At 43.8% G+C, this 47,367-nt stretch carries 37 protein-coding genes; 20 read left to right on the forward strand and 17 right to left on the reverse strand.

Annotated elements, in window-relative coordinates; translation table 11 throughout:
• Window positions 1-597: transposase (locus H9653_RS08635; RefSeq protein ID WP_191691912.1), on the forward strand; the 597-nt coding region annotated here is incomplete at its 5' end.
• A 91-nt stretch (window positions 598-688) separates the two neighbouring features.
• Here H9653_RS08635 and H9653_RS08640 read toward each other — a convergent pair.
• The gene (locus H9653_RS08640) at window positions 689-1,615 is read right to left on the reverse strand and encodes a bestrophin family protein (protein ID WP_191691913.1); all 927 of its coding nucleotides are present in this window, start codon (window positions 1,613-1,615) and stop codon (window positions 689-691) included.
• 310 nt (window positions 1,616-1,925) lie between these two features.
• Between H9653_RS08640 and H9653_RS08645 the strand changes: the two genes are divergently transcribed.
• From H9653_RS08645 to H9653_RS08665, 5 genes are all read left to right on the forward strand, one after another.
• Window positions 1,926-2,627 (forward strand): hypothetical protein, encoded by a 702-nt coding sequence (locus tag H9653_RS08645; protein ID WP_191691915.1) that lies wholly within the window; start codon window positions 1,926-1,928, stop codon window positions 2,625-2,627.
• Between the two features lie 64 nt (window positions 2,628-2,691).
• Window positions 2,692-3,339: a DedA family protein gene (locus H9653_RS08650; RefSeq protein ID WP_191691916.1), complete on the forward strand. Its 648-nt coding sequence runs from the start codon at window positions 2,692-2,694 to the stop codon at window positions 3,337-3,339.
• Between the two features lie 444 nt (window positions 3,340-3,783).
• Window positions 3,784-5,310 (forward strand): copper-containing nitrite reductase, encoded by a 1,527-nt coding sequence (gene nirK / locus H9653_RS08655; RefSeq protein ID WP_225211684.1) that lies wholly within the window; start codon window positions 3,784-3,786, stop codon window positions 5,308-5,310.
• Window positions 5,311-5,451: 141 nt separating this feature from the next.
• Window positions 5,452-6,354 (forward strand): formylglycine-generating enzyme family protein, encoded by a 903-nt coding sequence (locus H9653_RS08660; RefSeq protein WP_225211685.1) that lies wholly within the window; start codon window positions 5,452-5,454, stop codon window positions 6,352-6,354.
• Window positions 6,355-6,454: 100 nt separating this feature from the next.
• The gene (locus tag H9653_RS08665) at window positions 6,455-7,234 is read left to right on the forward strand and encodes an SCO family protein (RefSeq protein WP_191691917.1); all 780 of its coding nucleotides are present in this window, start codon (window positions 6,455-6,457) and stop codon (window positions 7,232-7,234) included.
• A gap of 171 nt (window positions 7,235-7,405) precedes the next feature.
• On the opposite strand, the gene H9653_RS08670 is transcribed toward H9653_RS08665, so the two are convergent.
• Window positions 7,406-8,953 (reverse strand): acetyl-CoA hydrolase/transferase family protein, encoded by a 1,548-nt coding sequence (locus H9653_RS08670; RefSeq protein ID WP_102076275.1) that lies wholly within the window; start codon window positions 8,951-8,953, stop codon window positions 7,406-7,408.
• 877 nt (window positions 8,954-9,830) lie between these two features.
• On the opposite strand from H9653_RS08670, the gene H9653_RS08675 reads away from it, so the two are divergent.
• Entirely contained in the window at window positions 9,831-10,694 is an 864-nt protein-coding gene (locus tag H9653_RS08675) for a universal stress protein (RefSeq protein WP_102076778.1), read from the forward strand.
• Window positions 10,695-10,742: 48 nt separating this feature from the next.
• On the opposite strand, the gene H9653_RS08680 is transcribed toward H9653_RS08675, so the two are convergent.
• Together H9653_RS08680 and H9653_RS08685 are read right to left on the reverse strand one after the other, a co-directional pair.
• Entirely contained in the window at window positions 10,743-12,284 is a 1,542-nt protein-coding gene (locus H9653_RS08680; RefSeq protein ID WP_225211686.1) for a sensor histidine kinase, read from the reverse strand.
• A 14-nt stretch (window positions 12,285-12,298) separates the two neighbouring features.
• Window positions 12,299-13,000: a response regulator transcription factor gene (locus H9653_RS08685; protein ID WP_191691919.1), complete on the reverse strand. Its 702-nt coding sequence runs from the start codon at window positions 12,998-13,000 to the stop codon at window positions 12,299-12,301.
• A 297-nt stretch (window positions 13,001-13,297) separates the two neighbouring features.
• Between H9653_RS08685 and H9653_RS08690 the strand changes: the two genes are divergently transcribed.
• Window positions 13,298-13,849, forward strand: a complete 552-nt coding sequence (locus H9653_RS08690) for a Spy/CpxP family protein refolding chaperone (RefSeq protein WP_191691920.1) — start codon at window positions 13,298-13,300, stop codon at window positions 13,847-13,849.
• A gap of 172 nt (window positions 13,850-14,021) precedes the next feature.
• Here H9653_RS08690 and H9653_RS08695 read toward each other — a convergent pair whose 3' ends face one another.
• Both H9653_RS08695 and H9653_RS08700 read right to left on the reverse strand, forming a co-directional pair.
• The gene (locus H9653_RS08695; RefSeq protein WP_191691921.1) at window positions 14,022-15,830 is read right to left on the reverse strand and encodes a hypothetical protein; all 1,809 of its coding nucleotides are present in this window, start codon (window positions 15,828-15,830) and stop codon (window positions 14,022-14,024) included.
• 120 nt (window positions 15,831-15,950) lie between these two features.
• Window positions 15,951-18,035 (reverse strand): hypothetical protein, encoded by a 2,085-nt coding sequence (locus H9653_RS08700; protein ID WP_191691923.1) that lies wholly within the window; start codon window positions 18,033-18,035, stop codon window positions 15,951-15,953.
• 482 nt (window positions 18,036-18,517) lie between these two features.
• Here H9653_RS08700 and ggt point away from each other — a divergent pair, with 482 nt between their 5' ends.
• The 5 genes from ggt (at window position 18,518) to cysE (ending at window position 27,018) form a co-directional block, all read left to right on the forward strand.
• Window positions 18,518-20,494, forward strand: a complete 1,977-nt coding sequence (ggt, locus tag H9653_RS08705) for a gamma-glutamyltransferase (RefSeq protein ID WP_191691926.1) — start codon at window positions 18,518-18,520, stop codon at window positions 20,492-20,494.
• A gap of 360 nt (window positions 20,495-20,854) precedes the next feature.
• Window positions 20,855-24,568 (forward strand): DNA polymerase III subunit alpha, encoded by a 3,714-nt coding sequence (gene dnaE / locus H9653_RS08710; protein ID WP_191691928.1) that lies wholly within the window; start codon window positions 20,855-20,857, stop codon window positions 24,566-24,568.
• A 56-nt stretch (window positions 24,569-24,624) separates the two neighbouring features.
• Entirely contained in the window at window positions 24,625-25,002 is a 378-nt protein-coding gene (locus H9653_RS08715; RefSeq protein ID WP_225211687.1) for an Hpt domain-containing protein, read from the forward strand.
• Window positions 25,003-25,028: 26 nt separating this feature from the next.
• Window positions 25,029-25,901: an RNA methyltransferase gene (locus tag H9653_RS08720; protein WP_068406936.1), complete on the forward strand. Its 873-nt coding sequence runs from the start codon at window positions 25,029-25,031 to the stop codon at window positions 25,899-25,901.
• Between the two features lie 244 nt (window positions 25,902-26,145).
• A complete protein-coding gene (cysE, locus tag H9653_RS08725) occupies window positions 26,146-27,018 on the forward strand; it encodes a serine O-acetyltransferase (RefSeq protein ID WP_238060413.1) in 873 nt (290 codons plus the stop codon).
• Window positions 27,019-27,266: 248 nt separating this feature from the next.
• Here cysE and H9653_RS08730 read toward each other — a convergent pair whose 3' ends face one another.
• On the reverse strand, window positions 27,267-27,809 hold the full coding sequence (locus H9653_RS08730) for a DUF924 family protein (protein ID WP_068406896.1): 543 nt from the start codon (window positions 27,807-27,809) through the stop codon (window positions 27,267-27,269).
• 149 nt (window positions 27,810-27,958) lie between these two features.
• Between H9653_RS08730 and H9653_RS08735 the strand changes: the two genes are divergently transcribed.
• Window positions 27,959-28,693: a glucose 1-dehydrogenase gene (locus H9653_RS08735; protein ID WP_102076770.1), complete on the forward strand. Its 735-nt coding sequence runs from the start codon at window positions 27,959-27,961 to the stop codon at window positions 28,691-28,693.
• A gap of 142 nt (window positions 28,694-28,835) precedes the next feature.
• On the opposite strand, the gene H9653_RS08740 is transcribed toward H9653_RS08735, so the two are convergent.
• The 6 genes from H9653_RS08740 to pheA form a co-directional block, all read right to left on the reverse strand.
• Window positions 28,836-29,387, reverse strand: coding sequence for a 2-amino-4-hydroxy-6-hydroxymethyldihydropteridine diphosphokinase (locus tag H9653_RS08740; protein WP_068406901.1), 552 nt, complete (start codon window positions 29,385-29,387; stop codon window positions 28,836-28,838).
• Window positions 29,388-29,391: 4 nt separating this feature from the next.
• Window positions 29,392-29,796, reverse strand: a complete 405-nt coding sequence (gene folB, locus H9653_RS08745) for a dihydroneopterin aldolase (RefSeq protein ID WP_102076768.1) — start codon at window positions 29,794-29,796, stop codon at window positions 29,392-29,394.
• A 41-nt stretch (window positions 29,797-29,837) separates the two neighbouring features.
• Window positions 29,838-30,791: an EamA family transporter RarD gene (gene rarD / locus H9653_RS08750; RefSeq protein WP_068406937.1), complete on the reverse strand. Its 954-nt coding sequence runs from the start codon at window positions 30,789-30,791 to the stop codon at window positions 29,838-29,840.
• A gap of 283 nt (window positions 30,792-31,074) precedes the next feature.
• Window positions 31,075-33,393, reverse strand: coding sequence for a bifunctional prephenate dehydrogenase/3-phosphoshikimate 1-carboxyvinyltransferase (locus tag H9653_RS08755; protein WP_191691938.1), 2,319 nt, complete (start codon window positions 33,391-33,393; stop codon window positions 31,075-31,077).
• A gap of 194 nt (window positions 33,394-33,587) precedes the next feature.
• On the reverse strand, window positions 33,588-34,730 hold the full coding sequence (gene hisC, locus H9653_RS08760; protein ID WP_068406909.1) for a histidinol-phosphate transaminase: 1,143 nt from the start codon (window positions 34,728-34,730) through the stop codon (window positions 33,588-33,590).
• A gap of 75 nt (window positions 34,731-34,805) precedes the next feature.
• Window positions 34,806-35,987 (reverse strand): prephenate dehydratase, encoded by a 1,182-nt coding sequence (pheA, locus tag H9653_RS08765; protein ID WP_191691930.1) that lies wholly within the window; start codon window positions 35,985-35,987, stop codon window positions 34,806-34,808.
• Window positions 35,988-36,548: 561 nt separating this feature from the next.
• On the opposite strand from pheA, the gene H9653_RS08770 reads away from it, so the two are divergent.
• Window positions 36,549-37,490, forward strand: coding sequence for a transaldolase (locus H9653_RS08770; RefSeq protein ID WP_068406916.1), 942 nt, complete (start codon window positions 36,549-36,551; stop codon window positions 37,488-37,490).
• Window positions 37,491-37,641: 151 nt separating this feature from the next.
• Window positions 37,642-38,151, forward strand: a complete 510-nt coding sequence (locus tag H9653_RS08775; RefSeq protein ID WP_102076767.1) for a hypothetical protein — start codon at window positions 37,642-37,644, stop codon at window positions 38,149-38,151.
• Between the two features lie 94 nt (window positions 38,152-38,245).
• Here the strand turns inward: H9653_RS08775 and H9653_RS08780 are convergent, their stop codons facing one another.
• Window positions 38,246-38,821, reverse strand: a complete 576-nt coding sequence (locus H9653_RS08780; RefSeq protein WP_068406921.1) for an adenine phosphoribosyltransferase — start codon at window positions 38,819-38,821, stop codon at window positions 38,246-38,248.
• 403 nt (window positions 38,822-39,224) lie between these two features.
• Here H9653_RS08780 and H9653_RS08785 point away from each other — a divergent pair, with 403 nt between their 5' ends.
• A complete protein-coding gene (locus H9653_RS08785) occupies window positions 39,225-39,389 on the forward strand; it encodes a rubredoxin (protein ID WP_068406924.1) in 165 nt (54 codons plus the stop codon).
• A 274-nt stretch (window positions 39,390-39,663) separates the two neighbouring features.
• Window positions 39,664-40,557 (forward strand): alpha/beta fold hydrolase, encoded by an 894-nt coding sequence (locus tag H9653_RS08790; protein ID WP_225211688.1) that lies wholly within the window; start codon window positions 39,664-39,666, stop codon window positions 40,555-40,557.
• A 129-nt stretch (window positions 40,558-40,686) separates the two neighbouring features.
• Here the strand turns inward: H9653_RS08790 and H9653_RS08795 are convergent, their stop codons facing one another.
• A complete protein-coding gene (locus tag H9653_RS08795) occupies window positions 40,687-41,646 on the reverse strand; it encodes a WG repeat-containing protein (protein WP_369811335.1) in 960 nt (319 codons plus the stop codon).
• Window positions 41,647-42,216: 570 nt separating this feature from the next.
• On the opposite strand from H9653_RS08795, the gene H9653_RS08800 reads away from it, so the two are divergent.
• The gene (locus H9653_RS08800; protein ID WP_102076765.1) at window positions 42,217-43,149 is read left to right on the forward strand and encodes a DMT family transporter; all 933 of its coding nucleotides are present in this window, start codon (window positions 42,217-42,219) and stop codon (window positions 43,147-43,149) included.
• An 88-nt stretch (window positions 43,150-43,237) separates the two neighbouring features.
• Here H9653_RS08800 and H9653_RS08805 read toward each other — a convergent pair whose 3' ends face one another.
• Complete coding sequence (locus tag H9653_RS08805) at window positions 43,238-44,656, reverse strand: solute carrier family 23 protein (RefSeq protein WP_102076764.1); 1,419 nt, start codon at window positions 44,654-44,656, stop codon at window positions 43,238-43,240.
• Between the two features lie 551 nt (window positions 44,657-45,207).
• Here H9653_RS08805 and H9653_RS08810 point away from each other — a divergent pair.
• Window positions 45,208-46,641 carry an L-serine ammonia-lyase gene (locus H9653_RS08810; protein WP_102076763.1) on the forward strand — a complete coding sequence of 478 codons (1,434 nt, stop codon included), beginning with the start codon at window positions 45,208-45,210 and terminating at the stop codon, window positions 46,639-46,641.
• Window positions 46,642-46,659: 18 nt separating this feature from the next.
• On the opposite strand, the gene H9653_RS08815 is transcribed toward H9653_RS08810, so the two are convergent.
• Window positions 46,660-47,367 (reverse strand): RNA-guided endonuclease InsQ/TnpB family protein (locus H9653_RS08815; protein WP_191691932.1); only part of this gene is annotated, 708 nt, incomplete at its 5' end.

A 47,367-nucleotide genomic window follows, 5' to 3' on the forward strand; every position in this document is an offset into this window, starting at 1 on the left:
TACACTGTGATTGAAACCTTTAGTGAAGGGGACTACTTGATACAAATGCCGGTTTCTCCCCAAGCTCAAAAGAAAAAATCCAAACTACCCGATACTTGGCAAGCTCGATTAATTGAGTGTCGTTATGAGGGTAAGACAAGACGATACATCACCTCTTTAATAGATGATAAACGCTTTACTAAGGATAAAGTGGCACAGCTGTACTTGCAGCGCTGGGAGATCGAGATGGCTTTTAGGGAAATTAAGTCTGATCTACAGCAGGGGCTGTTGTTAAGAAGTAAGCTGCCGCAGCTTGTGTTACAAGAGTTCTGGGGGCTTATGATTGCTTATAATCTGATAAGACGTTTGATGCGCTATATGGCTCTTAGGGCTAAGGTTAGCCCTCTACGAATTAGCTTCCATATGGCGTCTATTACGATTGTTGATCTGTTACGGTTTGCGCCTTTACAGGCTGCAGGACTCTTCCCTAAGTTGTTAGATACACTTTTAGAGGAAGGGAAATTGTTTGTTATTCCTGAACGTAGAAAGCGATCTTGCCCGAGGGTAGTTAAGGGTAAACCACAAAAATATCCCAAAAAAAATACCAGTCAGCGTTAACTGACTGGCATTACCGCTAGAGTGGTCTTTTTTATGCCATAAATGTTAATAGCGTAAATTTTGTTGCCATACTCATTTTATGATAAATAGATTATTGCAAATAGCCGTTTTTAGCCATGATGTTTGGCGGCAACTCAGTTTCGCCCAAGGCTTCTAGCAAATTAATCTCGATATTCCTGGATAAAGCGGTCAGCGGTAATTGGTTGGCTGCCAGCCCAAAAGGCTCTTCCAACTCTTCACTGAGCGCGTCTAAACCAAAAAAGGTATAAGCAATAACGCCGCAAATCAAAGGCGTCACCCAGCCTAAAGAAGAAACCAGACCAAAAGGCAGCATAAAGCAGTACAAATACGTCGTACGATGCACCAGCAGCGTATAAGCAAACGGTAATGGCGTGCTATGAATACGCTCACAGGCGGATAAAACCACCGTCATCGAATTGATGCGCTCGTCCATATTTTGCAGCATAAGATCTGACGTCAAGCGCTGATGCCGACAATAGCCAAGCTCTTTACCGAGCAGACGCAGCAGATAATCCGGCAAATTTTGCGCCTGTTGCATGCTGGCATGATAAACGGGCTCAACAAAACGCTCCACATCTTGCCAAGGCTCACTGTCACGCAATCGATGACGCAGCGCATGAGTAAAAGCGATGCTTAAATATACCAATCGGCGCTGGCTATCGTGCCCTTTCTCACTCTCATCATCTATATAAGACAGCACTTGACGAGTAAAGCTGCGCGTATCATAGACCAATTGCCCCCATAGTCCTCGAGCTTCCCACCAGCGCTGATAACTGGCGTTATTGCGAAAACCTAGAAACAGCGATAAAGCAATACCAAGCAAGGTAAACGGCGCGACGCTATAAGAAGAAAAAGAGCTGGGAAATCCGTGCTGAATATTGGTAATAAAGGCACTAATTAAGCTAATGAGCAAAATCTGCGGATAGACCTTGGGCAGAATGGAGCCACGCAAGGTAAAAAGCAGTTTGATGGCGCTTGGCTTTTGCTTGACGATCATTTTAACGTCCTAACGAATGATGCTTATAATTGGTACTTATAGAGTAAAACTAGCGTTTTTACAGGACGAAATGATAACAGACTAAAGAGGTATGAGCAGAAAAAACAGCGATTTATTCTATTTTAATTGGCTAAAAATTTTTACTACGTACTTATTCAATAAATTTCTACAAAATCATCGGTTGTTATAATGATGTAAGGATAGCAGGTACAAGGATACACGGCAGCTGTCAGCGCTTAAAAATTCGATTATAGTAGGCAGGTAATAATTATTTAAATAAAAAAACTCAAATAAATCGAGGGAATACACCATGAAAAAGTTAGGATTACTTGTCGCGGTATCGGTGGGCTTAAGCGCTTGTGCAGGTGGTATGAGCGGTGGCAGTACGCCGGGCAATTCAAATAATATTGTCACTCAATATCCCGTCGAAGCAGCCATGCTCAATATTTACACCAAAGCCCGCAGTCAAAGCTTGGTGGCAAACGTTGGCAATCAAACCGCCTCTGCTGACATCAAAGTCACGCCCAAAGGCAGCATGGTATTTAACAATAAACAAGTCCAAGGCGCTGAAGTAAATACTATTAATAAAGTCAACAATCAAGTCACTGATCAATCAGTCGCCATTAATTACTTTACCCTTAATCCATTGGTATTCCATGGTTTCACTGACAGCTCAGGTAAATACTCGATCTCGAATCAGACCACAACCATTCCCAAAATGGCAACGGTTGGCTCATCAAGTAAATTGATTACTGAAGATGTCTATGCCGATAGAAGCATGCGCAAAAAAATAGGTACTTACAATCAAGATTGGTCTTTGAGCAGAGATACCAATAATACCGCGTGGTTTTGCATAGAAACCTCGGCTAACTTACTACTCAGTAACGATCCTAACGGCAGCTCGTCAGAATGCTATAAAATCAATGCGCGCGGTGATATTCTGGATAGCAAAGTAACGATTAGCCAGCCGTCTACAAACGGCACTAAAACCATTACCTTTACCAGTCGATAGTTTTTATCAGCTGATGGCTGTTATAAACTGACAGCCATCAATTTGTCAGTTATTTAGGAATTCTATGGATCAAATGAGTGAATGGGTACTCGGCATCATGGCAAAGTTTGGCTACTTTGGCATTATATTTGCCATGTTTGCTGAAAACGTTTTCCCGCCTATTCCATCTGAGGTTATCATGCCCGCTGCTGGCTTCGCCGCTTCTAAAGGCGATATGAGCATTGTCTTGGTCATTCTAACTGGGACGCTTGGCGCGGTACTGGGTGCGCTACCCTTATACTATTTGGGTCATAAATTCGATGAGCCGCGCTTGGTCGAGTTCACTGAAAAGTACGGCAAATACGTGTTTATAAAACCTACTGACATTACCGATGCCAATGCATGGTTTGACAAACATGGCAAAATGGCAGTGTTTTTTGGGCGTATGGTGCCGGGCGTGCGTTCGCTAATTTCCATCCCTGCCGGTATGAATAAAATGTCGTTATTACCGTTTTTGGCGCTAACCGCTTTAGGCGCCAGCATTTGGACCGCGATATTGGCGCTAGCCGGGTATTACTTGGGTCAAAACTATGACGCTGTCGCAGGCGTGTTAGCCCCCTATTCTAAAGCTATTGGTATATCAATCGTGGTTGTTATTATCGGTTTACTCATAAAACGGCGCTTGTCTTATCGAAAAAATAGCAATAATGACAAAAATTCCGATCCGCGTTGAATATAAACTGTCTGCCACTCTTACAATACTAACCCAACTTAATATAATAGCTAAGTTCAATAACCACTTAGCTTCACTAATTTGGAGCAGAATTTTCAAATCCTAAAATGCTTATCTCAGCGTTTAAATCTTAATTCTTAAAGTTTTTACTCCTCTCTTTTCTAGTGCACCAAATCTTAAGAACACCTAACTAAATTTATAACTCATCAGTATAAAAATCGTGAACGAATATTGCGCAAATGATTCGCTTATTTGTAAACATTCATTTAAAATACATCTTATGGAAGCCAATTTATTAGCTCAACATTTTATAGTTTTGTTGTTTAATCTTATTATTTTAATAGTGTTTTTTGCTTTTCTTCACAATTAACAATAGGATGATGGAAGCGATAAAAATCGAGCTTTGTTAAATGAGCCACTTATTTTTAATTTTTGGAGAGCCTTATGCGTCTTTTTAACTCTGCAACCTCTCAGCCTCAAGCCCTCAGCTATTCTAAACTTGCATTAGCTTGTCTTCTTGCTCTTGGTACGGTAGGAATGGTCGGTTGTGATAAATCAACCCCTGATAAGGCCACAGCAACCAGCGTGGAAACCACTCAAACCACAAAAGACAGCAAAGCGCCAACCACCAAAAATGGCGAGCTACCAGTGATTGATGCGGTTATCACCCATGCGCCTGAAGTACCACCACCCATCGATCGTGACTATGCGGCAAAAGTCATCGTAAAAATGGAAACTGTAGAAAAAACCATGCGTCTAGCAGATGGCGTTGAGTACAACTTCTGGACATTTGACGGTCAGGTACCAGGACAATTTATTCGCGTACGTCAAGGCGATGAAATTGAGTTCCATTTATCAAACCACCCTGATTCAAAAATGCCGCACAATATTGACTTACATGCGGTGACAGGTCCAGGGGGCGGCGCTGCTGCTTCGTTTACCTCTCCTGGTTATACCTCAGAGTTTAACTTTAAAGCCTTAAAACCAGGCTTGTATGTCTATCACTGTGCGGTAGCGCCCGTCGGTATGCACATCGCAAACGGTATGTATGGCCTAATTTTGGTTGAGCCAGAAGGCGGTTTACCAAAGGTTGATCGTGAATTTTATGTCATGCAGGGCGATTTTTATACCAAAGGCAACTATGGCGATAAAGGACTGCAGCCTTTTGATATGGAAAAAGCGGTAAAAGAGCAGCCAGATTACGTGTTATTTAACGGTTCAGTTGGGGCGCTCACCGGTGAAAACTCATTGAAAGCCAACGTCGGTGAAACGGTTCGTCTATTCGTTGGTAACGGTGGTCCTAACTTGGTGTCCTCATTCCACGTGATTGGTGAGATTTTCGACAAGGTCAACATGGAAGGCGGTAGCGCTGAAAACCATAATGTTCAAACCACCCTTATCCCTGCAGGGGGCGCCGCGATTACCCAGTTCAAAGTAGATGTTCCAGGCGAGCTTGTGATGGTTGACCACTCTATTTTCCGGGCATTTAACAAAGGTGCGCTTGGTATCATCGATGTCAAAGGTGCAGAGGACAAGAAAATATATTCAGGAAAAGTGCGTGAAGACGTCTACTTACCTGAAGGCTCAGCGGCACAAAGTCTTGGTAAAACCAATGCGCCTGCGCCAGTCGTGACCGCTGCCAACAAGCAAGAAAGAATTAAAATGGGTGAGTCTGTTTACGCTAGTAACTGCGCGGCTTGTCACCAATTAAATGGTGCTGGTATACCAAAAGCCTTCCCACCATTGGCCAAGTCTGACTACCTTAACCAAGACCCAAAACGCGCCGTCGATGCTATCTTGCATGGCTTGACGGGTAAAATTACCGTCAACGGCGAGGAGTACGACAGTGTCATGCCAGCTGTTGCCCTAGATGATGAAAAAATCGCCAACGTCGTTACTTATATTATTAACAGTTGGGGCAATAAAGGTGGTGAAGTGACGCCAGAAGAGGTCAAAGCTGCTCGTAAATAACCTAGAAAGCTACGCTAGTTAATAGGGTTGCAATTAGACTGTTCGATGAAAAAACTCTCATTGAACAGTCATTTTCAATACAGTATCTGATTGAACAAGCGTTTGGCACCGTCCTTTTTTTGGTTTACTAGGAGATTAGTTATGTTATGGACTTACATTACTAACACTCGCAAAAGCAACACTCGCAGCATTGAGATTCAAAAAAACAACACTCTAAATATGAACGCTCGGAATATTGTGCATACAACCGCTCGCCCGCTCGCACTGTTATTGATCGTTAGTGCTCTGAGCGTCGCAACCGACTTTGCGTTGATAAGCACGCAAGCGCAAGCAAAAGAGCTGACCATTGAGCCCGGTACTTATCGTCCTTTATATTTGAGCAAAAACTCACCATTGGTGGCAGTCGATACATTCAAAATTGATGAGCTACCCGTCACCAATATACAGTTTTATCAATTTATAAAAGAAAATCCAAAGTTTCGCCAACGTGCCATTGCACCTATCTTTGCTGATTCTGGTTATCTAAAGCACTGGATCAATACCAAAGATATCTCTGTGCCTAAAAAGGCGGATTTTCGTAAGCCTGTGGTCAATGTCTCATGGTATGCCGCCAATCAATATTGCCGCGCGCAAAACAAGCGCTTGCCAACGGTTGAACAGTGGGAATATGTCGCACAAGCTTCTACTACCAATAAAAATGGCAGCTTGGAGGCCGGTTACAACCAACGCATTCTTGATTGGTATGGTAAATCGGCAGGTAATAAAGACCAGCTTGCCGATGTCGGACAAGGCCCTGCCAACTATTGGGGCGTCAAAGACATGCACGGCTTGATTTGGGAATGGACAGAGAATTTTAATAATAGTTTGGTCACTGGCGAATCACGTTCAGACAGCAATCTAAACCAAGAAATGTTTTGCGGCTCGGGTGCAGCAGGTGCGGTCGACCCAAGTGATTATGCAGCCTTTATGCGCTATGGTTTTCGCTCAAGCTTAGAAGCCAAATACACGGTCAGCAGCCTAGGTTTTCGCTGTGCTAGTAATTAACTTGCCCTAACATAGTGCTCTACTTTAACCTAGCACCCCTTTAACACAGCGCCCTACTTTTTATGCTCAATTGAATTTAATGGTATTTAAGGATTGCCTTATGAAAACAATAAAAACTATGCAAAATACAAGTTCAAAAAATACAGTAACTCAGCCATTGTCTCATCTGGCTTATGCTATCAAACTGGCTTTGACTACTGGGCTCTGTATTGGCTTACTCGCCTGTAGCAATCCTGACGCGATTAACTCGGCGACGACGCAAGACAGTCAAGCTGATACTACTTCTGAATCTAAAGTCGCGACAGATAATCATCACGACATGAAAGGTAAGGATCATCAACAGATGAATCATGCCGATATGAATGCCCAAGAACCAGCAGAAGCGCTCGGGCAAGAGTATTCTATTTATCAAGCAGGCGGCGACTGGACAGATCATCGTGGCAATACCTTTGAGCTTGATAAGCTTGAGGGTAAAAATCAAGTGGTGGTGATGGCTTATACCAGCTGTCAGCATACCTGCCCTATCTTGGTGCAATCCATGAAACAGATGTACAAAGAGATGACGCCTGAAGCACGTGCGCAAACGGAGTTTTTACTGGCGACTTTGGACACGGAGCGCGATACCGTTGATGTGATGAAAAACTTTGCTGAGCATAATAATCTTGGTGATAACTGGCGCCTGATTCGTAGCGATGAAGCCAGCACCCGCATGCTTGCCAACACCTTAAATATCAAATATCAATTTGCCGATAATGGTGATATTAACCACTCTAATCTGATATCTGTATTAGATAAAGACGGTCGTTTGGTCGCCCAAGGCGTTGGGGTTGCCGACTCTGGCATTGAGCCATTGATTGAGTATTTAAACAGCCATAGTTAAGCATTTAAAAATCATACTTGTAACCTTTACTTTTAAATTTACCTGTATCTAAAAGACAAAGAAACACCGCTTATCTACTAACAGACAAGCGGTGTTTTTCATTGTGTCATCAGCTACGGCGCTGATTTTGGCGTTAAGCCTTTCAGTAAGTATTTAGTTAAGCACTGAAACCTAAACCGCCAAAGCCAAACCTTTTTTGACGCGCATATCGCCGGTTTCAACATAACGCTGATGCCAAGATAAAGATTCATCGAGCAAATGCGGCGTTTGCATGCCAGCCGTCTGTGCAGCACGATCATAATAATCTTGTAGCATTGGACGATAGTCTGGATGTGCACAGTTATCAATGATTTTTTGCGCGCGTTGACGTGGTGACAAACCACGCAAGTCCGCCAGACCTTGCTCAGTGACGATAATCATCACATCATGCTCAGTATGGTCAACGTGTGACACCATGGGCGTGATGCATGAAATAGCGCCGCCTTTAGCAACTGACGGGCTGACAAACATTGAGGTAAAGGCATTACGCGCAAAGTCGCCAGAGCCGCCCAAACCATTCATCATATTGGTACCCATGACGTGGGTTGAGTTGACATTACCATAAAGGTCACACTCAATCATCGCATTGATAGCGAGCACGCCAAGACGACGCGATACTTCAGGGTGGTTAGTGATTTCTTGTGGGCGCAAAATAATACGTTTGCGCAATTCTTCAATATTGGCATTAAAACGCGCCAACGCCTCTGGGCTTAACGACATCGCCGTTGCCGACGCTTGGGTCATTTTTCCTGACATAATCAAATCTAACATACCGTCTTGCAATACTTCGGTATAGCCAGTTAAGTTTTCAAACGGACTGGCTTGTAAGCCCGCCAATACCGCATTGGCAACGTTACCAACCCCAGACTGAATCGGCAATAAGTTGGCTGGCATGCGGCCTTTTTTCACTTCTTCATGGAAAAAGTCGATAATGTAGCCGGCAATTTTGGTTGAGCACTCATCAGGATCGGCAAACTTACTATTGCGGTCCGGTGAATCGGTTAAGACCACGGCGACGACTTTATCCAAATCACAAGTTAGGTACGGCTCGCCAATACGCTCACCCGGTGTGGTAATCGGAATCGGTTTACGATGCGGCGGCAAACCAATGTCATCAAAAACATCGTGCATACCTTCTAACAATAAGCTTTGGCGGCTATTTACTTCTAAAATAATTTGATCGGCATTGTGCAACCATGCGTTATTGGTACCGATAGAGGTAGATGGAATCAGGCGTCCATCTGGCAAAATACCGGCCACTTCAACCACCGCCATGTGCATGTCACCATAAAAACCAAAGGTGCTTTGCTGAGCGACGTGTGATAAATGCATGTCAAAATAATGCGTTTCGCCAGCGTTGATTTGCTTACGTAGCGCAGGCTCTGACTGATAAGGCGTGCGCATCTTGATACCATTGGCTTCAGCCAAGACGCCGTCGCATTCTGCAGCGGTCGATGCGCCGGTTAATAAACCGATTTTGAATTCTTCGCCGCGAGCTTGCGCCGCTTTTATACGCTCTGCTAACGCAGCTGGGACGGCTTTTGGATAACCTGCCCCTGTGAAACCGCTCATTCCAACATTCATATCATGCAAGATAAATGTTGCTGCTTGCTCTGCTGACATGATTTTTTCACGCAAACCTTCGTGACGAACGCGCTCTTCGTGGCTAATTGCACTCATACCTTTTTTCCTAGTAACTTCCCTATTAACACCAAACCCTCAAAATAATGAGACGTTTGATACCGAAACAGCAATAAAATACAATGGAGTATATTAACAACTTTGGTATAAAAGACAAGTTGCTTGTCTTAAATTTTAATTTACGTCCTTAAAGACTACTTTCATTAATTAACAATAGTTCATAAAATTACAAGAGATAAGATTTGTTTTTTGATTATTTCTAAAGCAATAACTTGAAGCTTTTTAGCTATGTAAAGTTAAAAAATCTTAAATAACTATACAGTAATTAAAAATACTATTAACTAAATTTTAAAAATACTCTAAGATTAATTTTAGTCTTGATGGAAGTCTAATAGGGATAGAGGGTGCTTAACTGCCAAATTTATGGAGAAACCTAGATAAGCGCTTGGTGTTAAAGAGAATTATATCTTTGACTTTTAATGAGTTAGCAAATGCAAACCTCTAAAAGATAGCGCTTATTTTAAATAAAATGATAAGAACAAACATAAATATTATTTTTCTTACTTTAATAATCGTATAACTATTAACTATAAATCTTCAGGGATTAAGAGTTGGTTTGTAATTTGTGTGCTTATTTAACACTCTCTAAAAAGTGACCGTGTTTTTAAATAGAAGATTATTTTATATCAGCCATAAAACCTGATATTTAATTATAATTCTAGTAGAACCAATATTTTTTAGTGAAATATTGTTCTATAATTAAAGAAAATTATATTTATAAAAAGGCATTTAAAACCTAGCGCTTTAATCTTGCCATGACTATATTTGAGGTAAGATGATGACCCCTACTAGATCATTTTTAATGTGATGAAAAGGTCGGCTTATCAAAAGATAAATGCAAAACTAAGGACAGATTATGATAACGGAAGAGCACGTTTTGGCTTGTATTGATGGTTCAGCGGTGACTGGCTCAGTCTGTGATTATGCCGCGTGGTACGCAAGCAAACTGGATATCTCAGTAGCTTTATTGCACGTGAGCGACGTAGCAGCTTCGGTCAGACGCGATTTATCAGGTGCTATTGGCATTAATAGTCGCCAGTTTTTGCTCGATGAGTTATCGGAACTCGATGAGCAAAGGGCGCAGGTGGTCAACAACTACAGCAATGCCTTGGTACAAGATGCAAAAAGTCATATTCAAAATGGCTTTCAAAATATGAAGGTTTGCATTTATCAACGCCGCGGTAAACTGCTGCCAGCGATTGAGCATTTTCAGGAAAAAAATCGCGCCATAGTCATGGGACGGCGCGGTGAGGACCATAAAAACAGTCGTATCAATATCGGCAGTCAAATCGAAACGGTCGCCCGCGCCTCGAACATACCGGTGTTGATTTGTTCAGAGAAATTTAAAGAGCCGCAGTCATATATGGTGGCATTTGATGGCAGTAAAACGGCGATAAATGCCATACACGTGCTTGCAAAGAGCAACCTGTTAAAAGGCTTACAAGGTCATATCGTTATGGTCGGTCATCATAACGAAGCCTCTAAAAAAAGCCTTGATAACGCGGCTGCACACTTACAGGCAGCGGGTTTTAGCGTCGATACCCATCAGCTCTTAGAACTTGATGCGGTTGAGGGTTTACTCAGCTTTCAATTTGAAAACAACATCGATATCATCGTCATTGGCGCTTATGGACGCTCTAAGCTTCAGCATTTATTTTTGGGCAGTACCACGACAGAAATCATTGCCAGCACCTTATCGCCTGTTATTCTGGTACGCTAATTCTTCCTAATTCTATGAATTTAAAGGCATAATAAATATTGTTTACTTTTATTGAATAGGCAGCACTATCTGTACCACCAAGCCTTGAATACCATCTTTGCGGTTACAAACATTAATTTGGCCTTTATGAGCGACAACGACCGCATGGACGATGGCCAATCCCAACCCATAGCCACCTGTTTCCCTGTGGCGAGCACTATCAAGGCGTACAAAGGGCTGAAAAATACGCTCTAAGTCTTTTTCTGCTACCCCGCCGCCCTCGTCTGTGATGCTAATTTGAATGGCATCTCTTTTATTATCGAGCCTTGCTTTTGTGACTTCAGCAGTAACGGTCGAATCTGCAGGAGTATGCATAAAAGCATTTCGAATGATATTTTCAAGGGCGCTATGCAACTGTTCTTGATTACCAAGCACAGTCAAAGACGTATCAAATGACGATGATAAAGCAACTGGCGGCGTCCATTGCCAGCGTACATCTTTATGCTGAAACTCAAAACAAACGTCTTTGCCAATCTCAGTGATGAGCTCAACCATGTCTACGGCATCATTTTCTAGATTATCGATGGTATATTGCTGCATTTGCAGAGATTGAATATGAATGATTTGCTCAATCAGCTCATTCATGCGTGTCGACTCTTTATCGATACGGTCAAGGTAACGGCTAGCATCGGGTGAAAAGTCACGCGTCAGTTCAGTAGCCACATCAAGGCGCGCCAGTGGCGAGCGCAGCTCATGCGAGATATCACTGAGCATCTGCTTGCGCGCAAGCTCACTCTCAGCCAATCGAGTCGATAATAAAGCCACATCTTTTGCCAATAAACCTAGCTCGTCAGAGCCCAATGTTGATAACTGCGGATTGGCTTGATAATCGCCGTCGATCATACGGTGCACGGTATCTTGAACTCGACCAATGCGCTGCGTCAGCGTACGACTGAGCCAAAAGCAGACCAACACGCTAAACAGAATAATGAGAAGCAAACGCACGGTAAAATTACCGCGTTGCAGCGCCAAGACATCAGCAAAACGCAGGTGCGGGCGCAATTGTATAATGGCCGTTTGCCCGTCTGGCAAATCTACGGTGATATCTGCCAGTTCTGGGCGATTATTAGGGTCAAAAATTACTTCTCTATTCGGCATCGCTGGATGCAGGATTGCATTAATAAAAGAGGGCTTTTCGTAGGCGCTATCATTTTTATCATGATGCGCTCTACGATTGCCAGAAATGGGATGCGATGGCAAGTCACGCGCCACTTCCTGACCGTTTGTTTGACGCTCTTCTCTATAGCGATAGCGCGGAAAAATAATAGCGCCCTGCTCATCATAAATCCTGATTTGACTCATCAGCCGGCGGTCTTGCCGGTAAAGTTGCCTGACTGCTAATAAATCACCAGCCTGTAGCGCCGCAACCACTTCTTGGCGCTTGAGTAAAAGACTGTCAATTTGCACGTCCATCCGAGCGCTGAGCTCTTTACCATTGAGCCAACGTTCTACCATAACAGAGATGATAGAGGTGATGAGTACCGTCAATAACAGACTGAGAAATAGTCGCCAAAATAGCGTGATTCTTGGCTTGAATGTCGAGGTAAGCATCGATGCGTCCGTCATTACAGCACCAGCTGATAACCTTTACCACGAATTGCCTTGATAGGCTCGTCATGAAAAGGTTGCAGTTTTTTACGCAGGCGCGACACATGCACATCAAGGCTGCGATCAAACGGCTGCAACTCACGCTGTAAGACATGTTGTGACAGCCACGCTTTGCTGACCACCTCGCCTTTTTGTTTAAGTAACGCCACCAACAAGTCAAACTCTGTTCCTGTGACTTGTAACTCGACGCCATCTATTTGGCAAAGTCGTTGATTTTGGTCCAAATGCAACCGGCTCTCTGGCAGTGGCAAGTGCTCTGAGGCGGCAGCACCCGATGCGGTAATACGGCTACGTTTAATCACTGCGTTAATACGTGCCAGCAGCTCACGCGGGTTACACGGTTTGGTAATATAATCATCGGCACCAAGCTCCAGCCCAATAATACGATCAATCTCCTCACCTTTTGCCGTCAACATAATCACTGGAATATCGCTAATCGCTGGCAGCTGACGCAGGACACTGAGCCCATCTATCTTTGGCATCATAATATCGAGTACCAATAAATCATAAGGCGCACTATCATGCATGGCTGATTTTAAGCGTTCGATGACCGCCTCGCCATCATGCACACAGTCACCTTGGATGCCATGATTATGCAAATACTCTTGCAGCAGTTGGGTCAACTCTTCATCATCATCACCCAATAAAATATTTGCCATCCTCCTCCTCTCCTTTCTACTTTATTGCTGTTCAGTCAAATGATTCTAAGCATGCCATAGTATGGCTGATATTATCAGGCAAGCATCCATCAATGCGCCACAAACGTTACCTTTCTTAATATTTCATAAATGTTCGCAACTTCTAGCTGTCGTATGATAGCGGCTATCAGCAACAAATACTGATGGCAATTAATGATTCATAGTGGCTATCCGGGACACTTGCTAATCATTAATTATCAGATAAAAAACCTCTTTTTGTAATAATTAACGTTTGCACCATAACTGAAGGTAATCATAATGAAAAAATTAATCATAGGCTCAGTACTCGCGATATCTAGCGTCTTAACGGTTACAGGCTGTACCAGTGTCAACGCCACCACCGATACGACGCCAGCAACAACAACCAACATGCAAAAACATCACAAAGCTGGCATGAAAAACGGCATGCACAAAGGTGGTATGCATGAGGGTGGCATGAGAGGCGCTATGGCGCAGTTGGATTTGACAGCGACTCAGCAGGCACAAATCAAAGCTATTATGCAAGAAAAATACAGTAGCAACAAAAATGACCGTAGCAAATATCAAGCAGAGCGCGCGCAAATGCAACAACAAATGCAAACGTTGACCAATGCCAAAACCTTAGATGCCGCAGCAGTTAACCGCCTAGCCGATCAACAAGCGGCAAAAACCAAGCAGCGCTTTATTGAACGCGTGCAAACTGAGCATGCTATCGCACAAGTGCTAACGCCTGAACAACGTCAAAAAATGGCGCAATTAAAATTAGAAAGAAAAGCAAAAGGTCATCATGGTTCAAAAAACCGTCAGATGCACAGCAAACACCAGCAGTAAGGTCAGTACTGGCAGTAAGATGTGTCATTGACGGCCACTCTTAATGAAAAATATTATATTTAAAAGATATATTCTAAAAAACGCATCGGTTAACCGGTGCGTTTTTTTATTGTTTCTATAAGTACTTCACTCATTTAAATGGACTATAAACCTAAAATTTAGCGCCCGACACTTATTCTACCGAACCAAAACGCTGTTGATACATTGGTAGCATGTTAAAGAGCATTTTGCCCATTGCGGTACCATTACCTTGACGATAATACTCGCCAAGCTCAGCGCTATATTCTTTTAAATCAATGCTGTTATTGGCGGTTGGTATCTGACTGTTACTCGGTAAGTTGGGAAACGCCTTATCTTGAGCACGGATAGGCATATATTGCGTAAGGGCATCGACAATGAGACTGCTCTTTTTTGTGGTTTCCATACTCAACTCACCATTTGACTCACCACTTGTTTCATCACTGGCATCGGTTGATAGGTAATGGCGACTGTGCTGCCATTGCAATTGACCGCCTTTACTAAAACCGTATAATTTTTGCACAGGCAGATTTGCAGCTGCAGATAAAGTCGGTGAGTGTGTTTCGAGTAAACCTGTTTCTTGTGTTCTCAGCATTTTATCATCAGCAAAATCTTTCATTTTTACTAAAACTTGTTTGACCATCGATTTACTGGTGATTTTACTGTCCGTAGGATAAAGGTCATCTTGCGTATCAGAAACATTTTGGGTTATCAGCTCAGGATATTGCTGAGTGATGAGTTTATAGAAGGTGCCCATATAGTCTTTATATGCCTGTTCATCGCTCGCACTACTTTGGACACGGCGAATGATTTTGGCACTATTGAGCATGGGTGCTAGCTGCTTTTCAGGTAATTTGGGTGATAGCGACGTCAAAATATTTGGAGCAATAAAATCAAACTGGCTCACATCAGCTTTGACATAGATGCTGTCTTCTGCTTGAATGTGGCTTTTTATTACGGCACGACCAAAATCTTTCGGTAACGTACCATCATCAAGGGCTATTTTTAGCCATTTATTTTGCCATTTGGTGCCCAACTTATCATCGGCCAGCTTTGATGTCAGCAAAGCAAAATTGTCCGCCCACAGATAGAGGATACCAGTTTTAAAATCGATATAAATAGGTTGATTGATACTACTATGATGGTTACGCGCCGAATACTGCGCACTACCCAGCATGGTAAACTTGCCTGCCAGCGGCTGATAAACACCCTGCGCATTCATAGATAATGGCTTTAGCAGATAAGCATCCAGTAATTGCGATTTTTTGATATCTAGTGTAGATTTTTTGCTGTCATATTCATTAAATAGCTTTTGGTAATAAGGTGAGATGGTAGCGGCGCTAGCAGAATCTATAGCAGATGATGCTGACACCGCGACCTCGGCCGCCGCGTCTACCACGTCCTCCGCTGCTTCCTCAACGCTATAAGCCGTACTATCATAGTGGACCTCAGCCCATGCTTCATAGGCTGCTGAGCAGGCTAGGTACGATTGCTTAAGTGCCTCACGCTGGGGCGCGTAATCAATCGACGCAACCTCTTTTTTCTGTGCTTCTGCCTTTGTTAATAAGGCTGCATAAGCTTGATCGTGATTATCTTCGCAATAGCTATCAACATCGTCTGATGCCACCAGTTTTGAGCTATCGATAGCTGTAAATTGATGCTCATTACTAATCTCAATATTACTATGATAAGCAAAAGACTGGCGGCGCTGCTGTTGTAATGCGCTGGCCAATGCGTTTTTTGCAACGCTTGGCGCATTATCTGCCTGTAAATTTTTTGATTGACCAAGATTGTTAGATACATTGGTAGACTGGCAAGCCGTTATCAATAATGTACTGGCAACTAATGTACTAGAAACCAATGCACTAGAAAATAAAGAGCTTATCGTCATCATTGATTTAGAGCACAAGGGATTTATCTGCTTTGCTGTATTAATGGATAAAGCCACATTTAATTTTTTCATTTTCTCTATCCTTGAAAGGCGTTATATTTTGCTAAGCGTTATATGTTGCTAAGCGTTGGGCGACGATGATGGATACTGAAAATATATCAGCGTATCAGCGCCTATCATCAAACGAGGGGCTTAAAACAAGGTGTCTTCTGCTGTGTCTGTGGCATCATCATCAGCATAATCCACACTTTCCTCAGTTACTCCTGCCTCAGTTGCTTCCACATAATCATAACGCGCATAACGTGCTTTCTCTAACCTCTCTTTTTGCTGACGCTGTGCTGCAAGCCAAGCATTGCCATCGATAGCGACCGGTGCCTCTGCGCCAAAAGACTGTGCCAACAATGTCGCTAATGGGTGTTGATTAAAGCTGGCATTATCATAGCGCGTCTGATTCAAGACCGTGTTTTGTGAACCAAAAAAGTCACTGCCGATATTGGTTCGTTGCTGTTTTGCCAATAAATGGTCTGAGCCATCTAAATAATAGTAATTAATATGATTAAAAGAAATAGGACTCACCGCTTCTATCAGCTGTAGCAATCCGCCAACATCTGCACTTTGATAGCCTTTGTTATATAATTCCATCTTAGCAATCGCAGCTTTCAACACATGATCATCAGGATAGTTTTGTGGGTTTTGGTCAATATGCTTTTGCAGCGAGCGTGAGATGTTTTTAAATATTTTGCCTATCATCTCGCCGCTTTGACGACTGCCAAAATAGACTTTAACCGCCCTATCAGCGCCTACCTCTTTAGCAAACTCATCATCCCGTATATCTACAGCACTGAAATATTCTGGCTCTAATTCCGCCATACTGTTTTGTACGGCGTTAATGACCGCATCATAAATAACGCTTGGCGGTATTTGAGCAATAGAAGTAACCGCTTCAGGTAAACCAAAATTCACCGTATGGGTAGTCATTTGCTCGGGTAACGGCGTATGCTCAGGATTGGCTAGCGCCAAGATAGGCATCAATGCCGATGGATCGATCGTCGCTGCCCCTTTGTTAAAATCAAGAGCAAGCGGTAGTTGAATCGATGAATGGATGGTCGGCGCAACATAGTCGTAGCTGTAGACACTCTGTAGCTGCTTTTGTTTGGGCTTATAATGACTGACGCTATTGAGAGTCAGGTATTGATAATGGTAGGCATTCATTGCCTGAACTTGTTCAGGGGTACGGATAAACATATTGATAAGATTGGTCATTAACCCCGGATAAGCACGAACAGCGTTTTCATCTTGAATACCCTTTGCCGTTTTACTGGCTTGCATGTCTTCATAGTTACGTAACCAATCTTTTGATTTGACGCGACTTAAATTAGATAACAAACCACCAGCGTCGCTCTCGTATGGACTATCATCTCTCTGATTGCCGTATTCATTGTAGCCATTCTCGTCATAGCCCTCTGTATCGTAACCATACTTATCGTGACCATATTCATCATAACCTTCACTATCATAGCCATATTCGTCGTAGCCGTTTTGATCATAACCTTCCTCATCATAGCCATTTTGATCATAGCCATACTCATCGTAATGACGCTCTTCTTCGGCAGTGCGCGCAGCGACGGCGGCAGCCACCGCTTCAAAGGCAGAATCGCCACTATAAACCTGATCGTTATCCTCAATATCATTATAGCCGTCAATGTCTTCTTCGACCGCCGCCTCATCTGCTTCTGCTAGATTTTCATACTCATTAATATCTTCATCAGTAGCACTGTTATAAAGATACAGCTCGAGCAATGTTCTAAAAAAACTGCTTGAGCCAGCGTCAATACTATCGGCTTTAATATAGGGAGTTGAATGATAATTAGCCTGCGATACTGACACGTGCTCCGTCGCTAAATGCTGACGAATAGCGCTCAGTAGACGTGCCTTAGCTTGCACTTCTGGGTTTGGGCTTTTAGTTTGGTCAAATAAACGCTGATAACGTTCAGCATTCTTATCCAATTTGCTATTAAACATTTTGCCCTGAGTTTGGTTTTGCTGAGTATCAGCAATACTAAAATCTATGCCTGTCATGGATAAATTGGACTGTGATGATAAGCCTGTCGTCGTTTGACAACCCATTAACGTCACGGTGGCACTTGCAGCAGTAAGCGTATAAAGCACGCAGACAGCAAACTTAGTAGAAGACTTTTTATAATTTGTGAATGATTGAGCTACCAAGCTTTGAAAATGAGGCAGCAAGGTGCGTTTAGAAGAGCTAAGCGGTGACATAAAAATCCCTTTATCCAAGCTGATAAACAATTGTGAAGGCAGTATTAAGGCTGCTATTTACAACACAATATATTACAGATTAGTAACGCAAAGGAATTATTTTCAGCAAAAATGATAAGCTGCTTAGATAAATATTGAAGCGCTCTCAATTCTCTAAAAGCTAATGCATTGTTGTTATTGCAAAAATTAAAAAATCGCCATCAAATATGCTCTTTCTGTATACAAGGGTCTTTACTACAAGCAAATATGCGCTTTATAGTTTTCATTAATAATGTCTAAGCCTTTGGTACAATCTAAAATTTGACGATTGGTTTATTCATAATAACCTCTAGAGATTTTGCTAAAGTAAAGCTCATAACAAATTTTCGTTGTCATACAATGATGAATATTTGCATTATTTTTAGTTGAAGCAATTTGTGTATTTCATGAATAGCAAGCACAATAAGACCTTATCTTCTTATCTACGTAAAAAGGAATTTACGATGCGCCAATCACTCTCAAAAACCCATCAAAACGTTCACGGTGATACTTCTCGTTATAAAACAAAAATCAAAACTGCTATCTTATTGATAAGCAGCACTCTATTAATTTCTGTCTCTGCTTATGCCGCAGAAACCAAACCTACGACCGCAAAAACCACTATTAATCCAACCTCGATTAATACCAGTGCGATTAATTTAGCGATTATGGCTGATAATCCGACTGTATTGTCCGAGACTCAGCGCATTACAAAATCGAAATCCTCTACTCTAGCGCCCACTACCGCCACAGGCACAGCCGTCGTTAGTGGCAAGACAGCCAAAACCGACCAAGCTATCTATTCTGAAGACGCCATTCATCACCCTGTTTGGGCAAAAAACGGCATGGTCGCCACCCAAGAAGCGCTTGCCTCTGATATCGGCTTAAAGATTTTAAAAGATGGCGGTAATGCCGTTGATGCCGCTGTCGCCGTTGGCTTTGCGTTAGCGGTTACGTTGCCGCGTGCGGGCAACATCGGCGGTGGTGGATTTATGATGATTTATGACGCTAAGCAAGGCAAAACGGTTGCACTCGACTATCGCGAAAAAGCGCCGAGTAGCGCCTCGCGTGATATGTATCTCGATAAAGACGGCAATGCGGTCAGTGATTTATCCCGCTATCATGGTTTAGCGGTTGGCGTGCCGGGCACCGTAGCAGGCTTGCTTAAAGCGCTAGACAATCACGGCACCATGAGCCGTGGGCAAGTTATGGCACCAGCGATTGCACTGGCAGAAAACGGTATTGAAGTCACCGCTGGCTTGTCCGAATCATTAGAAGCGTTGAGTGACCGTTTACAAAAATGGCCAAGTACCAAAAAGATATTTTTTAAACCAGATGGCAGCGCCTATCAGCCGGGTGAGCTACTACGTCAACCTGAGCTGGCAAAGTCACTTAAACTGATTGCCGCAAAAGGGTCTGATGGTTTTTATAAAGGCGAAACCGCGCGTAAATTGGTCAAAGCCGTCAATGAAGCAGGCGGCAATATGAGCTTGCAAGACTTAGCCAATTACAGGGCGATTGCTCGCGTGCCCGTTAAAGGCGATTATCGTGGTTATGAGATTGTATCCATGCCGCCGCCGTCCTCTGGTGGTATTCATATCGTGCAGATTTTAAATATCTTAGAAGGCTATCCACTAAAAGACTACGGACAAAACAGCGCGCAAACCATTCACTTGATGAGCGAGGCGATGCAATTAGCGTATGCCGATCGCGCCGAGTATTTGGGTGATTCTGATTTTATTGATGTACCTGCCAGCGGCTTAACCTCACAAGCTTATGCCGATAAATTACGTAGCTTAATTAATCCTAATAAAGCCACACCCGCAGCAACGATTAAAGCGAATAATCCATTACCATACGAGAGCGATCAAACCACGCATTTTTCTATCGTTGATAAAGACGGCAATGCCGTAGCCAATACTTATACGCTGAATTTTTCTTATGGCACAGGGCTTGTCGCTGAAGGGACAGGGATTTTGTTAAACAATGAGATGGATGATTTTTCTGCCAAACCCGGCGTGCCCAATGGTTATGGTTTAATTGGCGGCGACGCTAATGCGGTCGAGGCCAATAAACGCCCGTTGTCTTCGATGAGCCCGACGCTGGTATTCAAAGACAGCAAACCTTATATCGTTACCGGCAGCCCCGGTGGTAGCCGCATTATTACTACCGTCACGCAAGTCATCTCCAACGTCATTGACCACGATATGAATATCGCTGAAGCCACACACGCGCCGCGTATCCACGACCAATGGCTGCCCGATGAAATTCGTATCGAAAAAGCCTTAAATGTTGATACGGTTAAAAAACTAGAATCAATGGGGCATAAGGTTAGCCCGCAAGCAGCGATGGGTTCAACCCAGTCGATTATGCTTACCCCAAATGGCGTTTATGGTTCTTCTGACCCACGTATCGTCGATGCCGCGGTAGTGGGTTATTAAAATTTGATAGTTTGTTTTAAAAGTTAATCTTTTAAAAACGATTGCAAATAATGCCCTTCTCTAGCCTTTATCTTGCCCTCTATTCTTTATTCTTAACCCTATAGAGGGCATTTTTGGCTAAACTCATTAAAACTGTTTAATCCTGATTAAACTTGCTTTTTCTACCCTCGCCCTCTCTCTTATACGTTTGAATCGGTGGCTGTCTGCGCCAAATAATGCTATTATTGACGACCAGCTTTAAAAGCTCAAAATATCAATTTTCGCGTCCTATCACTTCTTAAAAAACCATAAGGTATTGATAATAAAAAATTTATTATCATACAGCTTATTCCCTTTTGATTGCACCAGTAAGAGTCTTCTATGGCATTTGTACACCTTGGTATCCACAGCGAATATTCCATTACCGATTCTATCGTGCGTATCAAGCCGCTGATTAAAGCGGCAGCGGCGGACAATCAGAGTGCGCTGGCATTGACTGATTTATCCAACCTTTATGCGACGGTGAAATTTTATCGTGCCTGCTTAGGCGCGGGTATCAAGCCCATTATCGGCAGTGAAATCATTATGGATAATGAGGACACGCGCTTGGTGCTACTGGCGATGGACAATGAGGGTTATCAAAATATCACCCGTATCGTCTCGCTTGGCTTTACCGAGGGGCGCGCCGATGCTGCCAATCATGGGGTGCCAGTCGTTGAGCGTCGCCATGTTTTAGAGCACGCCGCTGGTGTCATCGTTTTATTTACCGAAAAATCCGATGTCGGTCAGGCATTGGTGAGTTCTATGCCAGAAAAAGCTGACGAGCTGCTGACAGAATGGCAAGCACAGTTTGGTGATCGCTTATATTTCGCTATCAAGCGCACCAATCGCTCGGGCGAAGACGCTTTTATAAAAGCGGCTATTCATGCCGGTGCCAAGCATCGTATTCCTATTATTGCTCACAACGATGTGCGCTTTTTAGAGCAAGATGATTTTGACGCTCACGAAGCGCGCGTTTGTATCGCAGGCTCGTATGTCCTTGCCGACCCCAATCGTCCACGGCTGTATTCAGATGAGCAGTATTTAAAAACCCAGCAGGAAATGACGGCGCTGTTTGCTGATATTCCGCAGGTCATTGATAATACCTTACGTTTAGCCACGCGCTGTAATGTGACCTTGACCCTTGGCATTAATGTCCTACCTGAATTTCCCGTGCCCGAAGGTGAAACGATTGAATCGTTTTTCCGCGCAGAATCAATACGCGGTCTTAATCATCGATTGGATAAGCTCTTTCCGATTGAAGCACGTACTGACAATTGGAGTGAATTTCGCCAAAAGTACGATGAGCGCTTAGAATATGAGCTTGAAGTTATCTTATCGATGGGCTTCCCAGGTTACTTCTTAATCGTCATGGACTTTATCCGCTGGGCAAAAGCCAACGGCGTACCGGTTGGACCCGGTCGTGGTTCTGGTGCTGGCTCTTTGGTCGCTTATGCGCTCAATATTACTGACCTCGACCCCATTCATTACGACTTACTCTTTGAGCGCTTCTTAAACCCCGAACGTGTCTCTATGCCCGATTTCGATATTGACTTTTGTATTGAAGGTCGTGACCGCGTGATTGATTATGTGGCACAAACCTATGGCCGTGAAGCGGTGTCGCAAATTATTACCTTTGGTACCATGGCAGCAAAAGCGGTGGTACGAGACGTGGCGCGGGTACAAAGCAAATCATACTTTTTGGCCAATAAAATCTCCAAATTGATTCCAAAAACCCCAGGAATTACGCTTAGCCAAGCACTTGAACAAGAGCCGCAGCTAAAAGACTTAATCTCCAACCCCGATAATATGGACTATGAAGATGCCATTGAGATTTGGGAAATGGCGATTAAACTCGAAGGCGTCTGTCGAAACGTTGGTAAGCATGCGGGTGGCGTCCTCATCGCTCCCCATAAAATTACTGACTTTAGCGCGATTTACTGTGATGACGAAGGTCACCGCGTCAGTCAGTTTGATAAAGACGACGTCGAAGCCGTTGGGCTGGTCAAGTTTGACTTTTTGGGTTTACGTAACTTAACGGTGATTAACGCCGCAGTAGAAAACATCAATCTGCGCCGCGCCCGCGAGGGCAAAGATGCCTTGGTGTTAGAGGACTTGCCTTTAGACGACAAAAAAGCCTATAAGCTGCTGCAAGAAGCCAAAACCACGGCTGTCTTTCAGTTAGAAAGTATGGGTATGAAAAAATATCTATCCAAATTACAACCAACCAATATCGAAGACGTCATTGCCATGTGTGCGCTCTATCGTCCGGGTCCACTCGATGCAGGCATGGTTGAGATGTATATCGACCGTAAGCATGGCCGCGAGGAAGTCATTTATGACCATCCTAACCTTGAGCCAATTTTAGAAAATACCAACGGCGTTATTGTCTATCAAGAACAGGTGATGCAAATCTCGCAGGTCATGGCAGGCTACAGCTTGGGCGGCGCTGATATGCTACGCCGCGCCATGGGTAAGAAAAAACCTGAGGAAATGGCCAAACAGCGCGATATTTTTGTCACGGGTGCGACCGCGCAAGGCATCGATGAAACGACATCGGGCGGCGTCTTTGACTTGATGGAAAAGTTTGCTGGCTACGGTTTTAACCGCTCGCATTCTGCTGCTTATGGCGTCCTTGCTTATCAGACGGCTTATTTAAAGCAGTACTACCCTGCCGAATTTATGGCGGCGGTACTCACCTCTGATATGAACAACACTGATAACGTGGTGTTCTTTATCAATGATTGCCGCGAAAACTTCGGTTTAACCGTCGTTAATCCATCGGTAAACCGTAGTGAGTGGCATTTTGTCGCCGATACGCCGACCAATATTATTTATGGCTTGGGTGCGATTAAAGGTGTTGGTGAAGGTGCGGTTGAGTCTATCGTTGAGGCGCGCCGACGTGAAGGACCGTTTAAAGATTTATACGACTTTTGCCGCCGCGTTGATATTAAAAAAGTCAATAAACGTACATTGGAAGCCTTAGTCAGTGCGGGCTGTTTTGATGATTTTGCCGCGACTTTACGACCAGACTTGCCAAGCGACGAAGCATACGAGATTCGCGGGGCGCTGATGAGTCAACTGCCAAGCGCCGTACAAGCTGCGGAACAAGACCGCCAAAACAATGAGCTTGGCATGATGGACTTGTTCGGTGAAATGGATGGCGTGGTCGCAGCGCCACCACTGATCATGACACCAGAGCTGATTTGGGGTGATAAACATCGTCTAAAAGCGGAAAAAAATACCTTAGGTTTATACTTAACTGGACATCCTATCGATGAATATCGCGATGAGCTTAAACGTTATACCTCCGGCGCTCGCCTCGATAAGCTGGCAGACACGGGTTATAACGGTAGCTGCTACTTTGCGGGTTTGATTATCGATATTGCCAATTTCGGTACGCGTAACGTCATCACTTTAGACGATGGCACCTCACGTCTAGAAGTCAGCTGTTATGCCGAGCGCTTTAACCGTGTAAAAGAGCAGTTGAAGATTGATGAAGTCGTCGTCATTAAAGGCAGTATCCGTGAGCGTGACGGGCGCATTTTTGCCCGTCTTGATAATGCCATGAGTATGGTTGATGCACGCCTGCGTTGGATGAAAAAAATTAGCATCAAAGTCCACGGTAGCGATATTAATCTGCTCACACGTATGCAGCCTTTGCTAAAATCCGCTCAAGCAGACATCATACCAGCGCCGCGCTTGTCTTATCACGATGAGCAGGACGAGAAAGGTAATAACGGCGGTGCAAACGGCGCTTACGATCCAGCGATGGGCGGCAGCTTATACGATGAAAACGGCAATGATTTATTGGCGCTAGAAAATGACATGCATCAAGATGCGCTGCAAAACGGCGGCTATGCTAATAATGCCCTTAGCAACACCGATGATTCTATTAATGATAACTGCTTGCCGCTTGGGCTGAGCATTTATGAAGAATACGGTATTGCCAATGTCGGGCTATCTGAGCATTGGCGCATCTACCCTAACGATGACAATTTGCAGCAATTAAAGAGCATGGTTAATGAAGACAATTTACATTTTCATTATAGCTAACACCTTTATAGTAGCTAAGCTGAGCCTTTAACTTTTAAAATATTGGACACATGATTATGACTGAACATCCTAACAATACAAATACGCAAAACGATGATGAGATTATCAATGACGAGCAATTTGATGACATGCGTGAGTTGTTAGAAGAGGACTTTGTTGATTTGATACAAGTGTTTTTTACCGACAGTCACGAGCGCATTGTCAAACTAAGACGCGCACAACAAGAAAAGGATAATGCCAACGGCTATGAGCTTGCGCATGCGCTAAAAGGTGCCAGTGCCAATTTGGGTGCGACTCAGTTAACTCGCCTTAGTAGCCAATTACAAGAAGCGTGCCGTGAGCGCCTTATTGGTGACCAAGCTGGTTTAGTTGAAGACGTCGCCGTAGCATTGCAACGGGTTGAACAAGAAATCAAACAAAGACTGGGGCTATAATGCGTAACGACTCTGCCTCAACTTTGATGCCATCGAAAAAATTAGCGCTCTCAACCGGCAGTCTTACGGTAAGCGATTATCTGTCTTCCTTACAAATTGTCATGGTCAATACCACTTTACCTGCCAATATTGGCTCAGCGGCGCGCGCCATGCACACCATGGGTCTATCGCGTCTGACCGTTGTTGACCCCAAGCTGCCCATTGATGAAATCAGTGTTTCGCACGCGGCAGGCGGTAGTGAATTATTAATGTCAGCCACCATAACGCCGACGTTAGAATCGGCGATAGCGGATTGCCAGCTGGTATTTGCGGCCAGCAGCCGTAGCCGTCACATGCCGCGTCCTGTGGTCACACCGACGCAAGCGGCCAACATCATGTTTGACTTTATCGATAAGCAAACTGCGCTTAATTTAGCAAATAATAGTGAAAGCCCGCAAGCTATTAGCAAGCCCAACATCGCTATCTTATTTGGTCGTGAAGACCGCGGTTTGACCAACGAAGAGCTGGCGTACGCCGATTATCATATTCAAATCGATGCCAATCCCGCTTATCCGGTGCTCAATGTTGCCTCTGCCGTACAGGTCATTGCCAGCTTTATCTTTGCTTATGCGCAAACCCATGCTCAAAACCCTGATGAAAGCTTAGACGATGTAAACCCAGTTCAGCCCATATTAGACGTGCATTTACGTCAACAATGGGATGAGCCGGCCATCACCCAGCAGCAACTACAACAGCTCGTTCAGCGTACCACCAACTTGATGGTTCAACGCGGCTTAGCAGACAGTGAACATTTAAAATCCTTGCCAGCGCGACTGTCGCGACTTGGCTCACGCGTGCAGCTGGATCAAAAAGAGTATCAGCTATTAAGCGCACTGATTGCTAAGCTTAGCAAACATTAGAAAAATGGTTTTATCATTACGTTTTTAGCGCCATTTAGCATTTATTTGCGGGACTTGTCTTTGAACAGATAGAAGCCTGAGCCACACAGATAAGACAACACTGTATTTTACAACTCAAAGCTGTTATAACTTTAAAAGATGTCATTGTGATTTTTCTGACACTATTTTCCTGACAGTATTTTTCTGACAATCGATAGGACGCTTTATGTCATTGCCAACCTCCTTGTTCAAATCGCTTGCCCGTATCAAAAAAGACCTACAAGAAGATGTCGAAGCGGTATTCAATCGCGACCCTGCTGCGCGTAATAGCCTAGAAGTCATCTTGACCTACCCTGGCATTCACGCCCTGATTTTACATCGCGGCGCGCATTGTCTTTGGCAAAATGAGCAAAAACTGGCGGCGCGCGCCGTTTCTTATGGCTCGCGTATCATCACTGGCATTGAGATTCATCCTGCCGCTAAAATCGGCAAGCGTTTTTTTATTGACCATGGCGTCGGCGTAGTGATTGGTGAAACGGCTGAGATTGGCAACGACGTTACCCTTTATCACGGCGTCACCCTTGGCGGCGTTTCATGGAATAATGGCAAACGTCATCCTACTTTAGAGGACGGAGTCATTGTCGGTGCTGGTGCCAAAGTATTAGGACCATTTACGGTTGGTAAAGGCGCTAAAATTGGCTCAAATGCGGTGGTGGTCAAACCCGTACCCGCAGGTGCAACGATGGTTGGTAGCGCCGCTCGTATGATTTCAGACCATCATGACGAAAAAGGCAATCCTATTACAACCAAAGTACAGGACGCCAAACAACAAGAAAAAGCCGCGCAAGCAGGTGCAACTGCTGACCAGCAAGAAACAGACCCTACTTCTAACACTGCACGAGCGACGGCGTTTCAGGCTTATGGGATTGACCCTTCTTCACAAGACCCAGTGGCTGAAGCCTTTGCTAAAATGCTCGAACATATCCAGCAGTCGGAAAATCGACTCGATCAACTACAAGCGGCCATGTGCAAGATAGACCCAAACTTTTGCAAAAAAGAATACGATAAACTGTGCTTAGAAGACTTAGATGTCATCGGTCGTGCTGATATGGATGCAGCTGGCACTGAGCAGAAGTAAATTGCTCGCTAGCTTGGAGATTAAATAAAAAGAGGCCAATTCAATTGGTCTCTTTTTATTTTAACCAATAGACAAATAGCGCTTTAACGACTAACTATCGTCAAAATATTCTAAAAACGCAACGGTATTGCTGATATCAATTTTTTGTAGCCTCTGTCTGCGCAGGCACAGCAAGCAAGAAAAATTGATATCAGCAGTGCGTGATGTCTCTATATTACTTTTCACTCACTATAGTTAACAGACAACATTTATAAAAATGACGAGTCAGGCTGGGTCAAAAACTCTATTTCCTCGCTACTCGACACCCGTCCTAAAATGTCATTACGATGCGGATAACGGCCAAATCGATCGATAATTACTTTGTGTTTGAGCTCAGCATCTATGCTGTCTGCATTGGTATATTGTTTAAATAACCTTTCTGCTTGCTGATGAATCAGTTTTGATTCACTGTGCATATAAGGCATCAATACAAACTTACGTTCATCAATCGTTTCAAACGCCTCTAATGCTCCGGCAGCCACCGCCTCTTGCGCAAGTACAAGGCACATCGCATCTTGGGCAAAAGCCGCTGGCGTATTACGGTAAATATTGCGCGAGAACTGGTCTAATATAATAATTTCTGCTAAGCGCCCTTGTATGCTGCTACGCCACGTATAAAACTCTGCCGCCGCTGCTTGCTCAAGTATATCGCTGTAGCGCTCTATTAATAACTTATCAAACGCTAAGTCTTTTTCAAAAAACTTCTCACTACCTGCCTCATTAAAACAAAAATCCAATATATCGTTGTACATCGTTTTCTCACTATCATGATTTAAAGCTATGCTTTAAAAACATTGTTTAAAAGATAAAATATGCAGTCAAGACTATATAACTGTTAATGAATATTTAGTCATTTTGTCTTATACTCTTTTATTATTCATAATTAAAAAAAGGCACTATCATGGCGCGTTTACAAGACAAAGTTATCATTATCACGGGCGCAGCTCAAGGCATGGGTGAAACTCATGCGCGTTTATGTATGGCGGAGGGTGCTAAAGTCGTCTTGACCGACATCAATTCTGATAAAGGCGACGCCTTGGCCGCCGAACTTGGCGCTGATGCGCTATTTATCAAACATGATGTCACCAATGAAGATGATTGGGAACAAGTCGTTAAAGAAACACAGGTAAAATTTGGTCAAATCGATGTCTTAGTAAATAACGCGGGTATTACCACGCACAAATCTATCTTGGATACTTCTTTGGAAGACTATCGCAAGATTTTAGAGATTAACCAAGTATCGGTCTTTTTAGGCATGAAAGCGGTTATTCCAACGATGAAAGCCGCTAAGCAAGGCTCTATCATCAATATATCATCGATTAACGGTTTGGTTGGCGGCGCTATCGGTTATACCGATTCTAAATTTGCGGTACGCGGTATGACTAAAGCGGCGGCATTAGAGTGCGCCCCTTATGGCATACGTGTGAACTCCATTCACCCAGGCGTCATCGCTACCCCGATGATTATGCAAGGCGATACCAAAGATGCAGTTGAAGCTTTTGCCAAAACCATTCCGATGAGACGTGTGGCTCAGCCCGAAGAAGTCAGCGGTATGGTGCTATTTTTAGCATCAGATGAATCGAGCTACTCAACAGGTTCAGAATTTATTATTGATGGTGGTTTGACGGCGCAGTAAGGATTTTTGCGCTAAACCATATGAATTAGATAAAAGCTGGGTAGTACCCGGCTTTCATTTTGAGATACTTGAAGGAAAATACTAAGGATTTAATAGCTTTGACTTATTCTTAATAACAGCTCAGCCACTGCATTTAACTTCTTTAAAGCCCACTCAAAATCAACTCTTCAACCCCTGCCCTTTCATGGGCCTTAAATGGATAACGATCTGCCATGATTATCCATTGCTCTGAATTTTTGACTATTTTTTTAGGCGCCAAATAATTGCTTAGGCTATTTTCTCTATCGTCTAATTTTATTAGTAAAATATCAATATCCATAGCGACTTTTTTTATAGGGTTTTTTATTGATTCAGAGCAACGCTGTCTACCGCAATCACTCTCAATTTTTTTAAAAGTCTGCTGCAACTGCTGCAGGGTCATGGCAGATGTAAGGGTTAAATAAACACACTGATTGGTATAGTCAGGTTTTGGTAGCTCAGGTGTCGCGGTAAAATCAGGATTTTGAAATGCCGTTGATAGCTGTATTTCACCTAAAGCCGCAAGCTGTTCTCGAGCGCGTGGTAAGTATTTCTCAGCTTGATAATTACTACCGAGGGCGAGCAGCACTGCCGATACAGAATGCGTTTGCAGCTGTTCAGGCGCGCACTGTTTTAAGTCTTCAAGATTCAAATCAGCCAATGCTCTATGTGTCATCAGATTAACTATCTTGGTTTACATTGGATTCGGCTATTGAGCCTTTGGCATAACGGGTGATCTGCACCCCAACCGCATCCGCTTGTTGAATAGCAGTTGGCTTGGCAACGCTGAGCGTTATTTTATGACAGTTATATTTTGCCAGTAGCTTATCAGCGATTTGACCAGCCAAATGCTCAAGCAGCTGCGCTTGAATGGCTTGGCACCATGCGCTCACATCATCGCAGACCGCTTTGTAATTGAGCGCATCATTAACATCGTCTGACACAGCCGCTTTACTAATATCCGTCTCAAGCGCTATGTCAATCAGGAGTGGCTGCGTAATAGCGCGCTCCCAGGCATAGACACCAATCACCGCCTCTACTGTTAAGCCTTTGACAAATACCACATCAGATTCGGTATGAAACATGCGCTTATCCTTATTTATTATACTTTTATTTTAAAACAATTTTACGATAACGCCTCGTCGCGCAGGCGCGCAGCTTTTAACGCTTTACTCGGACGATGGCGCCATAGGTCAATACTGAATAATAATAACCCAAGCCAAATCAAACCAAATACCGCCAGACGATGTAAATCAAAAGGCTCGTTATAATAGAATACCGCCAAGAAGAAAATAAAGGTCGGGGTCAGATAATTCATAAAACTTAGAATACTAAAAGCAACCATCTTAGTCGATTTATTAAACAACAATAATGGTATCAGCGTAATCGGACCTGCCAGCATCAGCAGCCAAATGTTTGAGGTAAACCAAAAACTTAACTGACTACTCACCACGTCAGCTTGCCAAAACCACCATAAACAGATCGGTACTAACATGGTGGTTTCTACAAACATGGCATCGACCGCCGTGAGCGGTGTTTGGCGCTGGATGGTGCCGTAAGTACTAAAACTAAAGGCTAAAATCAGCGATATCCATGGCAGGCTACCAATCATAACGACTTGAATCAGCACGGACAATAGCGCAAAACCAATAGCTACCCATTGCAAGGGGCGCAAACGCTCTTTAAACAAAATCATCGAGAGCGCCACGCCGACCAATGGTCCGATAAAATAACCCAAACTGGCCTCAAGAATGCGGTCGTGGTTGACCGCCCATACATAAGTAAGCCAGTTGGTGGCAATAATCAAACCCGATATAAAAGAAAATGCTATCCATCTCGGGTTTTGCTTTAGCGTATCAATCCATTGCCAGCGCTTGGTCAGCACCAATACGATAAGCAAGCAGGCAAAGGTCCATATAATGCGATGGCCGATAATCTCGGTCGCATCATAAGCAGCGAGCTGCTTAAAGTATAACGGAAATGCACCCCAAATAAAGAACGCTGTTAGCGCGGTGGCAATACCGCGTCTGGTGGTTTGAATAGGAGCAACGGGTTTTTTGACAACATTTTGAGTGGCCATAAGACGATACAACTTTTTAGAGCAAAGCGCGCCCTTACCTATTTTTAAACCATTATCAAATGATAAAAGTAAGAGCGCAGGGTTACTACGTAGAGGGTAGAAAGTAAAAAGCAATGCGTTGATACCAACTAAGTATCAACACATTGCTCACGACAACAACTATTATTAAATAAATTTTATAACAAGTTTAAAATTTAGCTTTTGGACTTTAACAGATTCAGAAGATAAAGCTTTAAATTTTAGAAGTTAATAATATTTTGTCAGGTAATTAACAACTTCAATATTAAGCCGCGCCATTATCGACCTTGATAGACATACCAATTTGATTGGCAAGCTCAGCAAATCCTGGGAAACTGGTATTGACGGTTTCAACGCCTTCAATGGTAATCTGCTTCGCTGCACGTAAGCTGGCAACCGCAAAACTCATGGCAATACGATGGTCATGATGCGAGGTAATATGTCCGCCGCCAAAGACAGGCTGGCTGTTATTCACTTCATTAACGTTACTGCCCTTACCTTCGATGCCTTTACCTTCAATAATCAGGCCATCTTCAGTCACCGTACAATCAATGCCTAGTGTTTGTAGACCGTCTGCCATCACGGCGATACGATCTGACTCTTTCACACGCAACTCTTTTGCACCGGTTAACACCGTACGACCTTGGGCACAGCTAGCAGCGATAAATAATACGGGAAACTCATCAATCGCTAAAGGTACTAAATATTCTGGAATCTCGATACCTTTTAGGCTTGAGCTGCGAATAGTAATGTCCGCCACTGGCTCGCCGCCGACATGGGTTTCATTGCTTAGGCTAATATCAGCATTCATCAATTTTAAAATATCAATGATACCCGTACGCGTCGGATTAATACCCACTTGCGTTAGGGTCAGCTCGCTGCCCTGACTGATAGCTGCGGCTACCATAAAGAAAGCCGCTGATGAGATATCAGCAGGAACGGCGATATCGCCGCCTGTAAGCGTACCGCCACCTTTGACGCTGACACGATTGCCATCAACCATCACAGGATAACTAAAGGCTGAGAGCATACGTTCGGTATGATCGCGGCTAACTTCAGGTTGAATAACGGTCGTGGTACCTTCTGCCCAAAGTCCCGCCAATAATAAGCAAGACTTAACCTGTGCAGAGGCAACTGGCATATCATATTCCATACCTTGGAGCGGCTCACCAACATTCGCTCGACCCGTAATGCTAAGCGGTGCGGTACCATTATGACCGGTACTTTGAATGACGGCTCCCATTTCACGTAATGGTGCGGCCACACGTTCCATCGGACGCTTATTTAGACTGGTATCGCCTGTCAATACACTATCAAATGACTGCGCTGCTAATATACCGGCAAGCAGGCGCATACTGGTGCCTGAGTTGCCCATATATAAGGGCGTTTTGCTTGGTTTTAGACCGTTCATACCGACGCCATGAATGGTTAATTTACCTTTATCAGGGCCTTCAATACTCACGCCCATATCACGAAATGCTTGCAAGGTAGCCAGCGCATCCTCTCCTTCCAAAAACCCTGTGACGTTGGTGACACCTGTGGCAAGGCTACCAAGCATGATACTGCGATGCGAGATAGATTTATCACCAGGAATAGTAATGGTGCCAGAGACGGTGTTGCTAGGAGTAATATTATAAGAAGCTGACATGGCAGAAGTATCCGTATAAGGGGTGCTGGCTAACATATGGCCAAAATGTCGCCGTGCGGCTTGCGCGCGGCCCAAAAGCCCCATGAGGGCGGTCGAATCTTTATCAATGATAAGCTGGCGCATATTCTGTAGATAAACGCCATACTCGTCAAGAGCGCTTATAATCGCGCTTTGGTTGGCAAAAAATATATCATGCCACATTTTAGGGTCGCTGGCGGCAATACGGCTAAAGTCGCGAAAACCGCCTGCGGCATAGCGAAACATATCTAAATTGTCATCATGACTTGCCAGCTGTTCAACCAAATTAAACGCCAGCAAATGCGGCAGATGACTGGTATGTGCCAATATTGCGTCATGACGTTCAGCCGCCATCGGCATGACCGTCGCACCAACTGCTTCCCATAACTGACGAAGCTTAGCAACAGCGTTATCATTGGTCGTTGGCAGCTCACAGATAATCACGCTATGATTGACAAATAGAGTGGCGCGCCTGGCATGATAGCCTGAATTTTCCGCTCCAGCAATCGGATGCGCAGGGACAAACCCCGTTGGTAGCGAGCTAAAGACCGCTTTTGCCGCCTCAATGATATTAACCTTGGTACTACAGACATCAGTAATGAGGCAATCAGCAGCAAGCTGTCCATGATCCATCGCGGTTTTGATATCGACAAACACAGCCTTTACCGCTTGCACTGGCACGGCGATGACAATTAAGTCGCTGCCCGATACCACTTCACTTAAGACGGCACTACCCGCATCTAGCAAACCATGTTGCATGGCTTCATCGATGCTTGGTGCATGTCGATCAACCGCCACCAAGCGCGCACTTAAACCAAGGTCTTTGATGGCTTGGGCAAGACTCGCGCCAATCAGCCCGAGACCGATAACACAGACTTGCTCAAATAATGGCGGCTGAGTATGTATAGACGATTGCATATGATTGTTTTGGTTGGTTATGGGTTGATTGCTTAAGTTTCGATTACTTATATTTTGATTGCTAAGGTTGTTTTGCTGGCGACTCACGGCGTTTCTCTTTCAACAAACCAGCATCAGTAGGCATAAAGCATGCTGATATTGGCGTCGTAAAATTGATTTATTTTTTGATTAAAATACGGATAACTACTTTTTTATTAATCTTCAGTCAGTATTGAGCGCAAGGTATCAATCAGGCGCATATTATCTTCTGCAACCCCTACCGTAATACGCAGCCAATTGAGCAAACCATAACCTGCTAATGGACGCACTATCACGCCTTGCTCTAGCAGTGCTTGATAAATGGCAGCCGCGTTTATGTCTTCCATCTCAACTTCTATTTCAACCATGATAAAGTTGGCATGCGACTTAATAAACCCTAGCCCCAAGGCATCAAACTGCTTTTCTAACCAGCGCATTTGCTCTTGGTTATTAAGTCTTGTTTTTTCAATAAAGTCTTGGTCTGCAAGCGCAGCATTGGCAGCAGCTAAAGCGACTCTACTAACGTTAAAGGGCTGACGAATGCGATTGAGTAAATCGGCGACAGCGACTGAGCTTAGCGCATAACCAACACGCAAACCTGCTAGCCCATAGGCTTTTGAAAAAGTACGTACAATAACCACATTCTCAAATTCATCGAGCAGCGCTCTATTATTACTCTCAGGACTATATTCGATATAGGCTTCATCTAGTACCACCAACACTGAGCTTGGCACACTAGCCACAAATGCACGTAACTCTTGCTGCGTAAGCTGCGTACCCGTTGGGTTATTAGGATTGGCGATAAAGACCATTTTGCTATTAGGATTGTCCGCTACCGCCTGACTCATCGCCTTTAAATCATGACCAAAACGATTGGCTGGCACTTCCACGCCTTTTGCGCCTTGCATTTTGGCCAGCATCGGATAAACGATAAAAGCATACTGACTATAAATAATCGCATCATCGACGCCAGCAAAACTACGCGCTAAGATATCAAGCAAATCATCAGAGCCATTACCTAAAGTAATCTGGTCGACACCAACATCGTTAAAGTCAGCAAGTGCTTGTTTGAGATAATAACCATTGCCATCAGGATAACGTGCCAGCTGACCCAGTTGCTCGGTAATCGCAAGCGTGACATGCGGTGAGCAGCCCAGTGGATTTTCATTACTAGCAAGCTTGACCACATCTGAGACACCGTACTCGCGTGTCAACTCTTCAACCGGCTTGCCCGTCTGATAAGGCATTAGCTCTAAAATACTGTCATAGGCCGGCACTAGCGGTGATAAATTTGACTCTGTCGACTGTGATGACTGCATGATTTATCCTTGGATGTGATAAGGCATTTACTGTTGATGAATCCCTACTGTTAAAACCATTCTATTAAGCCAGCTTTATAGCACGGCTTTTGGATAAGAACCTAAAATGCGCAAATCTTTGACCAATGGACGGATATCAGCAATTGCTGCACTCACATTTGCGTCTTCGATGTGGCCATCCATATCGATAAAGAACACGTAAGCCCATTTATTTGGACGTTCAGGACGCGTCTCGATACTGGTCATCGACACGCCATGATAAGACAAGGGCTTTAAGATTTCGATCAGGGCGCCTGCTTTATCATGCGCTGAAACCATAATTGAAGTTTTATCTTGACCCGATGGCGCAATCGCCTCGTGACCGATAATTAGGAAACGCGTGGTATTGCTAGGATTGTCTTCGATGTTTGAATACAGCTTATGTAAATCGTACTCTGCCGCTGCCACATCACCGGCGATTGCCGCTGAATGCCATTCGTTTTTGAGACGGCGGGCCGCTTCACCATTGCTCGATACCGCCACACGCTCAACATTTGGGAAATTAACATCGAGCCAATGGCGGCACTGCGCCAATGACTGCTGATGTGAGTAGATACGGCTTAAGCCATCAATTTTGGTGTGTTCAGCAACCAAGAAGTTTTGATGAATAGGCAACTCAACTTCACCGATTATCTTTAAGCTAGAAGATAAGAAGCCATCTAAGGTATGGTTAACCACGCCCTCTGACGAGTTTTCAACTGGTACCACGCCATACATTGCTGTGCCTGCTTCAACTTCTCGGAAGACGTCAGTAATAGTATTTAGCGGCACGGTATCGGCGGCTTTACCAAAATGCTTTAAAGCGGCGGCATGGGTAAAGGTGCCGATAGGGCCTAAGAACGCAATACGCTGCGGTGCTTCCAAATCAAGGCAGACTGACATGATTTCGCGGAACAAACGCGCCATTTTTTCATCGGCGATGGGCCCAGTATTACGTTCCATCACCGCCTTTAACACTTGCGCTTCACGCTCAGGACGATAAAAAATAGGATTGGTTTTTTCGGCATCAGGACTATTGGCAACGTGGTCTTTTTTTACCGTCGCTACTTGCTGCGCCAATTTGGCACGGTTATTAATGAGCGTTTGAATTTCGCAGTCAACTGCATCAATACTTTGGCGCAATGTGTTTAAAAACGCTTTATCAGTTGCAGCCCCATCAACACTTGCAGGGGTTTGGTTTAGATTGTCTACATTTTGCTCTGGTGACTGCTCACTCATTACCGCCCATCCTTTTTCTAATATTATTGCTAAAGTTATTGCTAAAGTTTATGACTGTTGTCTATTAGCTAGGTAACCTGCTTATTTTAATAACCCCACTCTCAACTTATTTTTCTAAGGTTATTGGTTTACTTAGTTTTTAAAATTTCAGTTAAAACAATTAGAATTTTAAATTCTATAAAAATCAAAAGCCTACGATAAGTTGAGATTGGCGTTTTAATAATAAATGCTCGCTTAGTTCTCATGTTTAGCGAGCCAAACAGTGGATCGGCTCTACTATAGCAAAAACTATCGACAGTGCCCATTCGTAAATACGCGCAAATAAGCAATTTGCCATAAATCTTAGCACAGTTATGCACGATAAACGCTATACCCTATAAAACTATCAGGCTACAACCGTCCAAATATATGATACAGTTTAAAGATAGCCGTTAAATTCACCATACCGCCATGATAAATCGCTTTATCAATGAAAACTCATAAGCAACTAACTGAAATAACCAATCTAAATAACACGGCTAAATAAAAACATCAAAACGTAAATTAATCATAGGATATCTGATGAGCGCATTACAACAGCTTCGCACCATGACCACTATTGTCGCTGATACGGGCGACCTTGCCGCCATTGCGCGTCTAAAACCCATCGATGCCACGACCAATCCAAGCCTTATTACCAAAGCGCTGATTCATCCGGACAATGAAGCGCTGATGTCAGAAACCATGAGTCGCCATCGCGGTGATGTCGATGCAGTGATTGATGAATTAACCGTTCAAATCGGCTGTAATATTTTGGCATTGATTGAAGGTCGCGTTTCAACCGAAGTCGATGCACGCTTATCTTATGACACTCAAGCCACCATTGATAAAGCGCTCAGCTTTATGGAAGCCTACCAAAAAGCAGGTATTGATTCAGAGCGCGTATTGATTAAGATGGCCGCAACCTGGCAAGGTATTGAAGCGGCGCGTTACCTTGAAACTCAGGGAATTCACTGCAACTTGACGTTATTATTCGGTCAACATCAAGCGATTGCTTGTGCCGATGCGGGCGTTACCCTAATCTCGCCTTTTGTTGGACGTATTTTAGACTGGCAAAAACGTCAGCAAAACCGCCAAAATGTCCCTGCTTCAGATGATATGGGTGTGCAATCGGTCAAGCTTATTTACCAATACTACAAACAACATGGCTATAAGACCCAAGTGATGGGCGCAAGTTTCCGCTCGACCGAGCAAATATTAGCACTAGCTGGCTGTGATCTATTGACCATCGCGCCCAATCTGATTGATGAGCTGGCAGCCATGGATGTCGAAGTGACACGCCAACTGTCACCAAGTATGTCAATGGATTTGCCCGACATGGCGAAGGTCAGCTTAACCCATGACGAGTTCAGTGCCGCTTATCAGCAAGATATCGTCACCCAAGACTTATTACCCAAGGGTATCGATGGCTTTATCGGTGCGCGTGATGAGCTTGCGCAAATGCTCGCGGCGATGCGAGATTAACTGCGATATTTATATATTTTATGCGTTTGCCTGCTAATCACGAGTGCTGAGATTGTCTCAGTATGAACCCCTTGTCATAAAAGTAATTTGCCTGCTTCTATCAAGTTGGCTATGATAAGCGACTTTATATAACAACAAGCAAGGCTCGATTATGAAACGGCTAGCAGTGATATTAGCAGGTAGTACGCTTGCAATGAGTGGCTATGCGGCAAACTGGTTAGAGGTCTCAAAAAGCCAAACTGGCTCTGTTTTTAGCTTGGATGTGGATTCTATCGAACGCTCAGACATTCATATTATTGATGAAAAAGAGGTCGAAAACATTACCGTCTCTATTCGTAGAACCTATCCTGCGCCAAAGGATAGCGCAAAAGACGCTAAAGAAAATGAAGCGAAAGCAAAAGAGAATAAAGACAAAGCCGCTAATAAAACAGTGAAAGAAACCAGCATTCATCATAGCGACCAACAATGGCTTATCTCATGTAAGGATGCAAGCTATTATCGTCGCGCTTATGTCAACTATGCTGCTGACGATAAAGTGTTAAAATCTTGGCAATCCGATAAACCGATACTGACAACCAAAGACTTTAAGCTGACCAAACCAAAAACGATTAGCCGCTTGCTCGTCGAACAGGCGTGTAAAAGTTATCAGCAAGACAAGTAACGCAGGTCAAGACGAACCAACAAAGTACATGCCATTAAAAAGCGCGCTGAACTATTAATTCAGCGCGCTTTTTATTATGCTAAAAACCATTTCTCTAAGCTTTTAAAACCGTATAAACAGGTACAGGAAACTCGCCATGCAGAGCAACCAAATCTAACAATACCAAGGCGCCAACTACCGTATGCTGTGCAGATTTACAAAGCTCATAAGCGGTCATCAGCGTGCCGCCTGTCGCCAATATATCGTCGACCAATAATACCCGCTCAGGCGGCAAATTATTTTGCATCTCAAGCGTGTCTTTGCCGTATTCTAACGCATAAGCTTTATTGGCAACCGGTGGCGGTAATTTACCGGGTTTACGCAGCAAAATCATGCCTTTACCCAAACGTCCCGCCAGCAAACTGGCAAATACAAATCCACGCGCCTCTACGGCGCCTAAGCAATCCACTTCATCAAGCAAACCTTTAGGCAAAGCCGCTAACATCTCATCAATCACCGCATTGATATGACTGCGTAGTAACGGTGTAATATCATAGAAATCGATACCAACTTTTGGGAAGTCTGGTACTGTGCGAATGATTTGCCAAAATGGATGGTCAGTATTGAGCGTATTAGATGAATCGGTTGTGGTCTTAACTTCAGCTGATGTAACGGCGGCATTCGCGCTCATAGTAACCCTTAACTTATAAAACTTAAATAATGATATGACGGTGGTAAATGAGGTAGGTGATAAATGAGATGACAATCGCTAAAAATAGCGGCGATAATTATAGCATAATCAGCTTTATCGTGGCGGCAAAATCGGCAATGACAGCCCTGCTAAAACCTTGAAAGTGACGCATAGGCACTTGATAAAAGCTGGTGAATCTCAATATACAAGTGTAAACTTAACTATGAAAATAACCGCTATATGCTAAACTACGTGCGTTTTTACACGCTAAATGTTGGCTAGAATACTTAATAATTGCTTTAAAAATGCCGATTAATTTAGTTAACGCCACTGGTAATAGCAAAAACGCTGGTAAAAGAAACATTAGTAATCGTAAAACTGGAAATAATCGATAGGACTATTTATGAAACGTTATGAATGTATTGTCTGCGGTTGGATATACGACGAAGAGCTTGGCTGCCCAGAAGAAGGCATCGCGCCTGGTACCAAATGGGAAGACATTCCAGACGACTGGACGTGCCCAGAATGCGGCGTTGGCAAGCTTGATTTTGAGATGCTCGAATTTTAAGCCAACGACCATCTAAATAGGATACTTCATGACAGAATCAAACCCCACCAATCACACAAACGCGTCTGTAAATTCAGAAGAAACCGACAATGCTTTAGTGCTTAATGACAAAATGACCAATGATACAGTGCTTAGCTCTTCACCATCTAATTCTTCAGCACTTAGCGCTGCGACAATCGACACTCCAACAATCGATTACCCGACGCCTGAATGGCAAAAGTTTGGCGATCATGCTTGGTATCCGTCTGATTTGAGCGAACATCTTTATCAAGCAATGATAGATATTGGTGATGGCATTGAGCTGTGCGTTGAAGCCGGTGGTGATCCCAAGAATCCGCCATTGCTTATGATTATGGGGCTGGGCTCACAAATGATCTTCTGGCCCGACAATTTTATCAAACGCTTTATCGATGCTGGGTTTTTTGTGATTCGTTTTGACAATCGTGATATCGGCTTGTCATCTAAAGTACAGATTGATGGCTTGCCGCGTATCAGTCAATTGAAAATGATGATGCGCTTGCAAACGGGTCTGTCAAATAAAGGCGCACCGGTTGCTTATAATTTGACCGACATGGCAGAAGATACGGCACGTTTAATCAAAGCCTTAAAACTTGGTAAAACGCATCTGCTTGGCGCTTCTATGGGCGGTATGATCGCTCAAATCGTCGCCGCGCGTTATCCAAGTTTGGTGCAACGTATGGCGTTGATGTTTACCACCACCAATCGAGCGTTTTTAAAACCGCCGAAACCTAAGCAGTTATATACCCTTATCAATCGTCCTGAGAGCCACTCTGAGCGCGATATCGTCCGTCATAGCGTCTGGTTTATGAAAACCGTTGGTACGCCAGGACACGTCAATGTGCGCATGGTACGTGACATTGCTAAGATACGTTATCAGCGTAATTTCCATCCACTTGGTACGGTACAACAGCTCAATGCCATCTTAGCTTCTGGCTCGATTAGCAAATATAGCAAACAAGTTAAAGCACCGACGATTGTGCTGCATGGCAGCGCTGATGGCCTATTACCCGCCTCGCAAGGACGGGTGGTTGCAAAGACCATACCCAATGCAACTTTTCATTTAATCGAAGGCATGGCACACGATATTCCCGAATACTATCAGCCTTATATGGTCGATTTGATTAGTAAGCACTTGCTAGAAAAATAACCATTTAAGTTTAATGCTAGTCCGTCTCAAGCAAAAAAAGAGTGTCAGAACGATGAATGATCTATCGCTCTGACACTCTTTTTTTTACCGGCAAATTTAAGCGTGATATTAAATGATAAGTCTTAAGTATTAATCACAAGCAATGCTGTCACCCTCTTTATCAATACACATTTTATTGCCGTTTTCTAAATTGCCAATCCAAGCTTTGCCATTTGTAAATACAAATGCAGGTTGGTCTTTATAATAATCACTCACACTCACAGTGCTATTATCAAAGCGAAAAGGAATCACCAACTCGCCGCCTAAATTGACAAAGCCCCATTCATTATCGATACGCACGCCCGCCAAGCCTTCAGAAAATGGTCGCACTTCATCGAAAGAATAGGTAATCATAGAGATGTTATTCTCATCAACAAAGCCCCATCTGCCGTCTTGTTGACGCGGCTGCAAGGTGGTAAAACCACGAGACGGTTCTAGCTTCTGCGATTCTTTGGCATTACTGCTATTATTCTTGATGTTATTAGCAGCGGCACTCTTCGCTGTTTGACTAGCAGCACTACTATTTGGGTCAGATATAGGTTTACCATTTTTATCCAACCAGTTGATGGCTTGATTTTTACGTACTCGCGTCATGCCGCTACGATAATCGTCAATGTCACTAATTGCAGCGGCAAATGGCACGATGGTTTTATTGCCCGTATCGACAACCCCATAATGACCGTTTTGCTTGACCACAATCCGATTTTCAGAGACGGGACGCGCCCAATTTTGTCCTTCTTTGAGCATATCGTACACCGCAGGGATCACCTCGCGACCTTGCATATTGACATAGCCCACCCGACCATTGCGCAGCACTGGTAACAAGCCACCCGATATTTTATCGGCATCTACTTTTTGATAACGGGTTAAATCAAGCACACTTTTGCCTTGCTTATCAATCAAGGCAACTGGTGCACCGAAATCTTTTATCGCTAAGAAATAGCCACTACTAGAGGTACAAGAGACATTTTTATAATAGCTTTTGGGTATTTTGCAGCTGGCGGCTTGTGCATTTGACATCCCAAAAAACGTAGCAGCTATGGCGCTCATGACAAATAGACGCGCAATGAAACTGCGACGTGGCAGCAGTGTAGATAAGAAGTCTATTTGTCGTTTCGATATAGAACGTTGCAGCATAAGCAAACCTAGGCTAAAAGTAATAGAAGCACTGTGAATATATGGGGAGTTCATTGTAAAAACGATATAGCGGAACTGTCATAGATTTTTTGAAGCCTCTGGAGAGCGAAGCGCACAGCAAGCGAAGAAAATTTACGACAGTTTCGCACAAAAATATCATGTCTCTATTTTATATAAAATTCACTATATTAAGTTAAGTATTTGAAGAGTATCACTATTTTAAAACAGGATGTGCTTCAAAATACAAATAGATGATAGAATAACAAATGGCAGCTTGTGCGCCAATGCTATTGCTGTAAGAAGGTGACCGCTTTATTTATCTATGGTGAGTGATAAGTCATTATAAAATAAATTGCACCAAAGCATTCCAATTCAAGAGCAAAACACTGACAATATGGCCTGTCTATACAAATCAACTCTTTAGCAAACCACACTTAAAAAGCATTTTAAAAAAGTAACATAGTAATGAGATAAGGATATTGCATGGCTATCGCCTCTTCACGCTCCGCCGCTACTGGCTTGGTCATTGGTTGCGTTATTTTTGGTTTGGGCAGCTTAATTGTCGCCCATGTCGATATCGGTGGCTGGGCAATGTCATTTTGGCGACTGGCTATTTCTGGCGTGGTGTTTGCTATATTGGCTAAAATGACAGGGCAACGACTTCCGCGCTCAAAGCGTGCTGTTTTTTACGGTCTATTATCAGGCGCGTTTTTAGGACTCGATTTGGCACTATGGCATGAGAGTATTTATGCGGTCGGTCCCGGTATCTCAACCTTGCTTAATAGCTTGCAGATTTTCTTTTTGGCGGCCATTGGCTTTTTATACTTTAATGAGCGGCAATCTATTTTGCAGCTCATCAGTTTATTTTTAGCCATGCTAGGCGTGGCAATGATAGGTAGCCCTGAGTTTGCGCAAAATACCGCTGCGACTTGGGGGTTTGTCACGGGCATCGTCTCAGGTGCCATGCTTGCCGCGTCCATGACCTTTATCCGTAAAACCCATGATACTGAGCCAACGCCGATATTTATGCTGATGCAGCTGGTGAGTATCGGCGGCGTCATAGCAATGATTCTGCCGATGTTTATCTTTGATATGGGTAATATTTTGCCCAGTACTTGGTCTGAGATTGGTTGGATATTGATTTATGGCACGGTGATGCAATGCTTGGCGTGGGGGCTTATCGCCTACTCGATTCCTAAGCTGTCTTTAGCATTGACAGGGCTGCTCTTATTAACCGAGCCCATTGCGGCCTTGGTGATTGATTATAGCTGGCTTGATAAACCGATTAATACGCTGCAATGGAGCGGCGCGCTACTGACGATGTTTGCCATTTATTTAGGGTCGTTAAAACCTAAGCCACGCGCACTACGCCGTTATCGTTTTTTTGCCAGATTCTATAAACGAAATTATAAATAAAGCGGTAATGAATAAAAGCCACAATAAGTAAAAGCCACAATACTTATTGTGGCTTTTTTTACGATGAACAAATCAATCTTTTTGACGGTTAATCTTTTTGTCGATTAAATAAAGCATTTAGCACAATAGCCGTTAAAGTAGCCGTTCCGATACCGCCCAAATCAAAGCCGCCTAGATGCAAGCTAAAATTACCCGTACCCATAATAACGGTGACCGCGGCAATGATTAAATTGCTGTTTTTGCTAAAATCGATATGATTGTCTATCCAAATTTTTGCCCCTGCAATCGCAATCAAACCAAATACCACAATAGATGCGCCGCCCAATAAAGCCGCCGGTATCGTTTGAATAATTGCGCCAAACTTTGGTGATAACCCAAGCAAGATAGCCACCAGACCTGCTACCACAAAAATCGTCGTGCTATATACTTTGGTCACAGCCATGACACCGATGTTTTCTGCATAAGTGGTCACACCTGTACCACCAAAACCCGCTGAAAACGTCGTTGCTAAACCATCAGCAAAAAATGCCCGACCCATATAAGGCGTTACTCGTGCTTTAGTCATACCTTCGACCGCTTTAAAGTGCCCTAAGTTTTCGGCCACTAAAATAAAGGCAACAGGCGCAATTAATATAATCGCACTCATCTCAAAATGCGGCGTATGAATACTTGGCAGACCAAACCATGATGCTGCTGATACACTAGTAAAGTCAATCGGAACGCCATAACCGAGCACATTGGTCATAAAGAAATAAGCGATATAAGACAATATCAAGCCAACCAACAGCAGCAAACGGCGCAGCATACCGCGGGTAAATACCGCCACCCCACTGATAAACAATACCGTCAGCGTAGCCATCCATGCATCAAACTGGTTGGCAGATACCCCTTGAATGGTCACTGGTGCTAAATTCAAACCAATAATCATCACAATGGCACCGGTAACAATGGGCGGCATCAAACGCTCAATCCAGCCTGTACCCGTCTTCATGACCAATAGACCTATCAGCGCATAAATGATGCCGCATGCCATGATACCGCCCAAGGCGACATTCAAATTGTCATTAAATCCCACGCCTGCATAAGCCGTCACCGCAATAACCGGCCCAATAAAGGCAAAGCTTGAGCCCAAATAACTAGGCATACGCCCACCGGTAATCATAAAAAACATCACCGTACAAATACCGGACATCAAAATGGCTAAATTGGGGTCAAAGCCCATTAATAATGGCGCCAGCACCGTCGCCCCAAACATCGCAAAAGTATGCTGCACACCTAATAACACGCTCTTTGCTGGCGGCAAATACTCATTGATACCGACCGGATCACGATCCAAATCACCGCCATACGGACGCCACGTTGGAAACCAACGACCATTATCAAAGTCTGGATTGTGCGGATAACTCGTCGCAGCTGCATCAATACCAGCCGCTTCTAATGCATTGTGCGAAGCAGATTCTTGGGTGCTATTTTCGGGGTTTGGAGAATGAGGTTCGGGAGTTGTCATGCGCTGTCCTATTTGAGCTGAGAGAATATTAGTCAGCTAAAAAACTGTGAGAAATACAACTATGAGAATACAGATATGAATTCAGTCAAAACGATAACAACTAAGTCATGCCAATCATCAACAACTATAGAGGAATTAAAAAACGATAACAGCAGGAAAGTCATTTACTTTGACCAAATGCAGACCGTCAAATAGGTTCTATTAAAAGTAGTTTAAGGATTTCTGCGACGTTGTTCACTATATAGTGTTAGCAAGATTACAGGATGTTACACAGGTAATGGCTGCGAGCATGATAACGGAGTTCTATGATAAATAAAAGTTATTATTCAGCAGGCCTCTGTACGCCTATACTGGGAGACATTTATAGATAATATCCCATGTTTTTTAAATACTCACATTTATTAAAGTGTGCATTTAAATAAATGCCTGCTCTTGTCATTGTGCTGTATTTATCAAGGCTTTGGGGGCCGTTATCTATTATCTTTTTTCACACCAGTACTTAAGCCTATTTATCACATACGCTGATGCACTGTCAATTTATTGGTATTTATATGATTAGTGTTTTCGACTTATTTAAAATTGGTATTGGACCGTCGAGCTCTCATACGGTCGGGCCCATGGTGGCGGCCAATTTATTTTTGACGTCATTGCTTAAGCAAAGCCCATTAACGACGATTAAAAATATTGAAATCGAGCTTTATGGCTCTTTGGCCGCTACCGGTAAAGGACATGCAACCGATACGGCGATATATTTGGGTTTACTTGGACATACGCCGAGTACCATTGATACTCGCTTGACTGGCGAATATCTAGCGCCTATTTTTGCTGATAAACAGCTTAATTTATCAGGCAAACATATTATCGACTTCGATAGCGAGCGCGATATGTATTGGTACGATGATACGGTATTGCCTTATCATCCTAATGCCTTGACCATCCGCGCGTTATTGGCCGATGGTAGCAAGTACCAGCAAACCTATTATTCGGTTGGTGGCGGTTTCGTTATCAACGAAGATGACGCAAACAATCCCGATGAGGATCATGCCAGCCCAACGATTGATATCGTTCCCTACCCTTTTAATACTGCCGCAGAGTTGCTTGAACAATGCCGTGAGCATGGGTTAAGTATCAGTGAGCTGGTACTCGCTAACGAATGTCACTATCGCAATCAAGCAGATATCTTTAGCTATTTAGATACGATTTGGGAGGTGATGCAGGACTGTGTGACTCAAGGTTGTAAAAACAGTGGCATTTTACCGGGCGGACTTGATGTTAAACGCCGCGCTCACGATTTACATAATCAACTATGCGCTGAAAAAGACTTGCCTATCGCCAAAACCGATAAGCTTGCAGCGATGGATTGGGTTGATTTGTATGCACTTGCCGTCAATGAAGAAAATGCCAATGGCGGTAAAGTTGTCACAGCACCGACCAATGGTGCGGCGGGTATTATTCCTGCGGTCTTGCACTATTATCGTGACTTTTTACCCAATTATAACCAAGATGGCGTCCGTAAGTTTTTATTAAATGCCACCGCCATTGGCAGCTTAATTAAACAAAACGCTTCTATCTCTGGGGCTGAAGTGGGCTGTCAGGGCGAAGTCGGTTCAGCCTGTGCCATGGCAGGTTCGGCATTGGCAGAGATTATGGATGGCTCGCCAGCGCAATGTTTGAATGCCGCCGAGATTGGTATCGAGCATAATTTAGGTCTGACTTGTGACCCGATTGGCGGCTTGGTACAAGTCCCTTGTATTGAGCGCAATGCGATGGGCGCGGTAAAAGCCATTAACGCCGCTCGTCTTGCCTGCCGCGGCAATGGTCAGCACTTTGTCTCATTGGATAAAGCCATTGAAACCATGAAGCAGACAGGCGCGGATATGTCTGATAAATATAAAGAAACCGCTCGCGGTGGTCTTGCTATTTATGCTGATAACCGCATCCCCACTGCTACCCGCGGCGTTAGTGTCAATTACAGTCAATGTTAATTTGACTTCCTCTCCTCCCTAAAGTGAGGGGATTCCTACTACTAGACGCTCAAGCCCGAGCGCAAGAATATTCTTTGCCGCATTAATATCACGGTCATGAGTGACACCGCACTCGCAAAGCCATTCTCTTATTCCAAGACCCGTCCTACCTTTCGGACTGTTTTGGCGTGAGCCACAACACGAACAAGTTTGGGTGGTGTAACTTTCATTCACCTCAACATAGTGACAACCTGCGTTCTCGCATTTGTAGGTCAGTTGCCGCTTAATCTCAAACCAACCTGCGTCATAGACGGACTTGGCTAGCTTGGTTGAGGTAAATGATGTTGATTGAAGTTTGCCAATGATGATTATTTTATTAGTCTTGGCAAGGTTGGTGGTAAATTTATGAATCAAGTCTTGGCGTGTATGTTTAATCTTGGCGTGAATCGCCTTAACTCTTTGTTTGTTTTTAGACCGCTGAGCAATGCCTAGTTTTTTAGCGTATTGCTGGGTGACTTTGGTTTTTAGTACCTCACCATTACTTGTTGTTGCTGAGTCCATGCAGCCTAAATCAATACCTACTTGTTCAGTGCCACAAGTTGTTTTTGGAAACTCTTTAACGGTAACGCAGGCATACCAGTGGCCGCGACTGTCTTGCACAAGCTCACAAGTGTTGATGGTGTAGAGTGCTAGATTATAGCTATCCCACACGTCGATGGTCAGCTTCTTGCCTTTAGCCAGGCTAAA

The sequence above is a fragment of the Psychrobacter communis genome (assembly GCF_014836505.1).
In the GTDB taxonomy this organism is placed as follows: Bacteria; Pseudomonadota; Gammaproteobacteria; order Pseudomonadales; family Moraxellaceae; genus Psychrobacter; species Psychrobacter faecalis.

Bases quoted from the DNA above. Each gene is read 5' to 3' on its own strand.
- H9653_RS08780 (WP_068406921.1), bottom strand. From the start codon at position 38,821: ATGAGCGCGAATGCCGCCGTTACATCAGCTGAAGTTAAGACCACAACC.
- H9653_RS08805 (WP_102076764.1), bottom strand. From the start codon at position 44,656: ATGACAACTCCCGAACCTCATTCTCCAAACCCCGAAAATAGCACCCAA.
- H9653_RS08730 (WP_068406896.1), bottom strand. From the start codon at position 27,809: ATGTACAACGATATATTGGATTTTTGTTTTAATGAGGCAGGTAGTGAG.
- H9653_RS08720 (WP_068406936.1), top strand. From the start codon at position 25,029: ATGCCATCGAAAAAATTAGCGCTCTCAACCGGCAGTCTTACGGTAAGC.
- H9653_RS08660 (WP_225211685.1), top strand. From the start codon at position 5,452: ATGTTATGGACTTACATTACTAACACTCGCAAAAGCAACACTCGCAGC.
- H9653_RS08775 (WP_102076767.1), top strand. From the start codon at position 37,642: ATGAAACGGCTAGCAGTGATATTAGCAGGTAGTACGCTTGCAATGAGT.
- H9653_RS08755 (WP_191691938.1), bottom strand. From the start codon at position 33,393: ATGCAATCGTCTATACATACTCAGCCGCCATTATTTGAGCAAGTCTGT.
- rarD (WP_068406937.1), bottom strand. From the start codon at position 30,791: ATGGCCACTCAAAATGTTGTCAAAAAACCCGTTGCTCCTATTCAAACC.
- H9653_RS08790 (WP_225211688.1), top strand. From the start codon at position 39,664: ATGATAGATATTGGTGATGGCATTGAGCTGTGCGTTGAAGCCGGTGGT.
- nirK (WP_225211684.1), top strand. From the start codon at position 3,784: ATGCGTCTTTTTAACTCTGCAACCTCTCAGCCTCAAGCCCTCAGCTAT.
- folB (WP_102076768.1), bottom strand. From the start codon at position 29,796: ATGTTTCATACCGAATCTGATGTGGTATTTGTCAAAGGCTTAACAGTA.
- H9653_RS08645 (WP_191691915.1), top strand. From the start codon at position 1,926: ATGAAAAAGTTAGGATTACTTGTCGCGGTATCGGTGGGCTTAAGCGCT.
- H9653_RS08680 (WP_225211686.1), bottom strand. From the start codon at position 12,284: ATGCTTACCTCGACATTCAAGCCAAGAATCACGCTATTTTGGCGACTA.
- hisC (WP_068406909.1), bottom strand. From the start codon at position 34,730: ATGCAGTCATCACAGTCGACAGAGTCAAATTTATCACCGCTAGTGCCG.
- H9653_RS08685 (WP_191691919.1), bottom strand. From the start codon at position 13,000: ATGGCAAATATTTTATTGGGTGATGATGATGAAGAGTTGACCCAACTG.
- H9653_RS08770 (WP_068406916.1), top strand. From the start codon at position 36,549: ATGAGCGCATTACAACAGCTTCGCACCATGACCACTATTGTCGCTGAT.
- H9653_RS08690 (WP_191691920.1), top strand. From the start codon at position 13,298: ATGAAAAAATTAATCATAGGCTCAGTACTCGCGATATCTAGCGTCTTA.
- H9653_RS08650 (WP_191691916.1), top strand. From the start codon at position 2,692: ATGGATCAAATGAGTGAATGGGTACTCGGCATCATGGCAAAGTTTGGC.
- H9653_RS08670 (WP_102076275.1), bottom strand. From the start codon at position 8,953: ATGAGTGCAATTAGCCACGAAGAGCGCGTTCGTCACGAAGGTTTGCGT.
- pheA (WP_191691930.1), bottom strand. From the start codon at position 35,987: ATGAGTGAGCAGTCACCAGAGCAAAATGTAGACAATCTAAACCAAACC.
- H9653_RS08735 (WP_102076770.1), top strand. From the start codon at position 27,959: ATGGCGCGTTTACAAGACAAAGTTATCATTATCACGGGCGCAGCTCAA.
- ggt (WP_191691926.1), top strand. From the start codon at position 18,518: ATGCGCCAATCACTCTCAAAAACCCATCAAAACGTTCACGGTGATACT.
- H9653_RS08800 (WP_102076765.1), top strand. From the start codon at position 42,217: ATGGCTATCGCCTCTTCACGCTCCGCCGCTACTGGCTTGGTCATTGGT.
- dnaE (WP_191691928.1), top strand. From the start codon at position 20,855: ATGGCATTTGTACACCTTGGTATCCACAGCGAATATTCCATTACCGAT.
- H9653_RS08795 (WP_369811335.1), bottom strand. From the start codon at position 41,646: ATGAGCGCCATAGCTGCTACGTTTTTTGGGATGTCAAATGCACAAGCC.
- H9653_RS08675 (WP_102076778.1), top strand. From the start codon at position 9,831: ATGATAACGGAAGAGCACGTTTTGGCTTGTATTGATGGTTCAGCGGTG.
- H9653_RS08640 (WP_191691913.1), bottom strand. From the start codon at position 1,615: ATGATCGTCAAGCAAAAGCCAAGCGCCATCAAACTGCTTTTTACCTTG.
- H9653_RS08810 (WP_102076763.1), top strand. From the start codon at position 45,208: ATGATTAGTGTTTTCGACTTATTTAAAATTGGTATTGGACCGTCGAGC.
- H9653_RS08715 (WP_225211687.1), top strand. From the start codon at position 24,625: ATGACTGAACATCCTAACAATACAAATACGCAAAACGATGATGAGATT.
- H9653_RS08665 (WP_191691917.1), top strand. From the start codon at position 6,455: ATGAAAACAATAAAAACTATGCAAAATACAAGTTCAAAAAATACAGTA.
- H9653_RS08695 (WP_191691921.1), bottom strand. From the start codon at position 15,830: ATGAAAAAATTAAATGTGGCTTTATCCATTAATACAGCAAAGCAGATA.
- H9653_RS08785 (WP_068406924.1), top strand. From the start codon at position 39,225: ATGAAACGTTATGAATGTATTGTCTGCGGTTGGATATACGACGAAGAG.
- H9653_RS08740 (WP_068406901.1), bottom strand. From the start codon at position 29,387: ATGACACATAGAGCATTGGCTGATTTGAATCTTGAAGACTTAAAACAG.
- H9653_RS08700 (WP_191691923.1), bottom strand. From the start codon at position 18,035: ATGTCACCGCTTAGCTCTTCTAAACGCACCTTGCTGCCTCATTTTCAA.